The organism is Empedobacter sp. UBA1574, assembly GCF_002322895.1.
Taxonomy (GTDB): Bacteria; Bacteroidota; Bacteroidia; order Flavobacteriales; family Weeksellaceae; genus Empedobacter; species Empedobacter falsenii_B.
This window is the reverse complement of the sequence record NZ_DCOI01000032.1, coordinates 182,058-239,728: the sequence shown is the minus strand read 5'-3', so window position 1 is coordinate 239,728 and position 57,671 is coordinate 182,058. Positions and strand designations below refer to the sequence as shown.

61 protein-coding genes (2 of these 61 cut by a window edge) are annotated in these 57,671 nt (G+C 31.6%); 39 read left to right on the top strand and 22 right to left on the bottom strand.

Annotated elements, in window-relative coordinates; all coding sequences use genetic code 11:
* Positions 1 to 266: the 5' portion of a hypothetical protein gene (locus B3578_RS10705; protein ID WP_038335837.1), read on the bottom strand. The gene continues 133 nt to the left of window position 1, outside the view; the window shows 266 of its 399 coding nt (coding positions 1–266); it begins with the start codon at positions 264 to 266; its stop codon lies off the left edge, out of view.
* 33 nt (positions 267 to 299) lie between these two features.
* Positions 300 to 707: a DUF6146 family protein gene (locus B3578_RS10700; RefSeq protein WP_038335835.1), complete on the bottom strand. Its 408-nt coding sequence runs from the start codon at positions 705 to 707 to the stop codon at positions 300 to 302.
* 321 nt (positions 708 to 1,028) lie between these two features.
* Here B3578_RS10700 and B3578_RS10695 point away from each other — a divergent pair, with 321 nt between their 5' ends.
* From B3578_RS10695 to B3578_RS10675, 5 genes are all read left to right on the top strand, one after another.
* A complete protein-coding gene (locus B3578_RS10695; RefSeq protein WP_286494921.1) occupies positions 1,029 to 2,087 on the top strand; it encodes a 3-oxoacyl-ACP synthase III family protein in 1,059 nt (352 codons plus the stop codon).
* A 330-nt stretch (positions 2,088 to 2,417) separates the two neighbouring features.
* On the top strand, positions 2,418 to 2,843 hold the full coding sequence (locus tag B3578_RS10690; RefSeq protein WP_038335861.1) for a cold shock domain-containing protein: 426 nt from the start codon (positions 2,418 to 2,420) through the stop codon (positions 2,841 to 2,843).
* Positions 2,844 to 2,862: 19 nt separating this feature from the next.
* A complete protein-coding gene (locus B3578_RS10685) occupies positions 2,863 to 3,054 on the top strand; it encodes a cold-shock protein (RefSeq protein ID WP_135837000.1) in 192 nt (63 codons plus the stop codon).
* Between the two features lie 63 nt (positions 3,055 to 3,117).
* Positions 3,118 to 3,462 carry an arsenate reductase family protein gene (locus B3578_RS10680; protein WP_286494920.1) on the top strand — a complete coding sequence of 115 codons (345 nt, stop codon included), beginning with the start codon at positions 3,118 to 3,120 and terminating at the stop codon, positions 3,460 to 3,462.
* 48 nt (positions 3,463 to 3,510) lie between these two features.
* Positions 3,511 to 3,738 carry a hypothetical protein gene (locus tag B3578_RS10675; protein ID WP_125350054.1) on the top strand — a complete coding sequence of 76 codons (228 nt, stop codon included), beginning with the start codon at positions 3,511 to 3,513 and terminating at the stop codon, positions 3,736 to 3,738.
* Between the two features lie 32 nt (positions 3,739 to 3,770).
* Here the strand turns inward: B3578_RS10675 and B3578_RS10670 are convergent, their stop codons facing one another.
* Positions 3,771 to 4,577 carry a TerC family protein gene (locus B3578_RS10670; protein ID WP_125350055.1) on the bottom strand — a complete coding sequence of 269 codons (807 nt, stop codon included), beginning with the start codon at positions 4,575 to 4,577 and terminating at the stop codon, positions 3,771 to 3,773.
* Between the two features lie 173 nt (positions 4,578 to 4,750).
* On the opposite strand from B3578_RS10670, the gene B3578_RS10665 reads away from it, so the two are divergent.
* From B3578_RS10665 to B3578_RS10655, 3 genes are all read left to right on the top strand, one after another.
* Positions 4,751 to 5,626, top strand: a complete 876-nt coding sequence (locus B3578_RS10665; RefSeq protein ID WP_286494919.1) for a DMT family transporter — start codon at positions 4,751 to 4,753, stop codon at positions 5,624 to 5,626.
* Positions 5,627 to 5,710: 84 nt separating this feature from the next.
* On the top strand, positions 5,711 to 6,724 hold the full coding sequence (locus B3578_RS10660; RefSeq protein ID WP_286494918.1) for a beta-ketoacyl-ACP synthase III: 1,014 nt from the start codon (positions 5,711 to 5,713) through the stop codon (positions 6,722 to 6,724).
* A gap of 100 nt (positions 6,725 to 6,824) precedes the next feature.
* Entirely contained in the window at positions 6,825 to 7,478 is a 654-nt protein-coding gene (locus tag B3578_RS10655) for a dienelactone hydrolase family protein (RefSeq protein ID WP_219033984.1), read from the top strand.
* Between the two features lie 169 nt (positions 7,479 to 7,647).
* Here the strand turns inward: B3578_RS10655 and B3578_RS10650 are convergent, their stop codons facing one another.
* The 8 genes from B3578_RS10650 to B3578_RS10615 all read right to left on the bottom strand — a co-directional run bounded on the left by B3578_RS10650 (position 7,648) and on the right by B3578_RS10615 (position 16,257).
* On the bottom strand, positions 7,648 to 9,282 hold the full coding sequence (locus tag B3578_RS10650; protein WP_219033983.1) for a S8 family peptidase: 1,635 nt from the start codon (positions 9,280 to 9,282) through the stop codon (positions 7,648 to 7,650).
* A gap of 122 nt (positions 9,283 to 9,404) precedes the next feature.
* The gene (locus B3578_RS10645) at positions 9,405 to 11,006 is read right to left on the bottom strand and encodes a S8 family serine peptidase (protein ID WP_286494915.1); all 1,602 of its coding nucleotides are present in this window, start codon (positions 11,004 to 11,006) and stop codon (positions 9,405 to 9,407) included.
* Positions 11,007 to 11,010: 4 nt separating this feature from the next.
* Positions 11,011 to 11,616 carry a WbqC family protein gene (locus B3578_RS10640; RefSeq protein ID WP_180904454.1) on the bottom strand — a complete coding sequence of 202 codons (606 nt, stop codon included), beginning with the start codon at positions 11,614 to 11,616 and terminating at the stop codon, positions 11,011 to 11,013.
* A gap of 100 nt (positions 11,617 to 11,716) precedes the next feature.
* Positions 11,717 to 13,279 (bottom strand): signal peptidase I, encoded by a 1,563-nt coding sequence (lepB, locus tag B3578_RS10635; RefSeq protein WP_219033981.1) that lies wholly within the window; start codon positions 13,277 to 13,279, stop codon positions 11,717 to 11,719.
* Between the two features lie 26 nt (positions 13,280 to 13,305).
* The gene (dapB, locus tag B3578_RS10630) at positions 13,306 to 14,010 is read right to left on the bottom strand and encodes a 4-hydroxy-tetrahydrodipicolinate reductase (RefSeq protein WP_115000386.1); all 705 of its coding nucleotides are present in this window, start codon (positions 14,008 to 14,010) and stop codon (positions 13,306 to 13,308) included.
* A 9-nt stretch (positions 14,011 to 14,019) separates the two neighbouring features.
* Complete coding sequence (locus B3578_RS10625; RefSeq protein WP_180904451.1) at positions 14,020 to 14,598, bottom strand: DUF5683 domain-containing protein; 579 nt, start codon at positions 14,596 to 14,598, stop codon at positions 14,020 to 14,022.
* Positions 14,588 to 15,478, bottom strand: a complete 891-nt coding sequence (locus B3578_RS10620) for a ParB/RepB/Spo0J family partition protein (RefSeq protein ID WP_038330580.1) — start codon at positions 15,476 to 15,478, stop codon at positions 14,588 to 14,590. The genes B3578_RS10625 and B3578_RS10620 overlap by 11 nt, the downstream gene beginning before the upstream one ends.
* A gap of 5 nt (positions 15,479 to 15,483) precedes the next feature.
* Positions 15,484 to 16,257: a ParA family protein gene (locus B3578_RS10615; RefSeq protein ID WP_038330582.1), complete on the bottom strand. Its 774-nt coding sequence runs from the start codon at positions 16,255 to 16,257 to the stop codon at positions 15,484 to 15,486.
* Between the two features lie 415 nt (positions 16,258 to 16,672).
* On the opposite strand from B3578_RS10615, the gene B3578_RS10610 reads away from it, so the two are divergent.
* Both B3578_RS10610 and B3578_RS10605 read left to right on the top strand, forming a co-directional pair.
* A complete protein-coding gene (locus tag B3578_RS10610; protein ID WP_180904450.1) occupies positions 16,673 to 18,055 on the top strand; it encodes an arginine decarboxylase in 1,383 nt (460 codons plus the stop codon).
* A 33-nt stretch (positions 18,056 to 18,088) separates the two neighbouring features.
* Positions 18,089 to 19,063, top strand: coding sequence for a deoxyhypusine synthase family protein (locus B3578_RS10605; RefSeq protein WP_219033979.1), 975 nt, complete (start codon positions 18,089 to 18,091; stop codon positions 19,061 to 19,063).
* A gap of 73 nt (positions 19,064 to 19,136) precedes the next feature.
* Here the strand turns inward: B3578_RS10605 and B3578_RS10600 are convergent, their stop codons facing one another.
* Positions 19,137 to 19,583, bottom strand: coding sequence for a KTSC domain-containing protein (locus tag B3578_RS10600; protein WP_038330588.1), 447 nt, complete (start codon positions 19,581 to 19,583; stop codon positions 19,137 to 19,139).
* A 56-nt stretch (positions 19,584 to 19,639) separates the two neighbouring features.
* Positions 19,640 to 20,173: a hypothetical protein gene (locus B3578_RS10595; RefSeq protein WP_286494913.1), complete on the bottom strand. Its 534-nt coding sequence runs from the start codon at positions 20,171 to 20,173 to the stop codon at positions 19,640 to 19,642.
* Positions 20,174 to 20,365: 192 nt separating this feature from the next.
* Here B3578_RS10595 and B3578_RS10590 point away from each other — a divergent pair, with 192 nt between their 5' ends.
* The 5 genes from B3578_RS10590 (at position 20,366) to B3578_RS10570 (ending at position 27,497) form a co-directional block, all read left to right on the top strand.
* The gene (locus tag B3578_RS10590; protein ID WP_291048559.1) at positions 20,366 to 20,926 is read left to right on the top strand and encodes a hypothetical protein; all 561 of its coding nucleotides are present in this window, start codon (positions 20,366 to 20,368) and stop codon (positions 20,924 to 20,926) included.
* Between the two features lie 227 nt (positions 20,927 to 21,153).
* On the top strand, positions 21,154 to 21,648 hold the full coding sequence (locus B3578_RS10585; RefSeq protein WP_291048556.1) for a GbsR/MarR family transcriptional regulator: 495 nt from the start codon (positions 21,154 to 21,156) through the stop codon (positions 21,646 to 21,648).
* A gap of 29 nt (positions 21,649 to 21,677) precedes the next feature.
* Positions 21,678 to 22,919 carry an efflux RND transporter periplasmic adaptor subunit gene (locus tag B3578_RS10580; protein ID WP_291048553.1) on the top strand — a complete coding sequence of 414 codons (1,242 nt, stop codon included), beginning with the start codon at positions 21,678 to 21,680 and terminating at the stop codon, positions 22,917 to 22,919.
* Between the two features lie 13 nt (positions 22,920 to 22,932).
* Positions 22,933 to 26,088 carry an efflux RND transporter permease subunit gene (locus B3578_RS10575; RefSeq protein ID WP_291048550.1) on the top strand — a complete coding sequence of 1,052 codons (3,156 nt, stop codon included), beginning with the start codon at positions 22,933 to 22,935 and terminating at the stop codon, positions 26,086 to 26,088.
* A 2-nt stretch (positions 26,089 to 26,090) separates the two neighbouring features.
* Positions 26,091 to 27,497 (top strand): efflux transporter outer membrane subunit, encoded by a 1,407-nt coding sequence (locus B3578_RS10570; protein ID WP_219033973.1) that lies wholly within the window; start codon positions 26,091 to 26,093, stop codon positions 27,495 to 27,497.
* Between the two features lie 57 nt (positions 27,498 to 27,554).
* Here the strand turns inward: B3578_RS10570 and B3578_RS10565 are convergent, their stop codons facing one another.
* The 5 genes from B3578_RS10565 to glsA all read right to left on the bottom strand — a co-directional run bounded on the left by B3578_RS10565 (position 27,555) and on the right by glsA (position 32,868).
* The gene (locus tag B3578_RS10565; RefSeq protein ID WP_291048545.1) at positions 27,555 to 29,204 is read right to left on the bottom strand and encodes a B12-binding domain-containing radical SAM protein; all 1,650 of its coding nucleotides are present in this window, start codon (positions 29,202 to 29,204) and stop codon (positions 27,555 to 27,557) included.
* Between the two features lie 29 nt (positions 29,205 to 29,233).
* Positions 29,234 to 29,941 carry a peptidylprolyl isomerase gene (locus tag B3578_RS10560; protein ID WP_219033971.1) on the bottom strand — a complete coding sequence of 236 codons (708 nt, stop codon included), beginning with the start codon at positions 29,939 to 29,941 and terminating at the stop codon, positions 29,234 to 29,236.
* A gap of 52 nt (positions 29,942 to 29,993) precedes the next feature.
* The gene (locus B3578_RS10555; protein WP_115000367.1) at positions 29,994 to 30,953 is read right to left on the bottom strand and encodes a YeiH family protein; all 960 of its coding nucleotides are present in this window, start codon (positions 30,951 to 30,953) and stop codon (positions 29,994 to 29,996) included.
* A gap of 73 nt (positions 30,954 to 31,026) precedes the next feature.
* Positions 31,027 to 31,920: a LysR family transcriptional regulator gene (locus B3578_RS10550; RefSeq protein ID WP_219033970.1), complete on the bottom strand. Its 894-nt coding sequence runs from the start codon at positions 31,918 to 31,920 to the stop codon at positions 31,027 to 31,029.
* A 6-nt stretch (positions 31,921 to 31,926) separates the two neighbouring features.
* On the bottom strand, positions 31,927 to 32,868 hold the full coding sequence (gene glsA / locus B3578_RS10545) for a glutaminase A (protein WP_371875726.1): 942 nt from the start codon (positions 32,866 to 32,868) through the stop codon (positions 31,927 to 31,929).
* 184 nt (positions 32,869 to 33,052) lie between these two features.
* On the opposite strand from glsA, the gene B3578_RS10540 reads away from it, so the two are divergent.
* Both B3578_RS10540 and B3578_RS10535 read left to right on the top strand, forming a co-directional pair.
* Positions 33,053 to 34,069: a YCF48-related protein gene (locus tag B3578_RS10540; protein ID WP_219033968.1), complete on the top strand. Its 1,017-nt coding sequence runs from the start codon at positions 33,053 to 33,055 to the stop codon at positions 34,067 to 34,069.
* Positions 34,070 to 34,315: 246 nt separating this feature from the next.
* On the top strand, positions 34,316 to 34,732 hold the full coding sequence (locus tag B3578_RS10535; protein WP_115000360.1) for an OsmC family peroxiredoxin: 417 nt from the start codon (positions 34,316 to 34,318) through the stop codon (positions 34,730 to 34,732).
* A 51-nt stretch (positions 34,733 to 34,783) separates the two neighbouring features.
* On the opposite strand, the gene B3578_RS10530 is transcribed toward B3578_RS10535, so the two are convergent.
* Entirely contained in the window at positions 34,784 to 36,634 is a 1,851-nt protein-coding gene (locus B3578_RS10530; RefSeq protein WP_286494907.1) for a CocE/NonD family hydrolase, read from the bottom strand.
* A 173-nt stretch (positions 36,635 to 36,807) separates the two neighbouring features.
* Here B3578_RS10530 and B3578_RS10525 point away from each other — a divergent pair, with 173 nt between their 5' ends.
* Genes B3578_RS10525 through B3578_RS10490 form a run of 8 tightly spaced genes read left to right on the top strand, consistent with a single transcriptional unit; the run spans position 36,808 to position 41,081 of the window.
* Positions 36,808 to 37,254, top strand: a complete 447-nt coding sequence (locus tag B3578_RS10525; protein WP_219033967.1) for an SRPBCC domain-containing protein — start codon at positions 36,808 to 36,810, stop codon at positions 37,252 to 37,254.
* Positions 37,255 to 37,275: 21 nt separating this feature from the next.
* Complete coding sequence (locus B3578_RS10520; protein ID WP_125350071.1) at positions 37,276 to 37,683, top strand: SRPBCC family protein; 408 nt, start codon at positions 37,276 to 37,278, stop codon at positions 37,681 to 37,683.
* A gap of 12 nt (positions 37,684 to 37,695) precedes the next feature.
* Entirely contained in the window at positions 37,696 to 38,088 is a 393-nt protein-coding gene (locus B3578_RS10515) for a VOC family protein (RefSeq protein WP_291048534.1), read from the top strand.
* Positions 38,089 to 38,091: 3 nt separating this feature from the next.
* The gene (locus B3578_RS10510; protein WP_125350073.1) at positions 38,092 to 38,547 is read left to right on the top strand and encodes an SRPBCC domain-containing protein; all 456 of its coding nucleotides are present in this window, start codon (positions 38,092 to 38,094) and stop codon (positions 38,545 to 38,547) included.
* 5 nt (positions 38,548 to 38,552) lie between these two features.
* Positions 38,553 to 39,482, top strand: a complete 930-nt coding sequence (locus B3578_RS10505) for a DUF1801 domain-containing protein (RefSeq protein WP_291048531.1) — start codon at positions 38,553 to 38,555, stop codon at positions 39,480 to 39,482.
* Positions 39,482 to 39,946: a DUF1801 domain-containing protein gene (locus B3578_RS10500; RefSeq protein ID WP_038330627.1), complete on the top strand. Its 465-nt coding sequence runs from the start codon at positions 39,482 to 39,484 to the stop codon at positions 39,944 to 39,946. The genes B3578_RS10505 and B3578_RS10500 overlap by 1 nt, the downstream gene beginning before the upstream one ends.
* A gap of 3 nt (positions 39,947 to 39,949) precedes the next feature.
* Positions 39,950 to 40,606 (top strand): DUF2461 domain-containing protein, encoded by a 657-nt coding sequence (locus B3578_RS10495; protein ID WP_038330630.1) that lies wholly within the window; start codon positions 39,950 to 39,952, stop codon positions 40,604 to 40,606.
* Between the two features lie 28 nt (positions 40,607 to 40,634).
* The gene (locus B3578_RS10490) at positions 40,635 to 41,081 is read left to right on the top strand and encodes a VOC family protein (RefSeq protein WP_280050962.1); all 447 of its coding nucleotides are present in this window, start codon (positions 40,635 to 40,637) and stop codon (positions 41,079 to 41,081) included.
* 54 nt (positions 41,082 to 41,135) lie between these two features.
* On the opposite strand, the gene B3578_RS10485 is transcribed toward B3578_RS10490, so the two are convergent.
* Positions 41,136 to 42,536, bottom strand: coding sequence for an alkaline phosphatase (locus B3578_RS10485; RefSeq protein ID WP_219033963.1), 1,401 nt, complete (start codon positions 42,534 to 42,536; stop codon positions 41,136 to 41,138).
* Positions 42,537 to 42,600: 64 nt separating this feature from the next.
* Positions 42,601 to 43,182 carry a DUF6642 family protein gene (locus B3578_RS10480; protein WP_219033962.1) on the bottom strand — a complete coding sequence of 194 codons (582 nt, stop codon included), beginning with the start codon at positions 43,180 to 43,182 and terminating at the stop codon, positions 42,601 to 42,603.
* Positions 43,183 to 43,289: 107 nt separating this feature from the next.
* Here B3578_RS10480 and B3578_RS10475 point away from each other — a divergent pair, with 107 nt between their 5' ends.
* From B3578_RS10475 to B3578_RS10410, 14 genes are all read left to right on the top strand, one after another.
* On the top strand, positions 43,290 to 43,943 hold the full coding sequence (locus B3578_RS10475) for a class I SAM-dependent methyltransferase (RefSeq protein WP_221855054.1): 654 nt from the start codon (positions 43,290 to 43,292) through the stop codon (positions 43,941 to 43,943).
* A 105-nt stretch (positions 43,944 to 44,048) separates the two neighbouring features.
* Entirely contained in the window at positions 44,049 to 45,815 is a 1,767-nt protein-coding gene (locus B3578_RS10470; protein WP_291048521.1) for an AMP-dependent synthetase/ligase, read from the top strand.
* 131 nt (positions 45,816 to 45,946) lie between these two features.
* Positions 45,947 to 47,722, top strand: a complete 1,776-nt coding sequence (locus B3578_RS10465; protein WP_291048518.1) for an AMP-dependent synthetase/ligase — start codon at positions 45,947 to 45,949, stop codon at positions 47,720 to 47,722.
* Between the two features lie 545 nt (positions 47,723 to 48,267).
* Complete coding sequence (locus B3578_RS10460; protein WP_221855060.1) at positions 48,268 to 50,031, top strand: AMP-dependent synthetase/ligase; 1,764 nt, start codon at positions 48,268 to 48,270, stop codon at positions 50,029 to 50,031.
* Positions 50,032 to 50,116: 85 nt separating this feature from the next.
* Entirely contained in the window at positions 50,117 to 50,650 is a 534-nt protein-coding gene (locus B3578_RS10455) for an STM3941 family protein (RefSeq protein WP_221855062.1), read from the top strand.
* A gap of 27 nt (positions 50,651 to 50,677) precedes the next feature.
* On the top strand, positions 50,678 to 51,985 hold the full coding sequence (locus B3578_RS10450; RefSeq protein WP_180906721.1) for a DEAD/DEAH box helicase: 1,308 nt from the start codon (positions 50,678 to 50,680) through the stop codon (positions 51,983 to 51,985).
* Positions 51,986 to 51,997: 12 nt separating this feature from the next.
* Complete coding sequence (locus B3578_RS10445) at positions 51,998 to 52,294, top strand: Dabb family protein (RefSeq protein ID WP_221855064.1); 297 nt, start codon at positions 51,998 to 52,000, stop codon at positions 52,292 to 52,294.
* A gap of 119 nt (positions 52,295 to 52,413) precedes the next feature.
* Complete coding sequence (locus B3578_RS10440; protein ID WP_221855065.1) at positions 52,414 to 52,668, top strand: type II toxin-antitoxin system Phd/YefM family antitoxin; 255 nt, start codon at positions 52,414 to 52,416, stop codon at positions 52,666 to 52,668.
* The gene (locus B3578_RS10435) at positions 52,669 to 52,926 is read left to right on the top strand and encodes a Txe/YoeB family addiction module toxin (RefSeq protein ID WP_221855067.1); all 258 of its coding nucleotides are present in this window, start codon (positions 52,669 to 52,671) and stop codon (positions 52,924 to 52,926) included.
* 136 nt (positions 52,927 to 53,062) lie between these two features.
* Positions 53,063 to 53,824, top strand: a complete 762-nt coding sequence (gene map / locus B3578_RS10430) for a type I methionyl aminopeptidase (protein WP_115000652.1) — start codon at positions 53,063 to 53,065, stop codon at positions 53,822 to 53,824.
* 6 nt (positions 53,825 to 53,830) lie between these two features.
* Complete coding sequence (locus B3578_RS10425) at positions 53,831 to 54,130, top strand: hypothetical protein (protein ID WP_125350083.1); 300 nt, start codon at positions 53,831 to 53,833, stop codon at positions 54,128 to 54,130.
* 216 nt (positions 54,131 to 54,346) lie between these two features.
* Positions 54,347 to 54,919 carry a YceI family protein gene (locus B3578_RS10420; RefSeq protein ID WP_221855071.1) on the top strand — a complete coding sequence of 191 codons (573 nt, stop codon included), beginning with the start codon at positions 54,347 to 54,349 and terminating at the stop codon, positions 54,917 to 54,919.
* A 27-nt stretch (positions 54,920 to 54,946) separates the two neighbouring features.
* Complete coding sequence (gene ygiD / locus B3578_RS10415) at positions 54,947 to 55,765, top strand: 4,5-DOPA dioxygenase extradiol (protein ID WP_221855074.1); 819 nt, start codon at positions 54,947 to 54,949, stop codon at positions 55,763 to 55,765.
* Positions 55,766 to 55,803: 38 nt separating this feature from the next.
* Positions 55,804 to 56,322: a YceI family protein gene (locus B3578_RS10410; protein ID WP_291048479.1), complete on the top strand. Its 519-nt coding sequence runs from the start codon at positions 55,804 to 55,806 to the stop codon at positions 56,320 to 56,322.
* A 53-nt stretch (positions 56,323 to 56,375) separates the two neighbouring features.
* On the opposite strand, the gene B3578_RS10405 is transcribed toward B3578_RS10410, so the two are convergent.
* Positions 56,376 to 57,671: the 3' portion of an alanine/glycine:cation symporter family protein gene (locus B3578_RS10405; protein WP_221855076.1), read on the bottom strand. The gene runs 168 nt beyond the window's last position; only the last 1,296 of its 1,464 coding nucleotides appear in the window; its start codon lies beyond the right edge, outside the window; its stop codon occupies positions 56,376 to 56,378.

The following is a 57,671-nucleotide window of genomic DNA, read 5'->3' as shown; positions in this document are numbered from 1 at the left end:
ACCCAGAATAATTGGTTGAACAACAAACCTTCCAAAATATACAAAAGTTCCTCAACAGAATCTACTTCGTAAGTTGTAAAAGGAAAAGAAGATTTGATCCAAATCTTATCATCATCCGAAGTCTGAATATAAAGATCACCAAAAGTCGATTTGTATTCATTCTCGATATGGAATTCTAATAATTCGGTATCTTTTTTGTGAAGCCCTGTAAAATCTGGAATTGCTTCAATGATTTGATTGTATATTTTGATTGAAAAATCGTTCATCTTTCTAAAATTAGCTTGCAAAAATAAACGATATTATCTAATTCTGACACGATATTTATGTTCAATAAATCGAAAAAAGTTAAATAATTTGTATTCAAAATCATAACCATAGTCAACAGAAGGATCTAAATCTATACTTACTGCATACAAATCTGGATTATATGTCATTGGTTGCATATGTCGTTGATTCCAAATCATCACATATTGGCGATTTTTTTGTTCGTAATATTCTTTTGAATAATATTCTTTGGGTAATGCAGTTGTTTTTAAATAAATATCATATTGAGGATCAAATACAACAATATCATAATCGCCATCTTCATTCGGCTCGAATTTTAATGAATTCTCATCTTTATTCGGCACTGAATTTTGTGTGGATTGATTGGTTGTACAAGCAAAAAATAGGAGAGAAACGCTGAAGAATAAAAATAGCTTTTTCATAATTTTTTAATTTGATTAAATATATTGAAAAATAACGATATTAAGTGTTTATATCTACATTTACACTTATATTCTAATAATTTAGAATTACATGAATAGTAGTTCTGAAATATAAATGTTTATTTCATATTATTTATATATATATCTAAGAGACATTGAAAAATTATCATCATGAAATTTATTAATTTAATATTTTATAAGATATAATTTTGGTATAAATATAAAGTTTAAGTTAAAAATGTAACTTTATAGCAATAGTTCTTAAAGTTATCCCGAGATTGTATCCGATAGCAGATTCTAACTCTGTTATCTAAAATATATATGACAAATCACTTTATAGGAATAGGAAAATATATTCCAACTGAAAAAATATCAAATCATTTTTTTGAAGAACATCAATTTTTTAATGAACAAGGAGAAATTTTAGATCAAAATAATGCTACAATTTCGCATAAATTAAAACAAATAACAGGAATAGAAGAACGTCGATATGCCAGAAAAGATCAAGTAACATCAGACTTAGGCTATATGGCAGCTGCTTCAGCCATCACAAATGCAAATATCGACGCAGAAACTATTGATTATATTATATTCGCTCATAATTTTGGAGATGTAAAACACGATACGATTCAGTCTGATATGGTGCCAAGTCTTGCTGCAAGAGTAAAAAATTTATTGAAAATTCAAAATCCTTATTGTGTTGCTTACGATGTTATTTTTGGTTGTCCAGGTTGGGTAGAAGGTGTTATACAAGCCAATGCATTTATAAAAGCTGGATTAGCAAAAAGATGTTTGGTAATTGGTGCTGAAACTCTTTCGAGAGTAGTAGATGAACACGACCGAGATACAATGATATATGCAGATGGCGCTGGTGCAGCAATATTAGAAGCTTCTACAAACAATAAAGGAATACAAGCCCATTTATCTGCCTCTTATGCAAACGAAGAAAAAGATTATCTGTTTTTTGGAAAATCGTATAATTCAGAAAAATGTCCGAATACCAAATACATCAAAATGTATGGTAGAAAAATCTATGAGTTTGCTTTATCCAAAGTACCTTTAGCAATGAAAAAATGTGTTGATGATAGCTCATATAATATTGACGATATCAGTAAAATAGTGATTCATCAAGCCAACGAAAAAATGGACGAAGCAATCGTAAAACGCTTTTATAGTTTATATGATCAAGATGTGCCAAAAAATATTATGCCAATGAATATTCATAAACTTGGCAATAGTAGTGTGGCAACAATTCCAATTCTTTTGAAAATGATTATGGATAATGATTTAGAAAATCACCAGATAAATGAAGGCGATGTGGTATTATTTGCATCTGTTGGCGCAGGCATGAATATAAACACGTTTATTTACCAATTTTAACGATATCATCATGATAAGTTCTAATCACAATTAGATTAGAACTTTTTATCATATAGAATTCTCTAGAAATTAATACCATTTAATTCATTAAAACTTATTACCTTTGCAACGTACTTAAGAAGATATTTTGTCTTAATAGTTTACAATTGTATTCTTTATTTTACTTTTTTTAATTCACTAATTGACCTAGTCAATATAATTTTAACTTCTGTTTTCTAAAACGTATACTTGTAAGTTTTACTACATTATAATATAAATGTTGTCGGATAATTAATTCATGTTTTCTTAGGTTTTATCAGTATTAAAAACAAAAAATCTATACAAACATTTATGGCAGATTCTACATCTAAAAAAGAAAATAGCAAAAAGAAAGCTTTAAAAAAATTAGAAAAATTAAACAAAAGAGAGAATAGAAAAGAGAATAACAACAAAGGAAAATCATTAGAAGATATGATTGTCTATGTTGATGTACTTGGTAATTTTACAGATGTACCACCTCATTTACAAGACAAAGAAGCCGATTTGCTGAATAATAAAAGATTTGAATCTGATAACAGAGATGTTTTTATAGAAGGTATGGTTGATATCTACAACGATTCAAAAGGTTTTGGTTTTATTAAAGTACCAGCTTCTAACGATAAAATCTTCTTCCACTTCAAAGAATCAAAAGAATTACTTAAAGTAGGAGATCAAGTACAGTTCAAAAAAGAAATGTCTGAAAAAGGATTCAGAGCAATTCAAATATCAAAAAAATAAATTAATTAAATATACAACTATGCAAGAAGGAACAGTAAAATTCTTCAACGAATCAAAAGGGTTTGGTTTTATCTCTAACGCAAACGGAGGTGAAGATGTTTTTGTACATGTTTCTGGATTAATTGACAAAGTAAATGAAAATGATCAAGTTACTTTTGATATTGAAAAAGGAAAAAAAGGTCTTATGGCTGTTAATGTAAAAAGAAAATAAAAAAAGAATCCTTATATAAGGATTCTTTTTTTTGAACTATATTTAATTTCTAAAAGAGTATTTATGTACACAATATTACATAATTCGCGTTGCGGAAAAAGTAGAGATGCAGTAAAGGTTTTGGAAGAGTCTGGAAAAGATTTTGAAATAAGAGAATATTTGAAAGAGCCTTTGACGAAAGATGAATTGAGAACTATTTTAACAAGACTAAATCTAAAACCAATTGATATAGTAAGGACAAATGAAGAAGATTGGAAAATAAATTTTAAAGGAAATGAACTTTCTGATGATGAAATTTTGAATGCTTTGGTTGAATATCCAAAATTGATTCAACGTCCAATAGTGACAGATGGAAAAAGTGGAATAGTAGGTCGTCCAAAAGAATTGGTAGAAAATTTTATTAAATAAAAATGGTTTGATAATTGTAAGTATTTCTAAGACTAAACATAAAAAGCTATGAAAATTTTAGATGCATTAACAAAAAATCAAACGGAGAAAGGAACTAAAATAGGTTTATTAACAACAGCCGCTACAACGGGAGTAACGGTAGCTAAATTTTTGGGAAAACGTTCAATATATGGAATAATTGGTGGAGTAGCCGTAACATTGGCTGCAGAATATATCCGAAAAAAATATGAAAAGAAAGTTGAAGCTGAAAACGAAACTATTTTAGAGAATAAATAAAAAAAGAGTTTTGAAAAAAACTCTTTTTTGTATTATATATTTTTGTTTTGTTCTTCTGCATCACCAACCATATTTCGAACAATTCCTGGATTCGAATGTTTTTTCTTCATTTTCAAATTCAAGAATTCGACTAAAACAGAGAAGCCCATGGCAAAATAAATGTATCCTTTCGAAATGTGTTGATCAAACCCTTCTGCTAATAACGAAACGCCGATTAATAATAAGAATGATAAAGCCAACATTTTAACCGTTGGATGATCGTTCACAAATTTAGAAACCGCACTTGCTGAAAGCATCATAACTGCAACAGCAATAATTACAGCCGCAATCATAACCTCAATATGTTCTGCCATACCAACTGCTGTAATTACAGAATCTAATGAGAAAACAATATCTAAAATTAAGATTTGTACGATAGTTCCTGCAAAAGAATGGACTTTCACTTTTCCTCCGGTTTCTTCAACACCTTCTATTTTGTGGTGAATTTCTACAGTCGATTTATAAATCAAGAATAATCCTCCGATTAGTAAAATCAAATCTCGACCAGAGATTGCTAATTTTTCTAACCATTCGGTTGAAGTAATGCCAATCCATTCGCCAATATTGAATAGAGGAGTGGTAAGACTCATGACCCAACTTAGTGAGAATAAAAGGATAACACGTGTAAACATGGCTAAAAATAAACCAAGCTGTTGTGCTTTCTTTTGTTGATGTGCAGGCAATTTTCCTGACAAAATAGAAATAAAAACAATATTATCAATCCCTAAAACGATTTCTAACATTGTTAATGTAAATAATGCAACTAATGCATCTGGTTGTAAAAAAATACTAAAATCCATCGATTAATTTTGAAGTTTCGAAAATACAACGAAGAATAAGAATTAAAGTTTGAGTAATAATTATTTAATGTTAATTTAATATTAGAACTTATACAAAATTATTTACAGATTAAATCAATCAAATCGTTTTAGCAATATAGAATTAAACTTTACTTTTGCGAAAAAGACTTAGAATGATTTCAAAAGTTCAACTTCGGTTGCAGTTTCTCGTACTTCTTTGGGGATTTACAGGAGTTTTCGGAAAATTAGTTACAATGAGTGCGTTGTCAATGGTTTGGTATCGTGTTCTTATTGGGGCTATTGCTGTTTTTATTTATATGAAGTTCAGAAAAATGGATTTCAAGGTAACTAAAAACGAATTGTTGAAATTACTTGCTATCGGTGGAATTGTAGGAATACATTGGTTTACATTTTATTTGTCGATTAAACTTTCTAATATCTCAATTGCGTTGAGTACGTTGTCGATGGGCGCGCTTTTTAGTGCGATTTTAGAACCTATTTTTTTTAAACGAAAAATTAATCTGCTCGAAATAATTCTTGCTATAATCGTTTCCACTTGTGTAGCTGTTATTTTTAATGCATCACCAGAAGATTATAAATTGGGAATTATCATTGGTATTTTGTGTAGTTTTCTATCGGCATTATTTGCAGTTCTTAATTCGAGATTACCAAAGTCAATCAAACCAACTAAAGTTACTTTATACGAAATGATTGGTGGAGTTATCACACTTTCGGTGGTAATGATTCTTTTTCAGCCAGAAGCTATTTCTGAAGTTGTAAATATAAGTTGGTCAAACTTAGGATGGTTGACTTTGCTTGGCGTCATTTTTACAGCTTTTGCACAAATAGAATCAGTTGATTTGCTGAAACATGTTAGTGCTTTTACGTTGATGTTGAACGTAAATTTAGAACCAGTTTATGGCATCATTTTGGCAAGTCTTATTTTTGGAGATTCAGAACATATGAATCCTATATTTTATATTGCTACAGGGGTAATGGTACTTTCTATCATTATGAACGGAATATTAAAAACAAGATTTTCTAAATAATTTATTGTCAAAAAGACGCATTTGTTTTAAAGAATGCTTATCATTTAATATCTTTGCTTCAATTGAAAAGTAAACCATAATCACATGATACACTCTATTATTACAGGTGTTGGGCATTATGTTCCCGAAAGAGTTGTTACAAACTTTGATTTAGCTGAAGTGATGGATACCAATGACGAATGGATTCAGGAACGTACAGGGATTGTCGAAAGAAGACATATCGAGCCAGGTTCTAAGATTTCGTCTACAGATTTGGGAGTTATTGCGGCTAAAAATGCGTTAGAAGATGCAGGAATCACTGCTCAAGATATTGATTTTATATTATTTGCGACTTTATCTCCCGATTATTATTTTCCTGGAAATGGTGTATTGGTGCAAAAAGAGTTAGGTTGTCGTACAATTGGGGCAATGGATATTCGTAACCAGTGTTCTGGCTTTGTATATGCGTTATCAACGGCTGATGCTTTTATAAAAGCAGGAGTTTACAAAAATATTTTGGTGATTGGAGCAGAAGTGCACTCATTCGGATTGGATATGTCGGATGAAGGTCGTGGCGTTTCAGTAATTTTTGGAGATGGAGCAGGAGCAGTAATTGTTTCGGCAACGGAAGAAGAAGGACGTGGAATTTTATCGACTAATTTACATTCTGAAGGTGAATTTGCCGAAGAATTAGCAGTTACTTTCCCTGGAACAAAAACAGGTTGGTCAGACGAATTATTGAAAGAAGGTAATACGTTAACTAAAAAAGAGATTTATCCATATATGAATGGGAACTATGTTTTCAAGCATGCGGTAACTCGTTTTCCAGAATCAATTATCGAAGCTTTATCGACTGCGAATAAAAAGCCAGAAGATTTAGATTTATTTATTCCACATCAGGCGAATTTGCGTATTTCTCAATTTGTACAAAAACAATTGGGATTACCAGATGAGAAAGTTTATAACAATATTATGCGTTACGGAAATACTACGGCAGCATCTATTCCTATTGCATTGAGTGAAGCAAAACAAGAAGGTAAAATCAAAAAAGGTGACTTAGTAATGATGACTGCTTTTGGAGCAGGATTTACATGGGGCTCTGTTTTGATGAACTGGTAAGTAAGTTTGAATTTAGATTTACAAATTTAGAATATAAAAAAAACCTTCACTTTTTAGTGAGGGTTTTTTGGTTATATTTGATTGATTTAAAAAATTATTAATGAAATATTTATTGATTCTCATAATTGGTTTAATGAGTTGTTCGCAACATAAAATATCAAAAAATGTAAAGGATCAAGATTATATCTTTTTTCTCCATAATAAATATTTAGAAACGCATAACGATGGAGATTATGATACAGTCTATAAAACTAAAATTGAGTATTCTAAAGTTTTGAATTCATTCAAGAAAGACGGTTTTATTGTGATTAGTGAGAAAAGAAAGCCGAAAACAGACGGAATAAAATATGCAAAAAAGGTTGTTAAGCAAATTGATAGTTTGATTAATACAGGTGTTAAACCTAATCATATTACGGTTGTAGGAACTTCGAAAGGTGGTTACATTGCGCAATATGTATCAACTTTTAAAAATAATCCTCAAATCAACTATGTATTTATTGGTTCGTTTCAAGAAAGTGATTTAGAAGAAATGCCTGATATAAAATTTTCTGGAAATGTTTTAACCATTTACGAGAAGTCTGATGCATTTGGCGTTTCAGCTATAAAACGTAAAGAAAATTCAACCAATAAAATCAATCATTTCAAAGAAATTGAATTAAATAATGGCTTAAAGCATGGTTTTCTTTATAAAGCTCTTGATGAATGGATTGAACCAAGTAAAAAATGGGCGAGGAGAAATTATGATTTTAAATAAATGATTCATTTATAATTTTTCCTAAAAATCACTCGAACTGACAATTTTTATTCAATCTGTACAAGAAATATCTTATACAAAAAAAGGTTAGACTCTAAAAAAAATAGAATCTAACCCAAGTTTATTTTGTTACTTAAATACTATAAGAAATGGTGATATTAAGATTTCCTTACTTCAATTTTTTAGCAACATACATTTTTTCTGCTAATTGAACAGCTTTGTACGCATCAACAACACCGCCTGTTACAGAAATATCTGTTAAAGCAGGATTTTTGTTGACAGATTCTAACAATATTTGTTTGATATCTGTTGCAGTTAATTTAGGATAATGTGCCCAAACCAAAGCCGCAACTCCTGCTACAACTGGAGAAGCCATAGAAGTTCCGCTTTCATTTTTGTATTCCCCATCTTTATTAGGAACAGTAGAATATATTTCATTTCCTGGCGCAAAAACATCTACAGACTTTTTACCAAAATTAGAAAAACTTGCTCTTAAATTGTCATTATCCATTGTATTTGCTCCAACTGTAATTACGTTTTTAGAAACTTCTACACCTTTGTCGTCATAAACGGTAGGGAAGTGAATTTCGTCATCAATATTTACGTTTTCATTTCCTGCAGCTTTAATCAATAAAAGACCTTTTTTCTCAGCATATTTAAATGCATCCCAAACAATTTGTTTATCAGGAGAATAAGCTTTTCCAAAAGACATATTTAAGATTTTTGCTCCATTATCTGCTGCATAACGAATGGCATTCGCAACATCTTTATCACGTTCGTCTCCATTTGGAACTGTACGAACTGACATGATTTTTACATAACCATTTCCAGCGATTCCATCCATTCCAATTCCGTTACCAGATTTTGCTGCAATAATTCCAGAAACGTGTGTTCCGTGCATAGAATCAGGGCCATCTACATCATTATTTCCGTAAAAACGTTCTGATTTATCAGCATAATTATCACCAACAATTGGACGAGGATCTAATTCTGTATTCAAGTTAATTTCAACTTGTTCTTTGTAGTATTTTGTTCCTTCTGAAATTTCATTTCCAACTTCTGTTAAGAAATCTTTCATTGATTTTCCTTCCCAAGCTTCTTTCGGAACCATACCAAAAATAATCATCCCTTGTTGTGCTTCTTTAGAAACAGGTTTAAAAGACATCATATTTTTTTCATTCAACTCTTTTTCGCCCCATTCTTTAATCAAAGCAGGAAATGCAACTGAGAAAATATCATTCATCTGCACATATTGCGCTGCATTTTGTTTTGCTTCGGCTAATTTATTTTCGAACTCAGGTTTTATTTTTTGATATTCTTCCAATTCTTTTGGGAATTTTGTTTTGTTAGAAGCTGCATCTTTACTTTTTTCGAATAAATCGCGGTATTTTACAAAAAGACGTGTTAACTCTAATGTATCTCCATCAACATTTTTACCATCTTTTCCTCCAATAAAATTCCAACCATGAATATCATCAACATAACCATTCTTGTCATCATCAATTCCATTTCCAGCAATTTCTTTGGTGTTTGTCCAAATATTATCTTTTAAATCTGGGTGAGTAATCTCAACTCCAGAATCTAAAACACCAACAATTAACTGTGAAGGTTTACGTTTTTTTGATTCTAAAAATTGTAAAGCTTTTTGAGTATTTACACCATAAACACCACTTTCTTCTAAAGATTCGTGTTGCCAATATTTTTGATCAACTTTAGGCAATGGTAGAGCAGTTGTCGTTTCTTGTGCGAACGATGCCACACCAACAAACATGGCAACTGATATACTTAATAAGAATTTTTTCATAATTGATTTATCTATATGTCGAGAAACAACCGAAATTGTTACATCTAAAATTATCTCGAGTTTAAACGCAAAAAAGGCTCCAAAATTTGAAGCCTTTTTATAATGTTGTGTTAAATTTAAAATTATTTCAATTTACGTTGTTTGTAAATTTCTTCAGCTTTTTGTACAGCTTTGTAAGAATCTACAACACCTCCAGCAACAGAAATCTCTTTTAATTGCTCATTTTTATTAACTGTTTCCATTAAGATATTACGAATATCTTCTGCAGTTAATTTTGGATAATGTGACCAAACCAACGCTGCAACACCAGCAACAGCAGGTGAAGCCATAGAAGTTCCGTTTAAGAAACGATATTGATCAACCCCTGGATATGTTGCATAAATCTCTTGTCCTGGTCCAAAAACATCTACCGATTTTTTACCATAGTTAGAGAAACGAGCTTTTAAAGCATTTGGATCTTTAGTAGAAGCACCAACCGTAAGAACAGATTTAGAAACAACATTTCCATTTCTAAAATTAGTTGGATAATGTACATGAACATCAATATCTTCGTTGCTATTTCCAGCCGCTTTAACGATTAAAACACCTTTATCAGAAGCATATTTGAACGCATCCCAAACTAAATCTGCATCAGGAGAATAAGGTTTTCCGAAAGACATATTCAAGATTTTTGCTCCATTGTCAACTGCGTAGTAAATTGCATTTGCAACATCTTTATCGCGTTCGTCTCCATTTGGAACTGTACGAACCGACATAATTTTTACATTATTTCCTCCAGTCGTTCCTTCAGAACCGATATTATTTCCTCTTACAGCACCGATAATTCCAGCAACGTGAGTTCCGTGAGAAGATTCAGGTCCGTTAGAATCACTGTTTCCATAAAAACGCTCTTTTTTATCATTTGGATTGTCAACATCTTTACGATCAACCAAATCTAAATTTAAGTGAGAAGATAAAGCATCTCCCTTCGCAGCACGACGAGCAGCTCCTAAATAGGTATTCGAAACTTCTTTCATCGTTTTCCCAACCCATTGCTCTTCTTTCAATTCACCAAAAATCCATAAAGCTTCTAAGATTTGAGAATCTGTTGGTTGGTAATTTTTTAAAATATCTTTAGTTAATTTAGTATCTCCAAATTCAAGAACCATTTTATTTACACCACCTTCAACAGCATTCAATTTAGATTGAGCAACTTGTTGGTTATATTTTGCTTTTCCTACAGCGCTTAAATATTCTTTTTCAATTTTTTGAAATTCAGCATATTCAGTAGGATTTTTTACAATAGCTTCATGATTTTTCTTTTGATCGAAAGTTGCGTATTTAGATGATAAAGCTTTGTAAACACGTGTTAATTCAGTGGTATCATCATTGTAATTGATTCCTTTTGCTGTTCCTAAAAAAGACCATCCATGTACGTCATCAATGTAACCATTTTTGTCATCATCGATTCCGTTTCCTGGAATTTCTTTTGGATTTGACCACATATTTGCTTTCAAATCTTCGTGAAAATTTTCAACACCGCTGTCCAAAACTCCTACAATAATTGTATTTGCTTTTCTTTTGTTGTCTTTTAAGAATTGTAAAGCTTGATCAGTATTTACACCATAAACACCTGTTTGTTCTACACCTGCATGATACCATTTTTCTTTTGGTACTTCTGTTGTTTGTGCTTGAACAAACCCTAATGTAAAGGCAAATCCTAAAGCAATAAATAATTTTCTCATGTTGTTATTTTATTAAGTTTTTTAAATATACTGCGGCACTTGGTCCTTCGCTAAAAAGTAAATCTAAGATACTCAAACCTTCTATAAACTCAAATTTATCATCAAAAACTTGTGCATATTCTGGTAGGTTATACTGAGGTGCTTTTTTAGCAGAAAATTGATTTCTGAAATCATTTTCAGGATTCAGATCTTGATAGGTTTCAGTTTTAGAAATCTCCAAATCTAAGCTTAATTTCTTGTTGATGAAATCAATTGTTTTTAGATTAAAATCTAAAAGAAATTTCTCTTTTTGTTCTAAAATTGGAATAATTTCATCTTCATAATATTCAAAATATGGAGAACTTTGATAAGCTGACTTTAAAGATTTGATGTGTTCTTTTTGCCAATCATATTCATAAGAAGGTTGCAAATCTTTGAACAAACGTGTTCCGTTGTGTAAAATTGGAATATTCAACATTAATTTACCATTTGCACCCAAAATATACATGCGGTTACGGTAAGTTTGCTTTTGAAAATTTTCTTGAACTTCGATATCCAAAGTTTGGCTTTTTACCATTTCTGCATAGTAATCAATCGGTCCAAAATAAAAAGCTGCAAACGTATTTTTCATTCTATTATTTTATATGGAAATGTGCATTACAAGTAGCTTATAATGCACATTTATAGTGTTGTTAATTTTATAATTTAGAGGATTTTAATCGCTCTTTTTATTAATATTTGTTCTTCTTTTTCTCTTTACGAGCTTTTACAATATCATATCCAATCCAACCAATTAAGGCAATTAGAACATAAATTCCGTAAGAAGTTTTGTCAGGATTATCATTATTAATTGATGTAAAGAAACGATTCCAAATAAATTTCTTAGGAGCAGCAGGCTCGAACATTCCGTTCATATTTGCCCAAATCATAATAGGACGACCAATAATATGATCTTCTCCAACATAACCAAAGAAACGTGCATCTAATGATTGATTTCTGTTATCACCAACCATAAAATAGTAATTTTGTTTGATTTCGTATTTATCTGTTTTTTGATCATTGATAAATACATCAAACTTACCGTTTGTAGAATCAACTCTTAATGTATTGTTTTCATAGCGACGAATAATGTTAATATATTGCGCTAAAGTCTCTTTGTTAACATCAACTACATCACCTTTTTTCGGAATGTATAAAGGTCCGTATTGATCAGGATTCCAGTTTTTGTTTACTGGAAAAATAGTGTTTGTACTATCAATTTTTCCATTTACAATATGTTCCGTTTTTTCACCTACAGGTTGTAAAATAGGTTCAACAGAAACTACATTTGCATTAGATTTCATTGCTGTAACATGAGCATCAGTCAAAGCTGCAAATTGATAAATAAATGTTCCGTCGCTTTGTTTTGCAGCATTATAATCTGTACTTATGATTCCAAAATTATCGTATAATAATTTATCACTGAAAGGAGTTTTTACAACAACTGTATAAGCATGCTGAACTTGTGCATCTTTTTTCGGAATGAATTTTTTATCGTTTACATATAAAACTCCATTACGAATCTGTACAGTTTCTCCTGGTAAACCAACTAAACGTTTTACATAAGCATCTTTACGATCGATCGCATTGTAAATAGAATCTGTAGGATAGTTGAAGACAACAATGTCGTTCGATTTTAAATCTCTCCAACCTGGAATACGCATATAAGGTAGGCGTGCTTTGTCGATAAAACCATCACGGTAAATAAATTCTGAGAATGGAATTCCGATTGGTGTCATAGGAACACGCGCTCCGTGACTTACTTTTTCTACAAATAAAGCATCACCAATTTTGATTGTATTTTCCATCGATCCTGTTGGAACAATCATTGGTTGAATAAACCAGTTATGAACCAAAGTTGCTAAAACAAGGGCAAAAATTAAGGAAGAAACAAATGTTGGTTTGCGTTTTTCTGGACCTAAATATTTTGGATTATCAGAATAATTAACCGCAAAAATGTATAAACCTAAAGTCAAAACCATAATGACTTTGTCTTTTGTTTCAATTTTTCCGTAAGAATCTCCTAAATCAACAAAGAATACTAACCAAAAAATAGGACCAACAATTGGCAAATAAAATAGAATAATCCACCATTTTGGACGATGAATAATTTCTAAACCTTTCCAGATATTTAGAAAAGGAATATAAGCTTGAATTGCTTGCTTTCCAGCATTTTTATATAATTTCCAAGTTGCAGCTCCAAAGATTATATTGGCAATAATAAAACCAATTAACCAGTAAATTAGTACATGCATAAGTTTTTGATATTTAGTATTTTAATTTAGTTCAGTTCAAGTACATCTTTCATTGTGAAAACACCTTGTTTATTCCAAATCCATTCCGCAGCAATCACGGCACCTAAGGCAAAACCTTTGCGAGAATGCGCCGTATGAGAAATCTCAATAGTATCTACATCAGAGTTATATTGTACGATATGTGTTCCGGGAACATCTTCGATTCTTTTTGCTTCAACTGGAATAATGTCTTTTGCTTTTTCGTCCATCGACCAAGAATTATATGTTGAATTGTCAATAATTCCTTCTGCAATTGTAATCGCTGTTCCAGAAGGTGCATCAAGCTTTTGTGTATGATGAATTTCTTCTAGATTAATTTGGTATTCGTTACGATATTTATTCATCATTCGAGCTAAAATAGAATTTAATTCGAAGAATAAATTAACGCCCAAACTAAAGTTAGAAGCATATAAAAAAGCGGTGTTATTTGAAATTGCTAAATGATTAATTTCTTCTTGTTTATCTAACCATCCTGTTGTTCCACAAATTGTTGCTATTTTATTTTCAAGTAATACTTTAAGGTTGTCGTAAGCGAATTCTGGTCTCGAAAATTCTATTGCAACTTCAACATTATTTAATTCTTCCGCAAGTGGAGTACGAGATATTTTAAGTACAACTTCGTGTCCGCGTTGAATTAAAATTTCTTCAATGGCTTTTCCCATTTTTCCGTATCCTATTAATGCAATTTTCATCTGTAATTTCTAAAATTTTAAGTTAAATGCCAATCCTAAAACTGGCTCTAATGTCATTTCATCTTGAATGACTGTTGGTTTGAATGACATTTCTGTGTCATTACGAACTGTGAATAAATGCGCATCTACTGTTGCATCTACAATATTTAATAAATAAGCTAATGCAGTTAAAGCGACACTATAATCGCGTTTTCGTTTGTAATCATCTTGAATAACTGCCAATTGCTCTGCAGATAAAATTCCTGTGAATTCGTTTGGTGTTCCTTCTCTTACCGCAATATAAGCTTTTCGGTATTTTTTGTACAAATTATTGTAATAAATCGTAAAACCTGTTCCTGTACCTACTAAACCAAGCGCAATAGGTGCTTTTAACCATTTTTTGTTATACAATTGTCCAGCACCAGGTAAAATAGCCGAATACAAAGAGGCTCTAATTGGACTTTTCTCCATTAATGCTTCTTTAGTTACGCTCATTGTATCGTTTACAATAACATTATTTTCGACAACGACTAAAGAATCCGTTTTAACTTGACCGAAAGCAAACGTCGAAGAGATCGTTAATCCAAGTAAGAATGCTTTAATTCTCATTTAAAAATTTTCTTAATCGTTCAAACTCATCATCAGAAGTAAAATTCAAAATTATTTTACCTTTTCCATTATTTGCACGTTTTATTTCAACTTTCGTATTCAATGAATTTGAAATAGAACTTAATGCTTCTTTGTACTGAGAAGGTAATTCATTTGTTGCTTTTTTCTCAGGTTTACCTTCTTTTATCGATTTGATTAAACGTTCTGTATCGCGAACAGATAAATTGTTTTTGACAATTTTTTCGTAAATATCAAATTGTAAATCAGTATCATCAATAGCCATTAAAGCGCGACCGTGTCCCATTGAAATCATTCCGTCACGAATTCCTGTTTGGATAATTGGGTCTAATTTTAATAAACGCAAATAATTGGTAATAGACGTTCTGTCTTTCCCAACACGTTTACTTAATTCTTCTTGTGTTAACTTGATTTCATCAATCAATTGTTGGTAAGAAAGCGCAATCTCGATCGCATCTAAATCTTGACGCTGAATATTTTCGACCAATGCCATTTCCAGCATTTCTTGGTCATTTGCTAAACGTACATAAGCTGGAATTGTTTTTTTACCAGCTAATTGTGAAGCGCGAAAACGTCTTTCACCAGAAATCAATTCATATTCACCAGTTGGTTTTTTACGAATCGTAATCGGTTGAATAACGCCTAATGTTTGAATAGACGAAACCAATTCCTCTAAAGCTTTTTTATCGAAATTAGTTCGTGGCTGCCAAGGATTCGCGGTGATTTTTTCTAAATCTATTTCCAAAATGTTTCCAACCAATTTCTTTGCACCTTCATCTTGTGCTGTTTTTACAGTTGGTTCATCCTTTAATAGAGCAGATAATCCACGTCCTAAGCGATTATTTTTGTTTGGCTTTGCCATTTTATTTAAACTGTATCGTTGTTGTTAATTAAAAATTCACGCGCTAAATTTAAGTAATTTTCTGCACCTTTACTTGCTGCGTCGTACTGAATAATTGTTTCGCCAAAACTTGGTGCTTCTGACAAACGTACATTTCGAGTAATAATTGTTTTGAAAACCATTTGCGGAAAATGATTGTTCACTTCGTCTAATACTTGATTAGAAAGGCGTAAACGCGAATCATACATCGTCAACAATAAACCTTCAATATCCAGTTCTTTGTTGTGATGTTGTTGAATTCCTTTTATCGTATTTAATAATTTTCCTAAACCTTCTAATGCAAAATATTCGCACTGAATAGGAATAATCACAGAATCTGCAGCTGTAAGCGCATTCAAAGTAATTAAACCAAGTGAAGGCGCGCAATCTATAATAATATAATCATATTGATCTTTGATTTCTGATAGCGCGTTTTTTAACATGTATTCGCGGTTCTCGTAATCTACAATCTCAATCTCGGCAGCAACTAAATCTAAATGAGCAGGCATCAAGTCTAGGTTTGGCGATTCTGATTGTAAAATAGCTTTGCTCGCAAGCACTTCATTTTCCAATACTTCATAGGTTCCAGCTTCGATTTCATCCAAATCAAAACCCAAACCAGATGTTGCATTTGCTTGCGGATCTGCGTCAATTAATAAAACTTTTTTCTCTAAAACACCTAATGAAGCGGCAAGGTTTAACGAAGTTGTCGTTTTACCAACACCACCTTTTTGGTTAGCAATAGCAATAATTTTACCCATAATTTACGTTCAAAACGATTTCAAAAATACAATATTTAACCTTGCTAAACCTTAAAGAAAAAATAAATTTTTGAATAATTGTTGAATATTTGTTTTACATCATAAAACATCAGTTCTGTAAAGCTAAATTTTAATATTATTTTATCTTTTTAACAGAATTAAAAAACTTATATTTGCGACAAGTATTTTTATAATTTTTTTAATAAAAAAAGTTGATGAGTTTTAACCTTTTATTCGAAAGCGTTGAGAATAGAAAGAGCTTTAACGCAGTAGTTTTAATGAATAGAAACGAATTTAAGAATTCTTCTTTCCCCTTATTGCTTCGCAATGTATATTATGCGATACGTCTGTAATACCCTAATTTTTTTGCAAAATTTTTAGAATTATTAAACACACGTAACATTTATAAAGCATAATGAAAACTAAATACATAGATTTAATCACGCAATCATTTGACTTTCCACAAGATGAATTTGAATTAGATGGAGAGTACTTAAAATTTAATGGAATTGACCTAAAAGCTTTGGTCGAAGAACATGGAACACCATTAAAATTCACATATTTGCCTAAAATTTCGCAAAACATTCAGAAAGCGAAAGGTTGGTTCGAAAAAGCGCGTGAAGAGTTAAACTATGAGGGAACTTACAATTATTGTTATTGTACAAAAAGTTCTCACTTTCGTCACATTTTAGGTGAAGCATTAAAAAACGATATTCACATTGAGACATCTTCTGCATTTGACATTAATATTGTCGAAAATTTGATTGGAGAAGGTTTGATTACAGACGATCAATATGTTGTTTGTAACGGTTTCAAGCGTGAGGAATATGTAGAAAATATTGCTCGTTTGGTAAATAGCGGACATCGTAAAACGATTACAGTAATTGACAATTACGAGGAAGTTGATTTGTTTTCTGAGGCAATTGAAGGTGATTTTGAAATCGGAATTCGTATTGCATCGGAAGAAGAACCAAAATTTGAATTTTATACTTCTCGTTTAGGAATTGGTTACAAGGATATTGTTCCTTTTTATCAGACAATGGTAAAACCTAATGAACGCATTAAATTGAAAATGCTTCATTTCTTTATTAATACAGGAATTAAAGACAATTCGTATTATTGGAATGAGTTGACAAAATGTTTGAGAGTTTATGTAAACCTTAAAAAAGTTTGTCCAGAATTAGATAGTTTGAATATTGGTGGTGGATTCCCAATCAAAAATTCGTTGAATTTCGAATATGATTACGAATACATGGCGAAAGAAATCTTGTTGCAAATTAAAATGATTTGTGATGAAGAAGGAATTCCTGTTCCAAATATTTTTACAGAATTTGGTTCGTTTACAGTAGGAGAAAGTGGAGGAGTAGTCTACAAAATTCTTTATCAAAAGAAACAAAATGATAAAGAGTATTGGGATATGATCGATTCTTCTTTTATGACAACTTTGCCAGATGCTTGGGCAATTTCGAAACGATTTGTAATGTTGCCAATTAACCGTTGGTACGATAAGTATGAACGTGTATTATTAGGAGGTTTAACATGTGATTCTGACGATTATTACAATTCAGAACAGCATGTAAATGCCATTTATCTTCCGAAATATGATCAAGCAAAACCATTGTATATCGGTTTCTTTAATACAGGAGCTTACCAAGATAATATTAGTGGTTTTGGTGGAATTAATCACTGTTTAATTCCTCAGCCCAAATATATTTTGATTGACGAAAATTATGAAGCAAAAGTATATTCAGAAGAACAAACGCATCAAGATGTGTTGAATACATTAGGATATAAATAATTAGAATTTTTAATAAAATATAAAACAAATAAAATGAGTAAAGGACCAATCAGTCAGTTTATAGAACATAACTATAGACACTTTAATGCAGCTGCTTTAGTTGACGCTGCAAAAGGATATGAGCAACACTTGTTAGAAGGTGGTAAAATGTTAATTTCTTTGGGTGGAGCAATGTCTACTGCTGAATTAGGAATTTCATTAGCGGAAATGATTCGCCAAGATAAAGTGCACATCATTTCTTGTACAGGAGCAAATTTAGAAGAAGACGTAATGAATTTAGTTGCGCATTCTCACTATAAAAGAATTCCAAATTACCGTGATTTAACACCAGAGCAAGAGCGCGAATTGTTAGATACACACTTCAACCGTGTTACAGATACTTGTATTCCAGAAGAGGAGGCTTTTCGTCGTTTACAAGAGCATTTAGAGAATGTTTGGCATGCAGCAGAAGAAAAAGGTGAGCGTTATTTACCACACGAATTTTTATACCAAGTTGTAAATTCTGGAGTTTTAGAGCAATACTACGAAATTGATCCGAAAGATTCTTGGATTGTTGCTGCTGCTGAGAAAAATTTACCTATCGTTTGTCCAGGTTGGGAAGACTCTACAACAGGAAACATTTTTGCGTCTAACGTAATCAAAGGAAATTTAAAAGCGTCTACAGTAAAATCTGGAATTGAGTACATGATTTACTTAACAGAGTGGTATCGTGCTAATTCTGATGGTAAAGGTGTAGGTTTCTTCCAAATTGCTGGTGGTATCTCTGGAGATTTCCCAATTTGTGTTGTTCCAATGATGTACCAAGATTTAGAGTGGACAGATGTTCCTTTCTGGGCATATTTCTGTCAAATTTCTGATTCTACGACATCTTACGGATCTTATTCTGGAGCAGTTCCAAATGAGAAAATTACATGGGGTAAATTAGATGTTGATACACCAAAATATATGATAGAATCTGATGCGACTATTGTTGCTCCATTGATTTTCAACTATATTTTAGGAAACTAATCAATAGAATATATTAAGCATAAAAAAACCACTTCGATTGAAGTGGTTTTTTTGTTATATATCGTTCCGATAATTAATCTTTCATTGCTTCACCAGCTTTTCTATGCGTAAATTTTCCATAGATATGTCTTCTTGCAAAACGGCTTGGAGAATCAGAATTTACCATTTTGATGTACGTATTTTTAGGAACGCCAAAATACTCGTAATGATTTCCATCTAAATGTTCTACTTTCAAAATTTGTTCATCCATATAAAAATCATGAATGTTAGATTTTGCAGTTGTAATCGTATATTCTTCTTTGTTTTTTTCGTGCGTTTCAGGATTAATACTTACTAAAAAGTGGTATGCTTCGATCACAACTTTACTTTTTTCTTCAGCTTCTATTTTGCCTGCTTCGTCGTTGATAAATTTATCAGGATGCGCATCTTTCATCGTGTTTCTGTAAATTGTTTTCAACTCTTTTAGAGTTACATTTTTATCAACTCCAAGTAATTTTCTGTGTTCTACAACGCTTTTCATAATTATAATCCTTTTTTCGGAGTGCAAAAGTACGGATTATAAATCACGAAATACGTTTAATATCCATAAGTTTCGTTAAGGTTATGATAAATAATTTTCTTTTTGTTGAGAATTTGATATTCAATTCCAATACTATCCTTGTTTATAGAAATCAGTTTAGCTTGCTGAATAGGTTCGTTTTCGTATTCATATAGCTTTGGATCATCAGAATTAATATTTAATGTTTCAGAAACAATATCACTATAATCTGGTCTCGCGATATTGTTTGATTTTTCTAAAATAGGAAATTTAGATTCAGAATTATAGATATAAGCACGTTTCATTGCCATAACTTTTTTCGTAACTACTATTTTATATTCATCATTTACTTTAATGGTTTGAATTGTATTCATATTGAATAAAAAACTAACGATAGATAGAAACGGAATTGCCATTGGTAAAATGCTCAATCCAACTAAAGCAAAAAGTAAAAAACCATAAATTTTGATATAGATAATTTTCCAAAATTTAATAACGATGTAAAAGGTGAAAATAATCCAAGTCCAAGCAAGAATTTGATAGGTATATTCTCCTTTTAAATTCAACCCCATAAGGTTTAAACTCAATAAAAATAAAATGAGGAGAACTGAAGAAATGATGTAGATTTTGAGTGATTTTGGCATTTAGGTTATGATTTATTTTTTCGAATATACATTATTTATATGATTTAATCGTTTTGTGTAAAATGAATTATCTCGAATATTTTTGTAATTTTAAACAAGCTAACAACAAACAAAATAAGTATGAAATTGAAAGACGTTCCTGAATTGAAAAACTCTATCTTAGATCTTCCTTCAAAGGAAAAAGATAAACTTCTTTTGCGTCTTATCAATAAAGATGAAACTTTAGTAGAACATTTGCATTTTCAATTATTAGAGGGTGAAAATGATTTGCAAGATCGTGTAAAAAATATTTATGAAAAGATTGATTTGCAGTTTAAAAAGTCTCATCACTTAATTAATCAGATTAATATAAATAGAAGTCATCGTCAATTGTTGTTGACGTTAAAAACATTGAGTGGAATTGTGAATTATCATGTTCAAATTACGAAAGATAAAGTGTCAGAATTTGAATTGAGAAAATATATCATTCAAGAATCTTTTAGTCGTTATCCTTATCTTTTTGAAACTTATACAACAGGAGATAATGCAGAAAAATTATACAATTATCAACACGGGAGATTGAAATTGATTTTTTCTATTTTTGAAAAATTTCATGAAGATTTAAAATTCGATTATTTAAACGATGTTGATGAAATTAATAATTTTTTAACAAAAACTCCTATAAATTTTAAGTCTCAATAGTTCTTTTAAACAAAAGGTTGCTTATGTAATATTGTGTAAAATAATAATTAATTATGCTATAATAGCTTTATTTTTAATTTGTTTGGTCTATTTTTTGTTTGGATTTAAGATGTGAATTAACAAATTATTAATTTAATTAATTGTTAAATATCGAAAAAAGTATAGTTAGTTCTGTGTAAACCGAACTAACTATTTTATATTTGCATGGTTTTGTAGATTATACAATTATGAATATAAAAAATCAAGCATGTAATTTGGATCTTTTTTGCAGCTTTAGTGCTTTTTTGGAGAGAACTTATGGTTTTCCTCCACTGACGGCTAAGTTGCAAGCATACATGATTTTAGAATCAGATGAGGAGGGATTTACTTTCGAAGAACTTCTTGAGATTTTTAATGTTAGTAAAAGTTCCTTATCAAACTCTATTAACTACTTACTATCGATGAAACACATCGAATACATAAATAAAATTAATTCTAGAAAAAGATATTTTAGATTAAATTTTAATTATTTGACAGAGAAATTAGATTTTTTATTTGAAATGATTTCTCAAGATATAGGTTATACAAATCGAATAAAAGAACATAAACTAGCGAATAATACGCTTTCTAAAAATGTTGAAAATAGAGTAGTTGATATCTATTTGGAACATCTTAATCAAACAAAAGTGATATTAGACGAAACAATACAAAAAATAAATAAAATTCAACTAGAAAATAAATAAAATTCAACTAGAAAATAAGTAAAAGTAATATGAAAAACGTTAACGTTATAATGGTTGGTGCTTTGGCAATAGCTTTGAGTTCTTGTGGAAAGAAAGACAATGCTGCTGCTCAACAAGCACAAGGTCCAACGCCTTATCCGGTAGTTGATGTGCCTACGAAAGTGGTAACGAGTTATGATGAATACCCTGCAAATATTCAAGGTATTGTAAATAATGATGTTCGTGCAAAAATCCAAGGATATATTACAGAAGTTTATGTTGATGAAGGTCAATATGTACAAGCTGGTCAACCTTTGTTCAAATTAGAGACAAATGTTTTAACTCAAAATGCGGATGCTTTAAAATCAGGTGTTGGTGCAGCGCAAGCTAATGTAAAAGCGGCTCAGGCTAATGTAAGTGCAGCACAAGCGGCAGTACAAGCAGCTCAAGTAGAGGTAAACAAATTGACTCCGTTGGTACAGAAAAATATTATTAGTAATGTACAATTAGAAACTGCAAAAGCTAATCTAGCAAAAGCACAAGCGAGTTATAATCAAGCTGTAGCTGCTAAGTCTCAAGCGCAGGCTGGTGTTACTGAAGCTCAATCAAATTACAAAGGAGCTCAAGCAAATGTAGATTATTCTGTTGTTAGAGCACCTATTAGTGGAGTGGTTGGTTCTATTAATTCTCGTCAAGGTACATTAGTTGGTCCTACAGATCAAACTCCAATTACTACAGTTTCAAATACAAGTAGAGTATATGCTTATTTCTCTATGAATGAGAAAGAGTATTTAAACTTTATTTCTAAATCTGAAGGATCAACTTTAAAAGATAAATTAAACAAAATTCCAGCAGTTGAATTAGTATTAGCTAATGGAGATGTTTATCCTGAGAAAGGTAAAATACAAACTGTAACTGGTCAAATTAATCCAACAACAGGGACAATTGATTTCCGTGTTACGTTCAATAATGAGGCTAAGCTTTTGGCAAATGGTAACTCAGGGCGTATTCGTGTTCCAAAAACTTATGTTGATGTATTGGTTGTGCCAGAGGCTGCAACGTTTGAACAACAAGGTATGACTTATGTTTACAAAGTAACAAAAGATACAGCTTACGCAACGCCAATTACTGTAGTAGAAAGAGCGAATAATATGGCAGTTGTAAAAGACGGAGTGAAAAAAGGTGATAAAGTTGTTGCACAAGGTGTAGGAAAACTACGTGATAAAACAGCTGTTAAACCAACTCCAGCAAACTTTGATCAAATCGTAGAATCTACAAAAACGGTATTCTAAATTGTAAATAGATATGTTAAAAAAGTTTATTGAAAGACCCGTATTATCTACGGTAATTTCTATCCTTATATTGATATTGGGTATACTGGGGCTTATATCGCTTCCGGTAACACAATATCCAGATATTGCACCCTCTACTGTAAAAATTTCTGCTTCATATCCCGGAGCGAATGCAAAGACAGTAATGGAGTCTGTAATTATCCCGATAGAGGAACAGGTGAATGGGGTTGAAGGAATGGATTATATTTCTTCTACTGCCTCTAATAACGGTTCTGCTTCTATTGATGTTGTATTTAAACCAGGTGTAGATGGAGATATCGCACAGGTAAACGTACAAAACCGTGTGGCACGTGCTACACCATTATTACCTTCGGAGGTAACTCGTTCAGGGGTTGTGACACAAAAACAACAGACATCAGCATTGATGTTTGCTTCGTTTAGTTCAACAAACCCCAAATACGATGAGATTTATCTTCAAAATTATTTGAACATCAATATTATTCCAGCCTTAAAACGTGTAAACGGTGTAGGGGATGCAACTGTGTTTGGTGCGATGACTTATTCTATGCGTATTTGGTTAGATCCTTCTCGTATGGCAAGTTATGGTTTAGTTCCTTCTGAAGTTTCTGCAGCTTTATCTCAAGAATCTCTTGAAGCTGCTGCTGGTTCGTTAGGAGAAAACTCTGGACAGTCATTCCAATATACAATTACATATTCTGGACGATACAAGACAGAAGATCAATATCGTAATATTGTTATTAAATCTTTACCAAACGGACAGGTTCTAAGATTAAAAGATGTAGCAAATGTAGAATTTGGTGCTCAATCTTATGCAGGACGTTCTGCAATGGATGGGGATCCTTCTGCTGTATTTGCTGTTTATCAAACACCAGGATCTAATGCACAAGAAATTATTGTAAACTTGAGAGCTGAGTTAGAAAAAGCTTCTAAATTATTACCAGAAGGAGTTTCTTACACTATCTTAATGGATACAAATACATTCTTAGATGCGTCTATTTCTAAAGTTGTTCACACAATGATAGAAGCGTTTATCTTAGTATTTATTGTTGTATATATTTTCTTACAAGATTTCCGTTCTACATTAGTACCATTGATTGCGGTACCAGTGTCTATTATTGGTACATTCTTTTTCCTTAATTTGGCAGGATTCTCGTTAAACTTATTAACGTTATTTGCCTTAGTACTCGCCATTGGTATTGTGGTAGATGATGCCATTGTTGTGGTGGAAGCCGTGCATGCTCGAATGGAGTCTCATCACGAAGCTCCTATGGATGCAACAAAAAATGCGATGGATGAAATTTCTGGAGCAATCGTTTCGATTACATTAGTAATGTGTGCGGTGTTCGTACCAGTAACATTTATCTCAGGACCAACCGGAGTATTCTACAAACAATTTGGTATTACTTTAATTGTTGCCATTTTAATTTCGGCATTAAATGCCTTGACATTATCTCCAGCATTGTGTGCTTTATTCTTAAAACCACATCAAGAAGGAGAGCAAAAACGTAACTTTATTCAGCGATTCTTTGATGCTTTCAATGCTTCATTTGATCGTATGACACATAAATATGGTAATTCATTCAAATTTTTAATTAAACACAAATGGATTTCATTCTTATTGATTATTGTAAGTGGTTTAGGAATTTGGGGTGTTGGAAAGATGATGCCAACAGGTTTCGTACCAACTGAAGATAATGGGTTTATTATTGGTAATATCGAGTTACCAGCGGGTGCTTCTATGGACCGTGTATATGAAGTTGAAAAAGAATTCCAGAAAAAAATTGAAAAAATTCCTGGATTAGATAAAGCAACAATTATCTCGGGTAACTCTATTATTTCTGGAGCTGGTTCTAACTATGGTATGATGTTCATTAAATTGAAGCCATTCGAAGAACGTACAACAGATGCTTTATCAGTACAATCAATCATTGGACAATTATTTGGTGCTGCAGCTCAAATTCCTGATGCTCAAATGATTTTCTTCCAACCACCATCAATTCCAGGTTTTGGTATGTCTTCTGGTTTCGAGTTGAAATTATTAGATAAAACAGGTGGAGATATTGCTGATTTTGATAAAGTTGCAAAGGAATATATTGGTGCTTTAATGCAACGTCCAGAAATTATGTATGCTCAAACATCTTTAAACACAGGTTTTCCTCAATACGAAATCGATGTTAATATTGAAAGAGCAAAACAATCTGGTGTTTCAGTAAGTTCTATTTTCTCAACTTTACAAGGATATATTGGAGGATTATATGCAGCTGACTTTACACGTTTTGGTAAACAATACCGTGTGTACATTCAAGCTTCACCAGATGATCGTATCAATGAAACAAGCTTAAATAAAATGTTCGTGAAAACGGATGCAGGTTCAATGACACCAGTTTCACAATTTGTGACTTTAAAACGTGTGTATGGTCCTAACTCTGTTAACCGTTTCAACTTATTTACATCAGCTAATATTACAGGAGCAGTAAAACCAGGATTCTCTACAGGTGATGCGATTACAGCAATTAATCAAGTTTCTGAACAAACATTATCTACTTCTTATAGTACTGACTTTACAGGTCTTACTCGTGAGGAGATTAATTCAGGTTCTCAAACAGCAATGATTTTTGCTTTATGTATCGTATTCGTGTACTTTATCTTATCTGCACAATATGAATCTTATGTTTTACCATTCGCAGTATTATTATCTGTTCCTTGTGGTATGATGGGGGCGTATTTATCTCAATGGTTAGCTGGATTAGAAAATAATATCTATTTCCAAATTGCCTTAATCATGTTGGTTGGGTTACTCGCTAAAAATGCCATTTTGATTGTAGAGTTCGCTTTACAAAGACGTGTACACGGAATGTCAATTGTTCAGGCAGCTATAGATGGAGCTAAAGCTCGTTTACGTCCAATTTTGATGACATCTTTTGCCTTTATTTTAGGATTAATGCCATTAGTATTTGCAACAGGTGTATCATCTGCTGGTAACCGTTCTGTAGCTACTGGAGCAGCATTTGGTTTATTGGTAGGTACAATTTTAGGTTTATTTGTTATTCCAGTATTGTTTGTTGTTTTCCAAACATTACAAGAAAAAGTTAAACCAGTTAAATTTGATCGTCCACAAGAAGAAATTGAACATAATAATTCAATCTAAAAATGAAAAAGTACAGAATATTTAATATTACTTTAATCGCAGCTGGATTGTTTGCTGTTCAGTCTTGTTTCGTAGCAAAAGATTATCATCGTCCTGAAGCTGTTGTAAATGAAGCAAATTTCAGAACAGATGTTATTGCAAAAGACAGTGCAAGTGTTGCAACTGTTTCTTGGAAACAAATTTTTACAGACACTCAATTACAAGCTTTGATTAATCAAGGTTTACAAAATAATTTAGATATACGTTCAGCACTGCAAAATATTGCAGTTGCTGAGGCGTATGCTAAACAAGGTAAAGCAGGTTATTTACCAACTTTATCTGTAGGTCCGAAATATACGTTTACAGAAAACTCTCGTAATACTCAATTTGGTGCATTGATGTCAAAACGTGCACAAAGTCAATACGAAGTTTCAGGGAACTTAAGTTGGGAAGCAGATATTTGGGGTAAAATTAGAAGTAATCAACGTGCATCTGCAGCAACTTATTTGCAAACTGTAGAAGCACACAAAGCGGTAAAAACGCAAATTGTTGCATCTATTGCAAATGCATATTACAACTTATTGGCTTTAGATGAGCAAAAAAGAATTTTAGATAAAACTTTAATCAACCGCGAGCAAAGTTTAGAAACAACGAAAGCTTTGAAAGAAGCTGGGAATGTAACAGAAGTTGCAGTTAACCAAACAGAAGCGCAATTGTTCAATGTGAAATCATTATTGGTTGACGTTGAAAATGGAATTAAGATGAATGAAAATGTGATGAGTATTTTGTTAGGAACAAATCCTCAATCTATTAATCGTACAAACTTAGCTTCTCAAAAAATTGACGAAAAATTATCTGTTGGTGTTCCAGCTCAATTATTAGAAAATCGTCCTGATATCAAAGCTGCAGAGTTTGGATTGATGAACGCTTTTGAGAATGTTAACGTTGCGAATGCAAGTTTTTATCCTTCTCTTTCTATTACTGCAACAGGTGGTGTACAAGGAATTGATATTGATAAATTATTTAGTGCGCAATCTTTATTTGCAACGGTGATCGGTAGCTTAACTCAACCTTTGTTACAACAACGTAAATTGCGTACGCAAAAAGAAGTTGCTTTAGCAAATCAAGAAAATGCTTTGATTAATTATAAAAGCAAAATCTTAAATGCAAGTAAAGAGGTTTCTGATGCGTTATACACATACGATGCAGCAACGAAGAAAGCTGAATATAAACAAAAAGAATATCAATTATACAATCAAGCAATTACCTATTCTGAAGAATTGTTAAACTACGGTATGGCAAACTATTTAGAAGTAATTACAGCAAGAGACAATGGGTTGAATGCTGAATTGAATGTTGTTGATGCGAAATTATCATCTTTATCATCAATGGTCGAATTATATCGCGCTGTTGGAGGTGGATGGCAATAAGCAATTCTAATCTTAAGAAAAAAACCTCTCAAATATTTGAGAGGTTTTTTTATACTTCTATTTCTCTAAAACTTCGCAATGAATAATATTGTGAGAAGTTCCTACAAATTCTATTAACCAATTTTCAGTAGTTTCTTCAATTCGATTTTCATCTTTCCAAATTAGATAATCAAATGAAATTGGAATCGAAACAAATTTACTTTTTGGATGAGAAGCAAGTTCACTCAAATCTTCTTCAATTTTTTGTTCCATTTCAAATAAATCTTTTGGTTTTGATTTATGAAAACTATAATAATCAATCGCGATTAATTCTAATATAATTTTGTCGTTTGTAAATGTTTGCGCAAAATCGTAAATCGTTTGAAAAACATCGTTCAAGGTATGTTTGTGAAACAAATGATGCTGCTCAAAATATTGTCCTAATCCCATCAAATAATCGAAAATAGAATACTTTTGACTAATATATTTCAGCGTTTCTGGCGTTCTTGGTTTGTTCCAATAAATCTCCAGAGCATTTTCTAAAGCAGTAATATTTTCTAAATCATTTTCACTTAAAAAATCACTTTTTATAATTTGATAAGGCGGCATTGGATCAAAATGGTAACCATAGTTTTCATATTTTTGACGAACTGGAGTCCCTTTCAGAAATTTCAGAAAACCTAATTGCAATTCTGGTGGATATAGTTTAAAGGTTTCTTCGAAACTAAATTTCAAATCATCAATATATTCCAAAGGTAAACCAACAATTAAATCTAAATGCATCTCAATACGATCTTTCAATTGATTGATAACATTTGACGTTTTTTCAAAATTTTGCTTGCGCGAAACTTCTCGATTACTTTGTTGATTAACGGTTTGAATTCCGATTTCGAAACGGAAAAGATTTTTTGGAACATTTTCGTTGATGAATTTTATAATATCAGGATGAACAATATCTGCTGTAATCTCGAACTGAAAAACATTTCCTTCACGATAATGATCCAAAATAAATTGAAACAATTCGATCGTAAAATCACGTTTTATATTAAATGTTCGATCCAAAAACTTAATTGTTTTTCCATGCTTCATCAAATACAACAAATTTTCTTTAATGGTTTCCATCGGCAAATAGCGCATTTTATTGTCTAAACTTGCTAAACAAAACTCACATTTATAAGGACATCCACGAGAAGTTTCGATGTAACAAACCTTCTTTTCCAAATCCGCTGGATTATCGTATTGATAAGGATTTCGACCTTTTAATCGATTAATATCAAATTGAATATTTTGTGCATTGAAAACAACTTTGTTCTCTTTTTTGTAAACTAAATTCGGTACATTTTCTATTGCGGGATAATTTGCTGCAAATTCCTCGAACGGAATTTCTCCTTCACCTACAATGATATAGTCGATATAATCATTTGCAATCACATCATCATATTCGTAACTAACTTCTGGTCCACCCATCAAAATTTTAGTTTCAGGAGAAATTTGTTTGATTCGTTTACAAACTTCTAACGTCTGCGTAATATTCCAAATGTAGCAACTAAAACAGATAATATTGTATTTAACGCATTTTTCTGCAACTTCATCAAAGTCAGATTTAATCGTAAATTCTTTCCAAAAAATATTTCCATGATGATGATTTAAATCGTACAAAATACGAATTGCCAAATTGAGGTGAATATATTTTGCGTTTAAAGTCGTTAATAAAATTGATGATTGCATAATTTGTAATTGATTTGCAAAAATAATAATTAAAAACCTATCGCTGTACCGCCCAAAGAAACACTTGTTTTGTTATATTTTGTAGGCGTTTTTTTCTTTTTCACTTTGATTGAAAAAATAACAGGTTCTAATGGTAATTCGTTCTTTGTTTCAAATTCACTAATTTTCATGACTTTGTCTAAACCTTTTGTAATTTCTCCAAAAACTGTAAAATCATGATCTAAACGAGGCTGTCCGCCATTTTTTAAATATTCAGCGCGTTGTTCTGCTGTAAATTTGATTCCTTTTTTAGTTTCCAAATCATCTAATTCTTTCGCTGTAATTTTTTTTCCTACAACAAAATAAATTTGATTGTAATAAGAAGCTTTTTCTTTATTTCCATCTCGACCAGCACCTAAAGCTCCCATTTTATGAAAAGCTTTCGGATTAAATTCTGGCGCTAAACGAATCGGTTTTTGCTCTGGATGTTCGGCTTCTCGCGCCAAAATAGGATCATCTAATTCGCCTCCTTGAATGACGAAATCTTTCACAACTCTGTTAAATTGTGCATTTGTATAAGTTCCTTTATTAATCTCACTCAAAATCAAATCGCGATGTTTGGGAGTGAAATCATATAACATTACATCAAATTTTCCGTAATTAGTTTTGAATTTTAAAGTATAGGTTTGCGCAGAAACAAAACTCGAAATTGAAAATCCAATTCCGAGAGCAATATTTTTTAATAATCGATGATTCATTGTAAATTTTCTTGTTCTAAAGATAACAACAAATATAGAAATCTGAATGATTTTAAGCTAAATTCATAATCATAATTAAACTTCCAACACCAATAATTACCCATAAAATAATCGCCATTAATAACGGTTTGTAGCCGATATTTTTCATCATTTTGAATGATAAACTTGTGCCGATTAAGAATAATGTAAGCGTAAGAGCAGCTTTAGATAGATCGATAATAATTGGACTAAATTGATGGACAAAAGGTACATAGGTATTCACACAAATAGCGATTAAAAATAGACCAATAAACCACGGAATATTAATTTTTGATGTGTTGTTTTTGAAAAACAATAAGGTTAAAAACGATAATGGAATAATCCAAAGTGCGCGAGCTAATTTCACTGTTGTAGCGATTTGTAAAGCTTCTTCTCCGTATTTACTTGCTGCTCCAACGACAGAACTTGTGTCGTGAATTGCGATAGCGCACCATAAACCAAATTCGTGTTGAGATAAGTTGAATAAATGTCCAAGCGGTGGGAAAATCAATAATGCAATTGAGTTTAATGTGAAAACTACTGCTAAAGCAACCGAAATTTGATTGGGTTTTGCTTTTGTAATTGGCGCGATTGCAGCGATTGCACTTCCTCCGCAAATTGCTGTTCCAGCGGAAATTAGGTAGCCTGTAGCTTTTTCAATTTTGAAGAGTTTGGTAAATAAAAATCCTAAAATCATCAACGTAGAAATACTTACAACGGTGAATACAATTCCTTCTTTTCCTGCTTGTATAGCCGAAAAAATATTCATTCCGAATCCTAAACCTACCACAGCAACTTTCAGTAAAGTGTTTGATACTTTTCGTGATTGTACTTCGTATGGATTTCCAAATATTTGCGCAACAACAAATCCTAAAACTAATGCGATAGGAGAGCTTATAAAAGGCATTAAACATAGAAATGCACAAATTAAAAAGATAACTTTTTGTGTAGTGAATTGTTGAAATAAGCCTTTTTCTGAATGTATAATTTTCATGATTTGAATAATTTTATGGTACAAATTTCTTGTACTTATTATTCAAAAAGAAATGATAAAAAGTAATCTATTATTACTTTAAGTTATAACTATTGCAAAAATTAATAAACAAATTCACCAATTTAGATTGATCACCTTCTGGAATGATAAAATTGAAATTACGTTCTATCACAAGGTTTTTAATGTCAATAATAGTTAAAGTTTGATTTTTAAGTTCTTGTAAAATAGATTGAATTGATAAAAACGCTAAAGCATCAGAATGTAACACATACGATTTTATACTTTCTGTACTTCCCAATTGAATTTCGATATTGAGTTCATTTAGCTTTATATTTTTCGATTTTAAAGCTAAATCAATGGTTTCTAAAGTTCCAGAACCAGGTTCCCGAAAAACCAACGGAATGTTCTTTAAATCATCTAATTTGATATTATTTTTGGTAAAAATAGAATGATTTTGACGAGAAACTAACACAATTTCATCTTTCATAAACGGAAAATAATGAAACGTTCTATTTTTGATTTGAGCTTCAATTAAACCGACATCGATTTTATGATTTCCTAATAATTCTTCAATTCTTTCCGAATTTTGAATCACCAAACTCAATTGAATTTCAGGAAATCTTTTTCGAAATTCTGCCAAAATAGGAGGTAATACATATTGCGCAATTGTCGTACTTGCACCCAAACGTAAAATTCCTTTTTGTTTTTCTTGTAATTGCCCAATTTCAAATTCCATTTTTTGATAAACAGAAAAAATTTCTTCTGTATATTTTAATAGAATTTCACCAGCTTTGGTCAATTTTATTTTCGTCCCATTTCGTTCAAATAACTTAATGTTAAGATTTAATTCAATTTCTTTAATGTGTTTTGTAACAGCTGGTTGTGTTATGTTTAATTCGTTTGCTGCTTTCGTGAAATTCAATCGTTTAGCAACCGTATCAAAAACTTTTAATCTAAAATCGAACATAAGAAATTATTGAAATAAGCTTAAATTGTATTGCTTTACCAAATCCAAAATCATATGATATCCAGCTGCGGAATTCCCATGTTCGTCAAGTGCAGGACTGAAAACGCCGATACCAATTTTGTTTGGAACGGAAACGGTAATTCCGCCACCAACGCCAGATTTACTTGGTAAACCAACGGTGCGTGAATATTTGCCACTAAATTCATACATTCCAGCAGTCAACATTTGAGATTGAATTAACTGTGAGATTTCTGGATTTTTATACGTTGCATCACCATCAAAACGTGTGCATTGATGCGCAAAGAAATAACCAATTTTAGCTAAATCTTCGGCAGTTACTTCGATAGAACATTGTTTGAAATAGTTGTTCAACTTTTCTTCATCACCTTCAATCAAGCCATTATTTTTCATCAAATAAAACATTCCACGATTTTTGTGTCCCGTTTCTTTTTCAGAATTATAAACGGATTTGCTATAATCTATCGAATTATTTTTGGTGATGTAGCGAACCATTTCAAGGATTTTTTTGAAAGGAATTTCACCTTCACCATCAATCATAGAAGTTGTTAAAATCGCACCAGCATTCATCATTGGATTCAGAGGTTTTCCTGTCGTTTCAAGGTTTGCGTAATGATTAAATGGTTTATCTGTTCCGAAATAACCCATTTTAGAAAATACATTTTTCTCCCCTTTTTCTGTAACAGCAATCATCAACGCAATGATTTTAGAAATACTTTGAATTGTAAATTTTTGATTGATATCGCCAACATTTATCACTTTACCATTTTCATTAACTACAGAAAAAGCAATTTTATCCGCTTGCATTTTTCCTAATTCTGGAATATAATCGGCAACTTTTCCTTCTTTGTAAAAAGCTTTATTTCTCTCAAGAATATCGTTTAATGTTTTTTCATTAATCTGTAAACTTCTCGAACTATTTTTTGACATATTTTGTCCATAAACAGTTTGATTAATTGGATTAAAACATGTTAAAGTAAGACTTAGAAGTAATGTTGAGAATGTATATCGTTTCATTTTATTTGATGTAAAACACAAACTTAAAAAATATTTGGTTGATTCGCCGAGATAAAATAGTTTTATATAAAATGTAGAATCTAAAATTTATAAAAAAATGAAATATTTCGTCCTATTGTTATCGAGTTTGTCTTTTGCGCAAACCTATCAAGTGATTAATGAGGAAAATTCGTCTGTTAGTTACCGAGGTTTGGCTTTTCAGGATGCAAAAACGTTTATTGTTTCTGGCTCAAAAAATACAATTGGTAAAACGATAGATGGTGGTAAAACATTTAGTTGGATTAACCCGAAAGTTGTTGAAAATAGAGATTTTAGAGATGTAGAAGTTTTAGGAAAAGATAACTATTTAGCTTTAGGAATTGATTCTCCTGCTTATGTTTTGCAAACGAAAGATGGCGGAAAATCATGGAATAAAGTGTATGAAAATAATGAAAAAGGTATTTTTTTAGATGCAATTTATGTGGATAAAACTTCGAAAAAGATTATTGTCTTGGGCGATCCAATGTCGCCAGATAAACCATTTGTATTAACGTCTTCGATTACTGATCCGACAAAATGGGAAGTTGCAAAATCGCTTCATGGTCAACCTTTGCGTTTAAAAAATCCGAAAGAAGCTTTTTTTGCTTCAAGTGGAAGTAATTTGTATGTAGATGCAAAGCAAACCTTGATTGTGACAGGAGGAGAGCTATCGAATTTATACTATTATACGCCAAAAGGTGGTCAAATGTATGCGTTAGAGAAAACAAAAAGTTCTACTTCTGGAATTAATGGAATGGCTTATGACGCAACAAATAATGTAGGATATTTGGTTGGTGGAGATTTTACAAAACCAGAAGATTCGAGCTATAATTTCTATAAATTTAAGTTGACAAATGGTAAAATTGCTTTTCAAGATTCATGGAAATATCCAACAGGATATAAATCTGGCGTAACAATTATTTCAAAAGATAAAGTCTTGGTTTGTGGATATTCTGGAGTGGATTATTCAGCAGATGGAGGACATAATTGGACAACTATTACACAAGATAGTTACAATACGTGTACAGTTTCGCCAGATAAGAAATATGTGATTTTGGTTGGGAATAAAGGAAAGATAGGAAAAGTTACGTTATAAAGATTTTCTAAAATTAAAATTAGATTAGAAATTGATTTTCAATTTTATAAATATTAGTTTCTTAGTAAATTTGAATAACCTAATACAATTCATAGTAAAGGGTGGTTAGTAGTTTTTTTAGTAAAAGTTCAGATATTTTTTATCTGAACTTTTTTCGTTAAAATTATTCTTAAAGTTGAGAATTAATTCTTCTTATGATTTCATAATCTTTAACTTTAATAAAATTCAATCTAAAAAATATTCAAAATGAAAAGAAGTGCAAAAGCAGTTTGGAATGGTTCGGTTACAGAAGGATCAGGAACATTAACCACACAAAGTACAGTATTAGATAATACGCAATATTCGTTCAAAAGTCGATTTGAAGAAGGAGTAGGAACAAACCCAGAAGAACTTCTGGCAGCGGCTCATGCAGGTTGTTTTACAATGAAAACTTCTGCATTACTTGGAGACGCAGGTTATACAGCAGAAAAATTAGAAACCGATTGTAAAATTGTTTTTGAAGGAGGAAAAGTTGTTCGATCAGAATTAAGTTTAACAGCAAGTATTCCTTCGATTACAGATGAAGAATTTCAGAAAATAGCAAAAGAGGCAGAAGAAACCTGTCCGATTAGTGTTTCATTTAGTTTCGAAAAAGTGTTGATTTCTGCAGTTTTAGTTGAATAAATTGATAGAATCAAAATAGAAAATCCAACAAATTACTTGTTGGATTTTTTGTTATTTCAAAACTGGAATTTCGATGTAAGAATCGTGATAAATTCGTTGTGTTTGTTTCAAGAAATCTTTCGCGGTTGCTTCATAAACATTCATAAATTGTTGCGGATTGCGGTCTGCTAAAGGAAACCATGTATTTTGAACTTGAATCATAATACGATGTCCTTTCTTGAAAGTATGTCCAACATCTGGCATAGAATACGTTACATTTGTTTTCAGATTAGGAACCATTGCTTCGGGTTTTTCAAAACTATTGCGGTATTTTCCTCGCATAATTTCGGCACGAATCAAATTTTGATATCCAGCCATCAATTTCCCATTATATTTTGGTGTATCTTCAGGAAAAACATCAATCAATTTTACTACATAATCAGCATCTGTTCCTGTTGATGAAACAAATAAATGATTTATAATTGGACCTGTGATTGTCATATCTTCCGTTAAAATATCGGTTTGATAAACCATAACATCAGGACGAGTTGACGCAAATCGTTGATCATCGACCATATATTCTCGTGGACGACTTTCTAAAACACCACCTTGATATGGAACAGGATTATTTGGATCTGCTACATATTCATCAAAACTTGTATTATTAGTCTGTTGAAAAGATATTTTTCCGTTGGCTTGCAAATACATTTTCTGAGTTGTCACATTCTTTGGTGGCCAAGTATCAAACTGTTTCCATTCGTTAGAACCTGTGATAAAGATTTGCGCTTCTGTCGGTTTGAAATTTCCTTTATCTTTTAAATAATAATTGAAAAAAGGTAATTCAATTTGTTGCTGATAATATTCACCTGTTGGCGTTCCAAACTGCATATCGCCAAACGTATCGGCTTTAGAGCGAACCCAACCACCATGAAACCATGGTCCAGCGACCAAAATATTTGTCGCATTCGGATTTTGCTTTTCAATTGCTTTATAAGTTTCAAAAGCACCATAAACATCCTCTGCGTCAAAGAAACCACCAACCGTCATCACAGCAGGTTTCACATTGGTAAGATGTGGCAAAGGATTTCTATCTTGCCAAAATTGATCATAATCAGGATGTGCAAACAAATCATTGTAGAATTTGATATTATCTTGAAAATATTTATCCTTCAATTCCTTTACAGATCCACCTTCTAAATAAAAACGGTAATTATCTTTGATTGGATATTCTAATGATTTTGGACCTTTATCTGGCGTAATTGGTTGCGGACGTTTTACACCAAATGACGACATAAATTTGAAAGAATCATTCAGAAATAATACACCATTGTGATGAAAATCGTCGCCTAAAAACCAATTCGTAACTGGTGCTTGTGGCGAAACAGCTTTCAAGGTTGGATGCGAATTAACTAAACTCATTGTTGAATAAAAACCAGGATAAGAAATTCCATAGATTCCAGCTTTTTGGTTGTAATTTTTCATGTTTTTTGCCAACCATTCCAATGTGTCGTACGTATCTGTACTTTCGTCAATCGCTTTTTTATTTTTCGTTTTATTAACAGGTCGTACATCTTCAAATTCACCCTCGCTCATCCATTTTCCTCTCACATCTTGGTACACGAAAATAAAACCTTCGCGCATTTCTGCAGGGAAATTTCCAAGCGATTTTTTATACTCATTTGCTCCATAAGGCGCTACGGTATAAGGTGTTCGATTAAGTAAAACAGGATATTTTTTGGTTTGATCTTTTGGCGTATAAATAGCCGTGAACAATTTCGTTCCATCTCGCATCGGAATCAATTGTTCGGTCTTTTCATAATGCTCTCTAACATAGGCAGAATCTGCTTTTGCAACTTGCGCATAGCTAATTCCACTCATCAAAATAAGACTAAGTAGAGTTGCTTTTTGAGTAAATTTTTTCACGTGTTTATCAATTTTACAATACTATAAATGTAAAAAACTTTTAAATTTTACACTTATAAATCGAATTATTTTCTACAAATGATTTCAATATCGATAAAGTTTTAATTATTTTTTATGAATTTGAAAATTCGAACACTTTTTTTGACTAAATTAGTTAGCCAAAATCAATTGAAATGAAGTTAACTGCAAAAGCAACAATTCAAATTCAGAAACCTAAAAATGAAGTTTTTGATGCGATTGTTAATCCAAATAAGATGAATCAATATTTTATCGCTTCTTCTACGGGTGCTATCGAAACTGGAAAAATTGTTGAATGGAAATTCCCTGAGTTTGATGATATTTTTCCTGTAATGGGAGGCGATTTAAAACAAGATGAATACATTTCGTTTGATTGGAGTGGCGGTGTTGATGATATGTTGGTGGAAATTTTTCTTGAAAAAGGAGAAAATGATTCGACAATTGTCAAAGTCATTGAACATGAAATGAATGATGATGAAGCTGGAATTAAGCAATTGATGGGACAAACAGAAGGTTGGGCTAATTTCTTGGCTTGTTTGAAAGCTTATCTCGAATATGGAATTAATTTGCGCAAAGGTGCTTTTGATTTTATGAAACCTTAAAAATGAACAAAAGACATACGTATGATCACAATCGAAACAATAATAAATGCTCCAATAGATCAAGTTTGGAAAGCTTTTAATTCTCCTGAAGATATTGTAAAATGGAATCAAGCTTCTGATGATTGGCATTGTCCGAAAGCAGAAAATGATTTGCAAGTTGGTGGAAAATTAAAGAGTACGATGGCTGCGAAAGATGGCAGTTTTCAATTCGAATTTGAAGCTAAATATGATGAAATCATTCCAAATAAATTTATTCGTTATTACATCGCAGATGGTCGTAAGGTTGAAATTAATTTTCATGAAGAAAATAATTTAACCAAAATCACAGAAAAATTTGAACCAGAAAGTCAAAATCCTACTGAAATGCAACAACAAGGTTGGCAAGCTATTTTGAATAGTTTCAAAAATTATGTTGAATCAAATCGATAAAAATAGTAGAAGATGGAAGAAAATAAATCGAAAATTGGTCAAATGGTTTGGGCTGATTTAACTGTTGAAAATTCGACTGAATTAAAAGATTTTTACAAAGAAGTGATTGGTTGGGAAGTCAAAAATGTTGCGATGAAAGATGGCGAAGAAGAATACAATGATTATGCAATGATGTCTTCTCCAGAAAATGCGGCTGGTGGAGTTTGTACGAAACGTGGTATGAATAAAGGAATTCCTTCTCAATGGATTATGTACATTAGTGTAGAAAATGTTGCGGAAAGTTTACAAAAAGCGTTGGAAATGGGAGGGAAATCTATTCATGAGATTAAAAATAAAGAAGGAAATCTTCAATTTGCAATTGTAGAAGATCCTGCTGGAGCTGTTTTTGTATTAGCAAATGCTTAAAATATGAAAAAAGTATCGTTTACAGAAGTAATTTATGCGCAGCCTAAACATGTGCATAAAGTAATGATTGCGCCAGATTCGTATAAAATTTGGACGAAATCGTTTAGTGAAACTTCAGATTTTAAAGGAGATTGGTCCGAAGGTTCTCATGTTTATTTCACTTATGATACCGAGAAAGGTTCGGCAGCGATGATTGCTACAATAGATGAAAATATTATTGGAAAATCAATCAAAATGCGTCATATAGGAAAGCTGAATGAAGAAGGTCAAGAAATTTTTGATGGACCAGAAATTGATGCGTGGAAAAATACAGAAGAAACCTATAAAATGGAAGATGTAGAAGGTCACACACGATTAACCTGTTCGGTGGAGATAGATGATCAGGTTTTTCCAGAAACTCAAGTCAGAGAAATGTGGATAAATGCACTGCGCAAACTGAAAGAGATTTGCGAAGATTAATTATGATGACAGATAATTTCACAACTATTGATGAATATATTCTTGGGTTTGATCAAGCTAAACAGGAGATTTTAGAAAACGTAAGAAAAATTATTCATGAAGCTGTACCAAGAGCAATGGAAACGATTAATTATAAAATGCCAACATTTCGTTTGAATGGAAATGTGATTCATTTTGCGATGTTCAAAAATCATGTAGGGATTTATCCTGGAGCAGAAACAATCGAACATTTTAAAAATGATTTAACCGATTATAAAACATCAAAAGGTACAATACAACTTCCTTTGGATAAAGTTTTACCGAAGAAATTATTGAGAGAAATTGTGTTGTATAAAGTTAGTTTGATGAAAGATCAGAAAGCTGAAGAATGGACGAAATACAATGGTAATTGGGCAGAAGCGAATGAGAAAATTCAACAAGTTGTAAATGAAACGGAACTTGTAAAAGAGTTTAAATGGGGTGGAGATATTTATACGTTTAACAAGAAAAATGTGTTGGCATTTAGTGGTTTCAAAAATCATTTTGCGTTGTGGTTTCACAATGGCGTTTTCTTGAAAGATCAATATAAAGTTTTGGTGAATGCGAATGAAGAAAAAACGAAAGCTTTGCGTCAATGGAGATTTAATTCTGCCGATGAAATTGATGTCGAAAAAGTAAGAGAATATGTCTTAGAAGCGATTCAATTGGTGAAAGACGGAAAGGAAATAAAACCTCAAAAATCTGTACCAAAAGAAGTTGATGGGATTTTGAAAAAAACTCTAAATCAAAACAATAAATTATTTACTTCATTTAAAGCTTTAACTTCAGGAAGACAAAAAGAATACATCGAATATATTGATGAAGCAAAACAAGAGAAAACGAAAATTTCTCGCATCGAAAAAATAAAACCTATGATTTTAGAAGGAAAAGGTTTGAATGATAAATATCGAAAATAATGCAATATGAAGTCGCAAATTTAGAAGAATATTTAACGTCAATTCCAGTAGAAAGAAAAGAAGCTGTTGAGAAATTAATTAAAATTTTGGCAGATAAATTACCCACTGGTTTCGAGTTGCAGTTGAGCTATGGTCATCTTGGGTTTGTTGTACCGTTTTCACTTTATCCGAATGGTTATCATTGCGATCCGAAATCACCGTTGCCGTTTATCAATATTGCTTCTCAAAAGAATTTCATTGCGTTATATCACATGGGAATTTATATGGACAATAAATTGCTGAATTGGTTTGTTGATGAATATCCAAAATACTCAAAACGTAAATTAGATATGGGAAAAAGTTGTATTCGTTTCAAAAAAGTAGAGGATATTCCGTTTGAATTAATCGGAGAATTAGCGCAAAAAATTACGCCACAACAATGGATAGAAAATTATGAAAAAGTACTACTTAATCGAAAAAAATAAATCATGTCACAAATCGATAAATTTTTAAAAAAATTAGAAAAAAATAATAACCGCGAATGGTTTACAGAACATAAAGTTGAATTTGATACAGCGAAAGCTGAAGCAGATTCAATTTTCAATGTGATTTACCAAGAATTAAGTAAAAAGGAAGAATTAGAACCGCTTAAAATTTATAGAATTTATAGAGATGTTCGTTTTTCTCATGATAAAACTCCTTATAAAACTCATTTTTCTGCGCAAACAGGTCGCAAAAAGCCACTTAATAGAGGTGGGTATTATTTCCATATTCAACCGAATCATAATTTTATAGGTGTTGGTTTTTGGGGACCAGAGCGCGATGATTTGCTTCGTATTAGAAAAGATATTGAAGTTTCGGATGAATTAGCGAAGATTCTTCAATCCAAAACAATTATGAATGAGTTTGGAGAAATGCAAGGAGAAGAAGTGAAATCTGCTCCAAAAGGTTTTTCGAAAGATCATGAGCGAATTGAATTGTTGCGTAAAAAGCAATATTTATTTATCAAGAATTTCACGGATGAAGAAGTTTTAGCAAAAGATTTTCCGCAGAAAGTGGCGAAATCAATTCAGGTTCTTCAACCATTTTTGAATTATATGACAGAGGTTTTAACAACCGATGAAAATGGTCAACCATTATATTAAAAAAATAATCACAAAAAAACACTATATTATGGCTAAAGTACACGCTTACTTAAATTTTAACGGAGATTGCGAAAAGGCATTTCAGTTTTATGAAACTGTTTTTGAAACGCAAAATATTGGGATGTATAAAATGGTAGATATGCCGCCAAATCCAGAATTTCAGATTCCAGAAAGTGCAAAGGATAAAGTTTCGCATGTGGCATTGTTTATTAATGAAACAACAATGTTAATGGGTTCTGATATTATTGAAGAATTTGGACATCAATACAAAGCTGGAAATAATAATTACATTATGCTTGATGTTGATAATCCCGCAGAAGCGCATCAATTATATGATCGTCTTTCGGTAAATGCAAAATCGTTAGAAATGCCTTTGGCTGAGCAGTTTTTTGCTGAGCTTTATGCGTCTTTTATTGATCAATTTGGAACACCTTGGATGATTCATTTCGAAGGAAATAAAGCGCATTCGATGTAAAATATAGTTTAAGAATAAAACATAAAACCTCTCAACTTGAGAGGTTTTTGTTTACTATACATTTACGTTCGTTGCTTGTAACATAAGTTGATGAAGATCTGTATTTTTTACAAATGGCTTCAACAAATCACTTCCTGGTCCATACATAGCTAATTCTACATAATCGCCCGAGTGATCCATACTTATCCAACCTACATTGTTGTGTTTTTTCTGAATTTCAGAGAAAAATTTGAACGGAAGCTTTTTGAAATTATATAATCCTTCTTCTTTATCCAAACCTTTGTAAAAATCTAACATATGTTTTGCTTCATCATCAGTTAAACTAAAACCATTTGTTTCGACAATCCAATCTTTGATTTCTTGTATATTAAAATCTTCGTGAATTTCATTCAAAATATGTTCGTTGGTATATTTATAATTAACAATACTTTCAAATTTTTTGTTTACATCAGCTCCATAAATAGTTCCTGGATTTGCATTTCCGTGATCAGTTGTGATGATAACTAACGTATTTCCATCCTTTTCAGCAAAATCCATTACAGTTTTGATTGTTTCATCAAATGCAATTTGATCATTTATTAATCCTGCAACATCATTTGCATGTGCCGCCCAATCCACTTTTCCAGCTTCTACTTGCAATACAAAACCATTTTGATGATCTTTCAAATTATCAATCGCAACCTTAGTCATTTCGGCAAGTGTAGGAATAGATTTATTTTTTGAGAGATTTTTATGATCGATTGCGTAAGGAATTGCTCCAGTATTGAAAATACCTAATAGAGATTTATTGTTTTGAGATTTTCCTAATTCCTCCTTTGTTTTCGCAATTTGATAGCCTTTATTTTTATAAATAGCATACAAATCTTTCTTGTCTTCTCTTTTGGATGAATTAAAAAACTCATCACCACCACCTAATAAAACATCAATGCCAATTTCGGCATATTTTTCAGCTATCTCTGGTTCTGCATTTCTACTTGCAGAATTTATACAAAAACCAGCTGGAGTGGCATGAGTAATAGTAACTGTAGTCACACACCCTGTTCTTTTACCCGCTTTTTTGAACTTTTGCCAAATCGGAACATGATGTTCTCCATTCGTGCTAATATTTAATACGCCATTTTTCACACGAATTCCACCTCCAAAAGCTGAACTTGCAGCAGCTGAATCGGTAACAATAGAACTTGCAGAAGCGGTGTCCATTAAAGCTCTTTTTACTTTATTTTCTTCATAAAGATTTATCCAATTACCATTTTTTCCATGCAATTGTATGTTGTACAAATTAGCCATAGCAAGAGTTCCGGAACTCATTCCATCACTTATCATAAAAATAATATTCTTTGCAGAATTTGTAGAAAGATTAGGTTTGATTTTATTTTGAGCAAATAAATCGAAAGGATTTAGAATTAAGCCTGTAGAAATTAATGCCGATCCTCTAAGAAATTTACGTCTATCCATTTTATTATTTTTGTAAATGAATAGATTATTTCTGAGAAGTGTTTTAGCTTATTGTTAAATCTTATTAATGATACAATCTAAATCCTAATTTCAGGCATATATTGGCGTGTTTATCAAACAATGCATGTACAAGCTCTTCTTCGTCATCAATTTCTTTTGCTAAACAAAAATAATATTGATCTAAAATTGTACTCAAAATTGGAGAAGGGTTTACATATCCAGATAAGGCTTTTGCTCCTGTAACATCAATAAAATATTGAAAACTTTCGTCTTCCAAATTTAAACTCATTGTATTTGCAAAATGAACAATTTTATCGGTTAGTTTTCCTTGAAAAATTTCTGCTACTTCTTCCAAACTATAGTAATAATCATCAATTTGAATTTGATTTCCTTCGCCTTCAAAAACTAAATAAATGATTTTATAATCTCTAAAATATTTATCATGATAAAGAAGATTGGTCAAACTTTCTTCGAAACCTTCAAAGCTATCAGTCGTTTTATAAACATTTGTAATCTGAAATTCTCGAGCCAAATGTTCCAAAAATTCCAATAATTGCGAATCATTTTGCTCTTCAATATCTGCTACAGATTCCAAACAAAACAATTTGAAATCATCTTCGTCTTCAGTTCGTATAATATCCTTCATCTATTTTACTATTTTTCAAAGGTAAGATGTAATTTTTAAATGATTAAAATCACGCGAACAATGATTAATATTTATTAATTTAGAATTATTCTATATAAATAAATTTAATGAAAAATAATATTGATTTACAAAATCTTGCGGAACAATTGAGTTGTCCAAATGGAGACGAAGGAATTGAAGTTGGTGAGCAAATGAATGAAAGTAATTTTGGTATGATAAAAACGACAATAGATCATTTACAATTACAAAATAAAGAACAAATATTAGAGTTAGGTCATGGAAATTGTAAGCATTTACCTTATGTATTAAATCAAGCAAAGGATTTAGAATATATTGGTTTAGAACTTTCACAGGTCATGAAAAATAGTGCTATCACGAACAATTCTGATTATTTGAATGCAAATATTAGATTTGAAATAATTATGGATGAAAGAATTCATTTTTATGAAAAACGTTTTGATAAAATTTTCACAGTGAATACAATCTATTTTTGGAAAAATCCTAAATTTTTCTTGAGTGAAATTTATAGAGTCTTGAAATTCAATGGGGAATTTGCTCTTACTTTTGCTAAAAAGGAATTTATGGAAACTTTACCTTTTACTCAATTTGGCTTCAATTTATACACAGAAGACGAAGTGATAAAACTATTGAAATCAGCTAAATTTTCTATTGAAAATAGAAAAACATTTTCAGAAAGTGTAATTAGCAAAGCTGGCGAAAAAGTTGAAAGAGAGTATAGTATAATTATTGCAAAAAAATAAAATGATTTTTATTGATAATAAACTTAATTTTTTTGAGAAAAGAATGAGTAAATAATTTCTAAAGTAGAAAGAATTAGCAGAAATTTGTATCCTTATTTCAAGAATATGAAACAACCACAAAGAGTATTCGATTTATCTCGATTTCAAGAAAAAAATACACCTAACATTTCGATTTTTAATTACAAAGAAAAAGGAGAATGGAAGGGAATTTCGACAACAGATTTTATCAATCGAGTAAATAATATTTCGAAAGGTTTGATTGCAAATGGTGTTCAACAAAATGATAAAGTTGCGTTAATCAGCGAAAATCGTTTAGAATGGAATTTAGTAGATTTTGCAATTCAGCAAATTGGAGCTGTTGTTGTGGCAATTTATCCCAATATTTCGGATAATGATTACGAATTTATTCTAAATGATGCCGAAATCAAACTTTGTTTTGTGAGCAATGATGCGTTGTATCAACGATTATTAGGAATCAAAGATCGTATTCCAAATCTTGAACAAGTTTATACATTTAATACTTATCCGCATACACCAAATTGGATTGAGCTAATTTCGAAAGGAATTTCTATTTCTGATGAGGTTTTACAAACGAAGATGGACAATGTAAAACCAACTGATTTAGCAACTCTTATTTATACTTCTGGAACAACAGGAAACCCGAAAGGCGTTATGCTTTCTCACGAAAATTTATTGGCTGATGTCAATAGTTCCGAATATTCTTTTCCTGTAAAAGCGTATGATAAAGCGTTGTCTTTTTTACCTGCTTGTCATGCGTATGAACGCGTCTTTCAATACGTGTACATCAAAATGGGATTACCAATCTATTTTGCACAATCAATGGATACGATTGGGCAAGATATGAAAGAAGTTCAACCACATATTTTTTCGGCTGTTCCACGTGTTTTAGAGAAAGTTTACGATAAAATAATGGCGACTGGAGAACAATTGACAGGAGTAAAAAGAGCTTTATTCTTTTGGGCAATTTCGTTAGGAGAACAGTATGATTTAGACGAATCAAAACTTTCTGCTTGGTATAAATTTCAATTAAACATTGCTCGAAAATTAATTTTTTCGAAATGGAAAGCGGCGCTTGGCGGTAATGTCAAAGGAATTGCATCGGGAAGTGCAACTTTACAAACTCGTTTATTAAAATTGTATTTAGCAGCCGGAATTCCAATTTACGAAGGTTATGGTTTAACAGAAGCTGGACCTTGTTTATCTGTAAATTGTATCAAACGTGGAATGAAAATCGGAACCGTTGGTATTCCTTTGATTGATATTGAGATTAAATTAGCTGAAGATGGAGAAATCTTAGCAAAAGGTAAAAATATCATGCAAGGATATTATAAAAATTCTGAGGCGACGGCTGAGGTTTTGAAAGATGGTTGGTTGTATACGGGCGATATTGGAGAATGGGTTGATGATAAATTCTTAAAAATTATCGATCGTAAAAAAGAAATGTTCAAAACTTCTGGAGGAAAATATGTTGTGCCACAACAAATTGAGAAAATTCTTTCAGAATCTAATTATATCGAACAAATTATGGTAGTTGGAGAAGGACGAAAATTCCCTGCTGCTTTGGTTATTCCTTCTTATGAAAACTGTATTGATTGGGCAAAAGCAAATGAATCTTCATTGATTAATTTACCTCGTGAAGAGTTTTTAACGCATCCAAAAATTTATGAATTGATAGGAAATGAAATCAATAAATTAAATGTCAATTTTGGAAATTGGGAAAAAATTAAAAAATTTCATTTACTGCCTTATGAATTTACAATTGAAGCTGGAGAATTAACGCCAACTTTGAAGATGAAACGTAAAATCATTTCAGAAAAATATAAAAAAGAAATTGACGGAATTTATCAATAAAAACATCAATTTTTTAGAAAAATAACGAAGCAAGATTTTTATTAATCTTGCTTTTTTCGTGAAATAAAACTGATTTATGAAAATTTTGCACCAAATTTGCACTCTTTTTTATAAAGTTTAGTATTTAAAAAATGAATAATCCTACACGAATTTTTGACTTAGCTTATCGTCAACAAGAACTTTACCCCAATCATAATATGTTTGCAAGTAAAATTGATGGCGAATGGAAGTTTACAAAACCAGCCGAATTTATTGCGCAAACAAGAGAAATTTCGAAAGGTTTATTAGCTCTGGGAGTTAAACCTGGCGATCGAGTAGGACTTGTGTGCGAAAGCCGCTATGAATGGCATGTGATTGATTTTGCAATTCAGCAAATTGGTGCGGTTGTGGTAGCGATTTATCCAAATATTACAGATTTTGAATATCAATTTATCTTCAATGATGCCGAAATACAATTGTGTATTGTAAGTACAAAAAATTTGTATGAACGTATCAATAATATGTTTGGGACAATTTATAGTTTAGAATATGTTTTTGCAATTAATGAGTTCCCAGATTCTAGAAATTGGTCAGAATTAAAAGAAATTGGAAAAGATATAACAGACGAATATGTAAATAATCTTAGTTCAATTGTTCGAAATTCAGATTTAGCAACTTTAATTTATACGTCTGGAACAACAGGAAAACCGAAAGGTGTAATGTTGTCTCATAATAATTTGGTTTCGAATTTTATTGCGGCAAAAGAAATTGTTGTGTTAGAAGAAGGAACAAGAGGTTTGACTTTTTTACCGCCTTGTCATACATACGAAAGAACTGTAATTTATACCTATTTATATATTGGTGTAACGGTTTATTTCGCCGAAGGTTTTGAAAAAATTGGTGATAATATCAATGAAGTACAACCTCATATCATGACTGCTGTTCCTCGAGTGATGGAAAAAGTTTATGAGAAAATCCTAAAAACAGGTAGCGCTTTAACAGGAAAAAAACGAAAAGTTTTTGATTGGGCGATTAATATTGCTTCTCAATATGAACCTGATGCGAAGAAACGATCTTTGGTGTATAATGTGAAGTTAGCTTTAGCTCGAAAATTAGTTTTGAATAAATTTTATGAAGCGTTAGGAGGTAATTTCAAATATATTATTTCGGGAAGTGCTTCGTTGCAAGGTAAAATTGCGCGTGTTTTTATGGCGGCTGGATTACCATTTTTTGAAGGATATGGAATGACGGAAACTTCGCCTTTAATCACTGTAAATAATCCGCATAAATTAGGTGTTCGAATAGGGACTGTGGGTTCACCAATAAAAGATGTTAAGGTAAAATTAGCCGAAGATGGAGAAATTTTGGTTCAAGGTCCTAATGTGATGATGGGCTATTATAAAAATCAAAAAGCGACCGATGAGGTCATTATTGATGGATGGTTGCACACAGGTGATATTGGAGTTTGGGAGGAAGGAGAAGGTCATTTCTTGAAAATCATTGATCGTAAAAAGGAAATGTTCAAAATTTCTGGTGGAAAATATGTTGTTCCTCAACCAATTGAAACAAAACTTGTCGAATCAAATTTTATTGAGCAAGCAATGGTTGTTGGTGATGCGCAAAAATTTGCGTCAGCTTTTATTGTTCCGAATTATGCAAATCTGAAAGAATGGGCAAAAGAAAATGCACCTGAAATTAGTAATCTTTCTCGCGATGAATTCATAGCATCTACAGAAGTTCATAAAGTAATTAATCAAGAAGTTCGTAAAGCAAATCAGTTTTTTGGAAATTGGGAACAGATTAAGAAACCAGCAATTTTAGCGCATGAATTTACGATTGAAGGTGAAGAATTAACTCCAACTTTGAAATTAAAACGTAAAGTTATTCTAAAGAAATATCAGAAAGAATTCGAAGAAATTTATAAATAAAAAAATCCCTCAATTCATAATGAGTTGAGGGATTTTTTTATGGATTCATTCTTTCGTTAGTATAACCACTAATCACAGTATAATCTACTTTTTCAATACTATCCATAAAAGAAGCGTTATCGGTATATATAATAAAATCTACTTTCTCTTAGCTATTTCCATGAGTTTCAAATTCATTATAAAGTGAATTAACTTGAAGTTTACCATTATTCTCTCTTAAGAATAATTCAAAAAATGAATCATTTTCTCCTTTTGGAATAAAATAATTAGTTGGTAAATGTTTACAATCACAATTATCAGTGCTTAAATAATAGTGTCCAGAACATTGTAATTCATATAATTTAATATCTCCAATTATATAAGACTTTTTAAAATCAGAACTGCAAGAGTAAAATAATAAGAGAAATAAAATTAGATATTTCATAATTGTAATAGTTATGACGAATATAATTCTTTTTAAGTTGAAGATAAAATTTTTGAAAAACTCATCATTTTACGCTATTTTCGACGAATTCTTTTCAAAATTACAAAACTATAAGTACGCTATGGAAGCAACCAGAATTTTTGATTTACCAAAACGTCAGCTGGAAAAGTTTCCTGATTTATCCATGTTTGTATCCAAACAAAATGGAGAATGGAAACCAATGAAAACCACAACTTTTTTAGAACATGTTGATGCAATCTCAAAAGGATTAATCGCTTGTGGAGTTCAACCAGGTGAAAAAGTGGGATTAATCTCAGAAAATCGTGTCGAATGGAATATGATAGATTATGCGATACAACAAATCGGAGCTGTTGTGGTAGCGATTTATCCGAATATTTCTGACAGCGATTACGAATATATTTTTAGCGATTCGGCTATAAAATTGTGTTTTACAAGTAATCTCGATTTGTATACGCGAATCAATCAACTCAAAACAAAATTGCCTTCATTAGAGCAACTGTACTCGATTGATGAATTTGAAAATACAGAAAGTTGGAATGTTTTAATCGAAAAAGGAAAAACAATTCAACAAGAAGAAATAGACAAACGTGCCGCAAATGTAAAGCACGAAGATTTAGCTTTTTTAATCTATACATCAGGAACAACGGGAAATCCGAAAGGTGTGATGTTGTCGCACAAAAATATTATTGCAGATGTTATGGCTTGCGAATATTCAACACCACTTGATCCTTATGATCGTGCTTTGACCTTTCTTCCTGCTTGTCATGCGTATGAGCGAACAATTCAGTATTTGTATGTGTACATGGGGATTTCGATATATTTTGCAGAATCGATGGAGAAGATTGGCGATAATTTAAAAGAAATTAAACCGCATATGATTACGGCTGTTCCTCGTGTGATTGAAAAAGTTTATGAAAAAATCATGCAAACGGGAGCTCAATTATCAGGTTTTAAGAAATCTATTTTTGATTGGGCTGTAAAAGTTGGCGATGAGTTTGTGTTAGAAGATGATCAGCGTTCTACAATTTATAATTTGAAATTAGCAATTGCCCGAAAATTAGTTTTACACAAATGGTACGAAGGACTTGGTGGCGAATTAAAAGCCATTGTAACGGGAAGTGCAGCGATTCAACAACGAATTGTTCGCGTATTTTTAGCTGCCGAAATTCCAATTTATGAAGGTTATGGATTGACAGAAGCTTCGCCAGTAATTGCGGTGAATTGTTTTCGTCGAGGTAAAAAGATAGGAACTGTTGGACCTCCGTTGAAAGGTGTTGAAGTAAAATTGGCTGATGATGGCGAAATTTTAGTAAAAGGTGATATTGTGATGATGGGTTATCATAATTTACCAGAAAAAACTGCCGAAGAAATCAAAGATGGTTGGCTATACACGGGTGATATTGGAGAATGGATAGACAATAAATTCTTGAAAATTGTTGACCGTAAAAAAGAAATGTACAAAACTTCGGGAGGGAAATATATTGTTCCACAACAAATCGAAATGAAAATGGTAGAATCGCCATTCATCGAGCAATTGATGGTTGTTGGAGAAGGTGAGAAGTTTCCTGGAGCTTTTGTGGTTCCGAGTTATACAAATCTAAAAAAATGGTCGCAGTCAAATGCTCTTGAAATTGTAAATCTTCCTCATGATGAATTTCAGAAAAGCGATGTTGTCAAAAAGAAATTAGAAGAAGAAATCAATCAACTGAATAATCATTTTGGACATTGGGAACAAATCAAAAAGATTGCAATTATTCCAAATGAAATGACCGTAGAAGGTGGAGAATTAACGCCAACGTTAAAATTTAAACGTAAAATTATTTTAGAAAAATACAAGAAACAATACCAAGAAATTTTTGGATAATTAATAAGAGTCTCAGTTTTTTGAGACTCTTTTTTATAACCTTTAATTAAGATTAAAATCTATATTTTTGTAAAAACAAAATCAATTGAATTCAGTTAAAGTTTACGCAAAACAAACAAGCAATTGGGGATTATTATTCGGTAGTCTTTTATTTTTTGCTTGTTCAATTTATTTATTTCTAAACGCCAATCAAGTTAATTCTCCGCAAACTGCAAAAATTTTAAGCGGAGTTTTATTTGTTCCAAGTTTACTATTCATCATCGTTTCAATCAAAAAATTGATGAAAAAACAATTGATTTTATTGATTGATAAAAAAGGAATTGTTTACAAACCTACGGATCATTTGAATTATATTGAATGGGGAAAAATTTTAGAAATTGAAGAACTGAAATTGCCTCGCCAACGTGTCATTAATATAAAAATTATTGATGCAGACGATTTTATCCATAACGAAACGCAGAAATTCTTACAAGCACGTATGAGATTTTGGAATAAAATGTATGGCGCTGTTGTTTCGTTTGACGCAAATACTTTAGATAAAAATCACTTCGAAATCATGAATCTTTTTGATGAATTTATGGAAGATTATAAGATTTCTACAGCTTCAAAAAATGATTAATTCGAAAGAATAGACTATTTTTGCAGCATGCAAATCGATTTACTTTATAAAAATTTGGGCATCAAAGATATGAATGCAATGCAACGTTCAGCATTCAAAATGTCCGAAAATCAACGAGATTTAATTTTATTATCACCAACAGGATCTGGTAAAACATTGGCGTTTTTATTTCCGACTTTAAGAGATTTAAATCCAGATGTAAAAGGTGTTCAAACCTTAATTTTAGTTCCTGCGCGTGAGTTAGCTTTACAAATCGAAACAGTTTTCAAATCGATGAAGTCTGATTATAAAGTAACGTGTTGTTATGGAGGTCACAATACAAAAGTTGAGCAAAATACTTTGTTAGAAGCTCCAGCTGTATTAATTGGGACTCCAGGACGTATTGCGTATCATTTGCGTAACGAAAATTTTGATCCTTCGACTGTTCAAACTTTAATTTTAGACGAGTTTGATAAAGCGTTAGAATTAGGTTTTCAAGAAGATATGAGCTTTATTGTAGAGCAACTTTCTGGTTTGAAACAACGTATTTTGACTTCTGCTACAGAAATGGAAAATATTCCAGAATTTGTTGGATTGAATGACGAAAAAATTGTGAGCTATCTAAAACAAATCGAGGTAAAGCCTGATTTACATATGAAAGTGGTTAACACCATTTCAGAAGAAAAATTGGATACTTTATTTAATTTGATTTGCAAAATTGGAAGCAAACGCATGTTGATTTTCTGTAATCACCGTGATGCTGTCGACCGTATTAGTAATTTGTTGCATGAAAAAGGAATTGCGCGTGAAAGTTTTCATGGTGGAATGGAACAAGACGAACGCGAACGTGCGTTACTGAAATTCAGAAATGATTCGGTTCGAGTTTTAATTACAACAGATTTGGCTGCGCGTGGTTTGGATATTCCAGAAGTAGATTCGATTATTCATTATCAATTACCTGCAAAAGAAGCCGCTTTTATTCACAGAAATGGACGTACAGCACGTATGAATGCGAAAGGTTTTGTGTATTTAATTATTAGCAATGAAGAACATTTTCCGTTTGTAAATGAAAATTTACCTGTCGAAAATTTAGGTGGAACATATAAGATTCCAGAACGTACACCTTACCAAACGATTTATATTTCTGCAGGAAAAAAAGACAAAGTAAACAAAGTTGATATTGTTGGATTTTTGTTCAAAAAAGGAGGTTTAGAAAAAAACGATGTCGGAATTATTGAGGTAAAAGATACCACTTCGTATGTTGCGATTAACCGTAAAAAAGTTCCGGACTTATTGAAAAAATTGAACGGTCAAAAAGTAAAAAATAAGAAAGTAAAAATGCAAATTGCATATTAAAAATAGAATTTTATGTTAGCACACCACGTACTATTTTGGTTAAAAGATGACGCTACAGAAGCTGAAGTGAATACATTTCATCAAGCTTTGAAAGATTTAGAACCAATTGCTCCTTCAGTATTTTTTCATGTTGGAACACCAGCAAATATCGAAAGAGATGTTATCGACGCTTCGTATTCGTTTTCTTTGTTTGCAGCTTTCGAAACGATGGAACAATTTGAGACGTATCAAAAACATCCACAACATATCGAGTTTTTGAATGGTCCAAATAAATTAGCAAAACGAGTATTAATCTATGATGCAGATTAATCGTTAGAAAAATATAACCTTAAATCCGTCATTTGACGGATTTTTTTATTTTCTAAAACTTTATAAATCAAGTTTATTTATAATTAATTATACTTATTTTTGTACAAAATATTGTACATATGTTGATAACAAATATTTCTGAATTTAGAAAAGATATTAAAGAATATTTTGATCGTGTGACGAATAATTTTGAAACATTGATTATTAATCGTGGAAAAAATTCTGGTGTTGTTATTATGTCATTAGAAGAGTATAATTCGCTAATGGCTACGAATCATGAGCTTTCTTCTCGCAAAAATGAAGAGCGTTTGGATGCTGCAATTGAGAAATTAAAAACTCAGAAAACGTTTACAAAGGAGTTAATTGAAGAATAGATGAAAATCGTTTTTGTTGATGAATCATGGGAAGATTATTTGTATTGGCAAAAAACAGATAAATCTAAATTGAAAAAGATCAATGAATTGATTAAAGGTATTGCTCGAAATCCTTTTGATGGTCTGGGGAAACCAGAAGCTTTGAAACATAAATATGCAGGATTTTGGTCGAGAAGAATAGATCATGAACATCGGTTAATATATCGTGTTGTAGAAGATGAAATTCAAATTGCGAAATGTCGTTTTCATTATGATTGATATACTTCTTTATCAATCAACAATATAATCTATCATACAATAATCACGAATTTCTATCAAAATAAGCAAATAATCGTTACAAATACCCGTAAATTTGCAAATGATTTCTGAAAAGGAAATCAATAGAATTTAAGCAATGATTATAGAGACAGAAGAAGAGTTAATCGGAATGAAAAAAGTCAGCGAAGCTGTAGCCGTTACTCTTAAAGAGATGAAAGATTATGTAAAACCTGGAATGTCAACAAAAGAATTGGACGATTTTGGTGCGAAGATTATGCACAAATTTGGTTGCAAATCAGCTCCTTTCGAGACGTATCAATTTCCTGGTTATACTTGCTTAAGCGTGAATGAAGAAATTTGTCACGGAATTCCAAGAGCCGATAAAATTTTGAAAGACGGAGATGTGATTAATATTGATGTTTCTGGAGAATTAGGTGGTTTTTGGGCTGATAATGGAGGTTCTATTGTTGTTGGAGAAGATGTGAATGGTTATCAAAAAATTGTTGATGCATCTATTTCTGCGCTTCAAAAAGCAATTGCGGCTGTAAAATCTGGAGTTAAAATCGCTGATATTGGTGGAATTATTGAGAAAGAAGCAAAAAAACATCATTATCATGTGATTGAGAATTTAACTGGTCATGGAGTAGGGCGTTCATTGCACGAAGAACCATTGGATTTGATGAATTTCAGAGACCCTGATGATAAACGTCGATTCCGTAAAAATTCAGTTATTGCATTGGAAACTTTTATTTCAGAAAATTCTTACGAAGCAATTGAGCAAGCGGATGGTTGGACAATGATAGGAAATGCACCTGGCGTTTTTGCACAACACGAACATACTGTTTTGGTTACTTCTGAAGGTCCTATGATTTTAACGCACATGAATGGTAATTGGTAAAATTATATGAAGAGAAACGAATATATTAAAGTAGACCGCGAAGTGGTCAAAAAAATGAGCGAAGATATTCAGGCTTATTTAACAGAAAATAAGTTGGAACGTGTAAAAACTAAGGATATGATGCCTTTCTTAATTGAAAAAGGATATTTTCCTCACGACCGTAAAAAAGGATATCCTTTGCGTCAGATTCTAACAGATTTGAAAAAATCGGAAGAATTACATTTATTACCGCAAGCATTTCCAGAATATTTGGAAATCGAGAATAAAAAAACATCTACCTACTGGTATTTTAGTCCAGTAAAATAATATTAAACACTTCTATTGAAGTGTTTTTTTTATTGCTAACAAATTCAAAATCTTTACTTTTTGGAATATTAATTGATACAATTTGATCGTTTATTAGATGAAAAATCAAGCTTTTTAATTTCTTATCTTATGTCAATGAAATCTCGCTGATGACTGAGCTAAATTTGTCCTATCAAAATAAATAATTAATTAAAAACAATCAAATAATCATTCGTTATGAAAAAATTATTATTCACGTTAATGTTATCAGCAGCTTCAATGTCTGCATTTGCTCAAAATTATACAAATGATAAAGCGCACTCAAAATTAGGCTTTTCTGTTTCTCACATGACAATTTCTGATGTTGAAGGACAATTCCAAAATTTTGATGTTCATTTAAACTTTACAAAAGAAGATTTAAGCGATGCAAAATTTCATGTAGTTGCAGATATCAATTCAATCAATACAGGAGTTGAGGCACGTGATAATCATTTAAAATCAGCAGATTTTTTCAATGCAGCAAAAAATTCAAAACTAGAATTCTCTTCAAAAGGAATTACACGTGTTAAAGGAAATCAATTTAAAATGGTTGGTGATTTAACATTAAACGGAGTAACTAAACCAGTTGCATTAAAATTAGTTTACAACGGAAGCATCAACAATAACGGAGTTAAAACGTACGGATTTACAGTAAAAGGAAATGTAAAAAGAAGTGATTTTAACATCGGTGGTAATTTCCCAGAAGCTGTTGTAGGTGATGTTGTTACATTAACATCAAACTTAGAATTTTCAGCTTCAAAAGCTAAATAATAATAAATAAAATATATTATAAAAATCGTGGATTTCAATACGTTAAAATCAATTACTTCAAGTTTTTCTACAACTGATAAAATGCCAGTTTTATTTTTAGGACATGGCTCTCCGATGAACGCAATCGAAGAAAATATTTTTGTAGAAGGATGGAAGAAGATTGGAAAAACAATCCCAAAACCAAATGCGATTATTTGTATTTCGGCACATTGGGAAACGAAAGGAACTAAAGTTACGGCTTTAGAACAACCCAAAACGATTCACGATTTTTATGGTTTTCCGCAAGCTTTATTCGATGTTGAATATCCAGCGCCAGGAAGTCCAGAATTAGCAACAGAGGTCAAAAATTTAATTAAAACAACAGAGGTTGATTTAGACAAAATGTGGGGATTTGACCACGGCTCTTGGAGTGTGATTAAATTTTTGTATCCAGAAGCAGATGTTCCGATGATAGAACTGAGTTTGGATGTTTATAAAACGCCAAAAGAGCATTACGAATTAGCGAAGGAATTAGACGCTTTGCGTAGTAAAGGGATATTAATAGTAGGAAGTGGGAATGTTGTACACAATTTGAGAGCATTAAATTGGAGCGAGCCAAATGCTGGTTATGATTGGGCTTATGAAGTGAATGATACATTCAAGAATATTGTTCAAACAGGTAATCACGACGAATTGTTCAATTTTGTACAAAAAGGTAGCGCATTTAATCTTGCTGTCCCATCTATGGAACATTATTTGCCAGCTATTTACGCATTAGCATTACAAGGAAAAGAAGAGGAGCTAACACTTTTTAATGATAAACTAATTTATGGATCATTAGGAATGTTATCATTCAAAATAGGATAAATAAAATCAATTTAAATAACAAATAAAAACAAAACATTATGGCAACAAAATGGAATTTAGACCCTTCTCATTCAGAAGTCCAATTTAAAGTAAAACACATGGTAATTTCTACAGTAACAGGAAATTTTGATCATTTCAATGCTGATGTAGAAGCTAATTCAGATGATTTTTCTGATGCAAAATTTGAATTTGATGCAAAAGTAGATTCAATCAATACAAAAAATGCAGATCGTGATGGACATTTAAAATCAGCTGATTTCTTTGCTGCTGAGCAATTTCCAGAAATGAAATTTGAAAGTACTTCAGGTATTCAAAACGGAAAAATTAATGGAACTTTAGAAATTCGTGGTGAAAAACAGCCAATTACATTAAATGCAGATTTTGGTGGAGTGATTACTGATCCATGGGGATTAGAAAGAGCTGGTTTCGAATTTTCAGGAGAAATCAACCGTAAAGATTACGGATTAGGATGGAGCCAAGTAACAGAAGCTGGAGGATTAGTAGTTTCTGATAAAGTAAAATTATTGGTGAATTTAGAGTTTACTCAAGCCCAATAATCATAATTTTTAATAGCAAAAAAACCACTTCAAACGAAGTGGTTTTTTTTGTGTTATTTATTTTTGTTCTCCCAAAAAGTAGCATTTTTAATTCCGATTTCTGTAGGATTAAAATCAGGATTTTTAATTCCTTTTTTACGTTTGTCTTTATAATCTTTCCAGACCTTAAGCCCAACTCCGCTTAATAATAAAATAGCAATAATATTTACCCAAGCCATCAGACCAACACCAATATCTCCAATTGCCCAAGCAGTTTCAGCAGTTTTGATTGTTCCGTAATACGTAGCACCTAAAAAACAAATACGTAAAATCCATACATATACTTTTCTATTTCCTTTCTTGAAAATGTATGTAATATTCGTTTCAGCATAATAGTAATAAGCCATAATCGTTGTAAAAGCAAAGAAAAACAAAGCAATCGCAACAAAACTATTTCCGAATGAAGGAAAATGACTTGAAACAGCTGCTTGCGTAAAACCTGTATAATCTACTCCAGGAAGATTTTGAGTAATGAAACTTCCCGCTTTTTCTGGGTGATTCACATTGTATTTTCCTGTAAATAAAATCATAAAAGCAGTTGCAGTACACACAAATAATGTATCGATGTAAACAGAAAAAGCTTGTACCAAACCTTGTTGTGCAGGATGGTTTACTTCCGCAGCCGCAGCCGCATGAGGAGCAGTTCCTTGACCAGCTTCGTTAGAATAAATTCCACGTTTTATTCCCCAAGCAATTGCAGATCCAAAAACACCACTATAAAGTGATTCTTGATTGAAAGCTGATGAAAAAATTAATCGTAAAACTGATGGAACTTGATGGATATTCATTCCAATAATAATGATTGCCATTAAGATGTAAGCGCCTGCCATAAAAGGAACGATAAATTCAGAAGCTTGTCCCAAACGTTTTACACCTCCAAAAATAATCAAGGCTAATAATCCAATAATGACGAATCCTACAATGTTGATTGGAATTCCTACAAAATTATAAATAGGAATATCAAACGCGTTATTCAAAGCAGATGAAATACTATTCGACTGAACGCCTGGTAATAATAATCCACAACTCATAATTGTAATGATTGCAAACAAAACCGCGTACCATTTGATTCCTAAACCTTTTTCGATGTAGTATGAAGGACCTCCACGATATTCTCCATCGATTTCTTGCTTGTAGACCTGTCCTAATGCAGATTCTATGAATGCAGATGCACTTCCTAAAAATGCGATAAACCACATCCAAAAAATTGCTCCAGGGCCTCCCATTGCGATTGCGGTTGCAACACCAACAATGTTTCCGGTTCCGACACGACCAGAAATTGCTAAAGAAAAAGCTTGGAAAGGAGTGAT

What these genes read in the sequence shown, in the direction of transcription:
- B3578_RS10505 (WP_291048531.1), top strand. Translation starts at nt 38,553, where the DNA reads ATGACAGATAATTTCACAACTATTGATGAATATATTCTTGGGTTTGAT.
- B3578_RS10425 (WP_125350083.1), top strand. Translation starts at nt 53,831, where the DNA reads ATGAAGAGAAACGAATATATTAAAGTAGACCGCGAAGTGGTCAAAAAA.
- B3578_RS10460 (WP_221855060.1), top strand. Translation starts at nt 48,268, where the DNA reads ATGGAAGCAACCAGAATTTTTGATTTACCAAAACGTCAGCTGGAAAAG.
- B3578_RS10565 (WP_291048545.1), bottom strand. Translation starts at nt 29,204, where the DNA reads ATGCAATCATCAATTTTATTAACGACTTTAAACGCAAAATATATTCAC.
- B3578_RS10570 (WP_219033973.1), top strand. Translation starts at nt 26,091, where the DNA reads ATGAAAAAGTACAGAATATTTAATATTACTTTAATCGCAGCTGGATTG.
- B3578_RS10515 (WP_291048534.1), top strand. Translation starts at nt 37,696, where the DNA reads ATGGAAGAAAATAAATCGAAAATTGGTCAAATGGTTTGGGCTGATTTA.
- B3578_RS10585 (WP_291048556.1), top strand. Translation starts at nt 21,154, where the DNA reads ATGAATATAAAAAATCAAGCATGTAATTTGGATCTTTTTTGCAGCTTT.
- B3578_RS10490 (WP_280050962.1), top strand. Translation starts at nt 40,635, where the DNA reads ATGGCTAAAGTACACGCTTACTTAAATTTTAACGGAGATTGCGAAAAG.
- B3578_RS10655 (WP_219033984.1), top strand. Translation starts at nt 6,825, where the DNA reads ATGAAATATTTATTGATTCTCATAATTGGTTTAATGAGTTGTTCGCAA.
- B3578_RS10600 (WP_038330588.1), bottom strand. Translation starts at nt 19,583, where the DNA reads ATGAAAAGCGTTGTAGAACACAGAAAATTACTTGGAGTTGATAAAAAT.
- B3578_RS10590 (WP_291048559.1), top strand. Translation starts at nt 20,366, where the DNA reads ATGAAATTGAAAGACGTTCCTGAATTGAAAAACTCTATCTTAGATCTT.
- lepB (WP_219033981.1), bottom strand. Translation starts at nt 13,279, where the DNA reads ATGCATGTACTAATTTACTGGTTAATTGGTTTTATTATTGCCAATATA.
- B3578_RS10510 (WP_125350073.1), top strand. Translation starts at nt 38,092, where the DNA reads ATGAAAAAAGTATCGTTTACAGAAGTAATTTATGCGCAGCCTAAACAT.
- B3578_RS10410 (WP_291048479.1), top strand. Translation starts at nt 55,804, where the DNA reads ATGGCAACAAAATGGAATTTAGACCCTTCTCATTCAGAAGTCCAATTT.
- B3578_RS10440 (WP_221855065.1), top strand. Translation starts at nt 52,414, where the DNA reads ATGTTGATAACAAATATTTCTGAATTTAGAAAAGATATTAAAGAATAT.
- dapB (WP_115000386.1), bottom strand. Translation starts at nt 14,010, where the DNA reads ATGAAAATTGCATTAATAGGATACGGAAAAATGGGAAAAGCCATTGAA.
- map (WP_115000652.1), top strand. Translation starts at nt 53,063, where the DNA reads ATGATTATAGAGACAGAAGAAGAGTTAATCGGAATGAAAAAAGTCAGC.
- B3578_RS10680 (WP_286494920.1), top strand. Translation starts at nt 3,118, where the DNA reads ATGTACACAATATTACATAATTCGCGTTGCGGAAAAAGTAGAGATGCA.
- B3578_RS10420 (WP_221855071.1), top strand. Translation starts at nt 54,347, where the DNA reads ATGAAAAAATTATTATTCACGTTAATGTTATCAGCAGCTTCAATGTCT.
- B3578_RS10535 (WP_115000360.1), top strand. Translation starts at nt 34,316, where the DNA reads ATGAAAAGAAGTGCAAAAGCAGTTTGGAATGGTTCGGTTACAGAAGGA.
- B3578_RS10625 (WP_180904451.1), bottom strand. Translation starts at nt 14,598, where the DNA reads ATGAGAATTAAAGCATTCTTACTTGGATTAACGATCTCTTCGACGTTT.
- B3578_RS10700 (WP_038335835.1), bottom strand. Translation starts at nt 707, where the DNA reads ATGAAAAAGCTATTTTTATTCTTCAGCGTTTCTCTCCTATTTTTTGCT.
- B3578_RS10685 (WP_135837000.1), top strand. Translation starts at nt 2,863, where the DNA reads ATGCAAGAAGGAACAGTAAAATTCTTCAACGAATCAAAAGGGTTTGGT.
- B3578_RS10520 (WP_125350071.1), top strand. Translation starts at nt 37,276, where the DNA reads ATGATCACAATCGAAACAATAATAAATGCTCCAATAGATCAAGTTTGG.
- B3578_RS10465 (WP_291048518.1), top strand. Translation starts at nt 45,947, where the DNA reads ATGAATAATCCTACACGAATTTTTGACTTAGCTTATCGTCAACAAGAA.
- B3578_RS10605 (WP_219033979.1), top strand. Translation starts at nt 18,089, where the DNA reads ATGAGTAAAGGACCAATCAGTCAGTTTATAGAACATAACTATAGACAC.
- B3578_RS10645 (WP_286494915.1), bottom strand. Translation starts at nt 11,006, where the DNA reads ATGAGAAAATTATTTATTGCTTTAGGATTTGCCTTTACATTAGGGTTT.
- B3578_RS10435 (WP_221855067.1), top strand. Translation starts at nt 52,669, where the DNA reads ATGAAAATCGTTTTTGTTGATGAATCATGGGAAGATTATTTGTATTGG.
- B3578_RS10670 (WP_125350055.1), bottom strand. Translation starts at nt 4,577, where the DNA reads ATGGATTTTAGTATTTTTTTACAACCAGATGCATTAGTTGCATTATTT.
- B3578_RS10690 (WP_038335861.1), top strand. Translation starts at nt 2,418, where the DNA reads ATGGCAGATTCTACATCTAAAAAAGAAAATAGCAAAAAGAAAGCTTTA.
- B3578_RS10660 (WP_286494918.1), top strand. Translation starts at nt 5,711, where the DNA reads ATGATACACTCTATTATTACAGGTGTTGGGCATTATGTTCCCGAAAGA.
- B3578_RS10560 (WP_219033971.1), bottom strand. Translation starts at nt 29,941, where the DNA reads ATGAATCATCGATTATTAAAAAATATTGCTCTCGGAATTGGATTTTCA.
- B3578_RS10575 (WP_291048550.1), top strand. Translation starts at nt 22,933, where the DNA reads ATGTTAAAAAAGTTTATTGAAAGACCCGTATTATCTACGGTAATTTCT.
- glsA (WP_371875726.1), bottom strand. Translation starts at nt 32,868, where the DNA reads ATGTCAAAAAATAGTTCGAGAAGTTTACAGATTAATGAAAAAACATTA.
- B3578_RS10650 (WP_219033983.1), bottom strand. Translation starts at nt 9,282, where the DNA reads ATGAAAAAATTCTTATTAAGTATATCAGTTGCCATGTTTGTTGGTGTG.
- B3578_RS10615 (WP_038330582.1), bottom strand. Translation starts at nt 16,257, where the DNA reads ATGGGTAAAATTATTGCTATTGCTAACCAAAAAGGTGGTGTTGGTAAA.
- B3578_RS10610 (WP_180904450.1), top strand. Translation starts at nt 16,673, where the DNA reads ATGAAAACTAAATACATAGATTTAATCACGCAATCATTTGACTTTCCA.
- B3578_RS10595 (WP_286494913.1), bottom strand. Translation starts at nt 20,173, where the DNA reads ATGGGGTTGAATTTAAAAGGAGAATATACCTATCAAATTCTTGCTTGG.
- B3578_RS10550 (WP_219033970.1), bottom strand. Translation starts at nt 31,920, where the DNA reads ATGTTCGATTTTAGATTAAAAGTTTTTGATACGGTTGCTAAACGATTG.
- B3578_RS10675 (WP_125350054.1), top strand. Translation starts at nt 3,511, where the DNA reads ATGAAAATTTTAGATGCATTAACAAAAAATCAAACGGAGAAAGGAACT.
- B3578_RS10555 (WP_115000367.1), bottom strand. Translation starts at nt 30,953, where the DNA reads ATGAAAATTATACATTCAGAAAAAGGCTTATTTCAACAATTCACTACA.
- B3578_RS10540 (WP_219033968.1), top strand. Translation starts at nt 33,053, where the DNA reads ATGAAATATTTCGTCCTATTGTTATCGAGTTTGTCTTTTGCGCAAACC.
- B3578_RS10445 (WP_221855064.1), top strand. Translation starts at nt 51,998, where the DNA reads ATGTTAGCACACCACGTACTATTTTGGTTAAAAGATGACGCTACAGAA.
- B3578_RS10580 (WP_291048553.1), top strand. Translation starts at nt 21,678, where the DNA reads ATGAAAAACGTTAACGTTATAATGGTTGGTGCTTTGGCAATAGCTTTG.
- B3578_RS10620 (WP_038330580.1), bottom strand. Translation starts at nt 15,478, where the DNA reads ATGGCAAAGCCAAACAAAAATAATCGCTTAGGACGTGGATTATCTGCT.
- B3578_RS10495 (WP_038330630.1), top strand. Translation starts at nt 39,950, where the DNA reads ATGTCACAAATCGATAAATTTTTAAAAAAATTAGAAAAAAATAATAAC.
- B3578_RS10475 (WP_221855054.1), top strand. Translation starts at nt 43,290, where the DNA reads ATGAAAAATAATATTGATTTACAAAATCTTGCGGAACAATTGAGTTGT.
- B3578_RS10525 (WP_219033967.1), top strand. Translation starts at nt 36,808, where the DNA reads ATGAAGTTAACTGCAAAAGCAACAATTCAAATTCAGAAACCTAAAAAT.
- B3578_RS10695 (WP_286494921.1), top strand. Translation starts at nt 1,029, where the DNA reads ATGACAAATCACTTTATAGGAATAGGAAAATATATTCCAACTGAAAAA.
- B3578_RS10480 (WP_219033962.1), bottom strand. Translation starts at nt 43,182, where the DNA reads ATGAAGGATATTATACGAACTGAAGACGAAGATGATTTCAAATTGTTT.
- B3578_RS10665 (WP_286494919.1), top strand. Translation starts at nt 4,751, where the DNA reads ATGATTTCAAAAGTTCAACTTCGGTTGCAGTTTCTCGTACTTCTTTGG.
- B3578_RS10485 (WP_219033963.1), bottom strand. Translation starts at nt 42,536, where the DNA reads ATGGATAGACGTAAATTTCTTAGAGGATCGGCATTAATTTCTACAGGC.
- B3578_RS10450 (WP_180906721.1), top strand. Translation starts at nt 50,678, where the DNA reads ATGCAAATCGATTTACTTTATAAAAATTTGGGCATCAAAGATATGAAT.
- B3578_RS10500 (WP_038330627.1), top strand. Translation starts at nt 39,482, where the DNA reads ATGCAATATGAAGTCGCAAATTTAGAAGAATATTTAACGTCAATTCCA.
- B3578_RS10640 (WP_180904454.1), bottom strand. Translation starts at nt 11,616, where the DNA reads ATGAAAAATACGTTTGCAGCTTTTTATTTTGGACCGATTGATTACTAT.
- B3578_RS10470 (WP_291048521.1), top strand. Translation starts at nt 44,049, where the DNA reads ATGAAACAACCACAAAGAGTATTCGATTTATCTCGATTTCAAGAAAAA.